46 protein-coding genes and 2 pseudogenes (1 of these 48 running past the window's edge) are annotated in these 57,671 nt (G+C 64.2%); 12 read left to right on the forward strand and 36 right to left on the reverse strand.

Features of this window, described 5'->3' with window-relative positions; genetic code table 11:
* Both GY769_13235 and GY769_13240 read left to right on the forward strand, forming a co-directional pair.
* Window positions 1-586 (forward strand): annotated as a pseudogene (locus GY769_13235) (hyalin).
* A 75-nt stretch (window positions 587-661) separates the two neighbouring features.
* Window positions 662-1,909 (forward strand): annotated as a pseudogene (locus GY769_13240) (hypothetical protein).
* 797 nt (window positions 1,910-2,706) lie between these two features.
* Here GY769_13240 and GY769_13245 read toward each other — a convergent pair.
* The 4 genes from GY769_13245 to GY769_13260 are packed head-to-tail and all read right to left on the reverse strand — an operon-like array spanning window position 2,707 to window position 6,579.
* Window positions 2,707-3,090: a response regulator gene (locus GY769_13245; protein ID MCP4202881.1), complete on the reverse strand. Its 384-nt coding sequence runs from the start codon at window positions 3,088-3,090 to the stop codon at window positions 2,707-2,709.
* Complete coding sequence (locus GY769_13250; protein ID MCP4202882.1) at window positions 3,087-3,434, reverse strand: Hpt domain-containing protein; 348 nt, start codon at window positions 3,432-3,434, stop codon at window positions 3,087-3,089. Before GY769_13250 ends, GY769_13245 begins: the two co-directional genes overlap by 4 nt.
* A 26-nt stretch (window positions 3,435-3,460) precedes the next feature.
* Complete coding sequence (locus GY769_13255) at window positions 3,461-4,717, reverse strand: tetratricopeptide repeat protein (GenBank protein MCP4202883.1); 1,257 nt, start codon at window positions 4,715-4,717, stop codon at window positions 3,461-3,463.
* Between the two features lie 32 nt (window positions 4,718-4,749).
* A complete protein-coding gene (locus tag GY769_13260) occupies window positions 4,750-6,579 on the reverse strand; it encodes a M2 family metallopeptidase (GenBank protein MCP4202884.1) in 1,830 nt (609 codons plus the stop codon).
* Between the two features lie 301 nt (window positions 6,580-6,880).
* Between GY769_13260 and GY769_13265 the strand changes: the two genes are divergently transcribed.
* Window positions 6,881-8,692, forward strand: coding sequence for a hypothetical protein (locus tag GY769_13265; protein MCP4202885.1), 1,812 nt, complete (start codon window positions 6,881-6,883; stop codon window positions 8,690-8,692).
* Window positions 8,693-8,778: 86 nt separating this feature from the next.
* On the opposite strand, the gene pckA is transcribed toward GY769_13265, so the two are convergent.
* The 12 genes from pckA to ffh form a co-directional block, all read right to left on the reverse strand.
* Entirely contained in the window at window positions 8,779-10,437 is a 1,659-nt protein-coding gene (gene pckA / locus GY769_13270; protein MCP4202886.1) for a phosphoenolpyruvate carboxykinase (ATP), read from the reverse strand.
* Window positions 10,438-10,455: 18 nt separating this feature from the next.
* Complete coding sequence (locus GY769_13275) at window positions 10,456-11,673, reverse strand: pyridoxal phosphate-dependent aminotransferase (GenBank protein MCP4202887.1); 1,218 nt, start codon at window positions 11,671-11,673, stop codon at window positions 10,456-10,458.
* A gap of 139 nt (window positions 11,674-11,812) precedes the next feature.
* Window positions 11,813-12,823 carry an isocitrate/isopropylmalate dehydrogenase family protein gene (locus tag GY769_13280; GenBank protein ID MCP4202888.1) on the reverse strand — a complete coding sequence of 337 codons (1,011 nt, stop codon included), beginning with the start codon at window positions 12,821-12,823 and terminating at the stop codon, window positions 11,813-11,815.
* Window positions 12,820-13,923, reverse strand: coding sequence for a hypothetical protein (locus GY769_13285; protein MCP4202889.1), 1,104 nt, complete (start codon window positions 13,921-13,923; stop codon window positions 12,820-12,822). The genes GY769_13280 and GY769_13285 overlap by 4 nt, the downstream gene beginning before the upstream one ends.
* A gap of 14 nt (window positions 13,924-13,937) precedes the next feature.
* The gene (locus GY769_13290) at window positions 13,938-16,124 is read right to left on the reverse strand and encodes a tetratricopeptide repeat protein (protein ID MCP4202890.1); all 2,187 of its coding nucleotides are present in this window, start codon (window positions 16,122-16,124) and stop codon (window positions 13,938-13,940) included.
* Window positions 16,114-16,797 carry a ribonuclease HII gene (locus GY769_13295; GenBank protein MCP4202891.1) on the reverse strand — a complete coding sequence of 228 codons (684 nt, stop codon included), beginning with the start codon at window positions 16,795-16,797 and terminating at the stop codon, window positions 16,114-16,116. The genes GY769_13290 and GY769_13295 overlap by 11 nt, the downstream gene beginning before the upstream one ends.
* 80 nt (window positions 16,798-16,877) lie before the next feature.
* The gene (gene rplS / locus GY769_13300) at window positions 16,878-17,249 is read right to left on the reverse strand and encodes a 50S ribosomal protein L19 (protein ID MCP4202892.1); all 372 of its coding nucleotides are present in this window, start codon (window positions 17,247-17,249) and stop codon (window positions 16,878-16,880) included.
* Window positions 17,250-17,324: 75 nt separating this feature from the next.
* The gene (trmD, locus tag GY769_13305) at window positions 17,325-18,062 is read right to left on the reverse strand and encodes a tRNA (guanosine(37)-N1)-methyltransferase TrmD (protein MCP4202893.1); all 738 of its coding nucleotides are present in this window, start codon (window positions 18,060-18,062) and stop codon (window positions 17,325-17,327) included.
* Complete coding sequence (gene rimM, locus GY769_13310; GenBank protein ID MCP4202894.1) at window positions 18,044-18,670, reverse strand: 16S rRNA processing protein RimM; 627 nt, start codon at window positions 18,668-18,670, stop codon at window positions 18,044-18,046. The genes trmD and rimM overlap by 19 nt, the downstream gene beginning before the upstream one ends.
* Window positions 18,643-18,885 carry a KH domain-containing protein gene (locus GY769_13315; GenBank protein ID MCP4202895.1) on the reverse strand — a complete coding sequence of 81 codons (243 nt, stop codon included), beginning with the start codon at window positions 18,883-18,885 and terminating at the stop codon, window positions 18,643-18,645. The genes rimM and GY769_13315 overlap by 28 nt, the downstream gene beginning before the upstream one ends.
* 2 nt (window positions 18,886-18,887) lie before the next feature.
* On the reverse strand, window positions 18,888-19,133 hold the full coding sequence (gene rpsP, locus GY769_13320; protein ID MCP4202896.1) for a 30S ribosomal protein S16: 246 nt from the start codon (window positions 19,131-19,133) through the stop codon (window positions 18,888-18,890).
* A 101-nt stretch (window positions 19,134-19,234) separates the two neighbouring features.
* Window positions 19,235-20,557: a signal recognition particle protein gene (ffh, locus tag GY769_13325; GenBank protein MCP4202897.1), complete on the reverse strand. Its 1,323-nt coding sequence runs from the start codon at window positions 20,555-20,557 to the stop codon at window positions 19,235-19,237.
* Window positions 20,558-20,637: 80 nt separating this feature from the next.
* Between ffh and pyk the strand changes: the two genes are divergently transcribed.
* The gene (pyk, locus tag GY769_13330) at window positions 20,638-22,104 is read left to right on the forward strand and encodes a pyruvate kinase (protein MCP4202898.1); all 1,467 of its coding nucleotides are present in this window, start codon (window positions 20,638-20,640) and stop codon (window positions 22,102-22,104) included.
* Window positions 22,101-23,000, forward strand: a complete 900-nt coding sequence (locus GY769_13335; protein MCP4202899.1) for an alpha/beta fold hydrolase — start codon at window positions 22,101-22,103, stop codon at window positions 22,998-23,000. Before pyk ends, GY769_13335 begins: the two co-directional genes overlap by 4 nt.
* Window positions 23,001-23,416: 416 nt before the next feature.
* On the opposite strand, the gene GY769_13340 is transcribed toward GY769_13335, so the two are convergent.
* The 12 genes from GY769_13340 to hrcA all read right to left on the reverse strand — a co-directional run bounded on the left by GY769_13340 (window position 23,417) and on the right by hrcA (window position 37,889).
* A complete protein-coding gene (locus tag GY769_13340; GenBank protein ID MCP4202900.1) occupies window positions 23,417-25,969 on the reverse strand; it encodes an MMPL family transporter in 2,553 nt (850 codons plus the stop codon).
* Between the two features lie 6 nt (window positions 25,970-25,975).
* Window positions 25,976-26,521: a CDP-diacylglycerol--glycerol-3-phosphate 3-phosphatidyltransferase gene (pgsA, locus tag GY769_13345; GenBank protein MCP4202901.1), complete on the reverse strand. Its 546-nt coding sequence runs from the start codon at window positions 26,519-26,521 to the stop codon at window positions 25,976-25,978.
* 26 nt (window positions 26,522-26,547) lie between these two features.
* On the reverse strand, window positions 26,548-27,015 hold the full coding sequence (locus GY769_13350; GenBank protein ID MCP4202902.1) for a lytic transglycosylase domain-containing protein: 468 nt from the start codon (window positions 27,013-27,015) through the stop codon (window positions 26,548-26,550).
* A 197-nt stretch (window positions 27,016-27,212) separates the two neighbouring features.
* Window positions 27,213-29,903 (reverse strand): alanine--tRNA ligase, encoded by a 2,691-nt coding sequence (gene alaS / locus GY769_13355; protein MCP4202903.1) that lies wholly within the window; start codon window positions 29,901-29,903, stop codon window positions 27,213-27,215.
* On the reverse strand, window positions 29,900-30,322 hold the full coding sequence (locus GY769_13360) for a regulatory protein RecX (protein ID MCP4202904.1): 423 nt from the start codon (window positions 30,320-30,322) through the stop codon (window positions 29,900-29,902). The genes alaS and GY769_13360 overlap by 4 nt, the downstream gene beginning before the upstream one ends.
* A 52-nt stretch (window positions 30,323-30,374) precedes the next feature.
* Window positions 30,375-31,556, reverse strand: coding sequence for a type IV pilus twitching motility protein PilT (locus GY769_13365; protein MCP4202905.1), 1,182 nt, complete (start codon window positions 31,554-31,556; stop codon window positions 30,375-30,377).
* 102 nt (window positions 31,557-31,658) lie between these two features.
* Entirely contained in the window at window positions 31,659-32,300 is a 642-nt protein-coding gene (locus tag GY769_13370) for a 16S rRNA (uracil(1498)-N(3))-methyltransferase (GenBank protein MCP4202906.1), read from the reverse strand.
* Window positions 32,297-33,187 carry a methyltransferase gene (locus GY769_13375; GenBank protein MCP4202907.1) on the reverse strand — a complete coding sequence of 297 codons (891 nt, stop codon included), beginning with the start codon at window positions 33,185-33,187 and terminating at the stop codon, window positions 32,297-32,299. Before GY769_13375 ends, GY769_13370 begins: the two co-directional genes overlap by 4 nt.
* Before the next feature lie 13 nt (window positions 33,188-33,200).
* Window positions 33,201-34,325 carry a molecular chaperone DnaJ gene (gene dnaJ / locus GY769_13380; protein MCP4202908.1) on the reverse strand — a complete coding sequence of 375 codons (1,125 nt, stop codon included), beginning with the start codon at window positions 34,323-34,325 and terminating at the stop codon, window positions 33,201-33,203.
* 14 nt (window positions 34,326-34,339) lie between these two features.
* Window positions 34,340-36,160, reverse strand: a complete 1,821-nt coding sequence (dnaK, locus tag GY769_13385; protein ID MCP4202909.1) for a molecular chaperone DnaK — start codon at window positions 36,158-36,160, stop codon at window positions 34,340-34,342.
* Between the two features lies 1 nt (window position 36,161).
* A complete protein-coding gene (gene grpE, locus GY769_13390; GenBank protein ID MCP4202910.1) occupies window positions 36,162-36,815 on the reverse strand; it encodes a nucleotide exchange factor GrpE in 654 nt (217 codons plus the stop codon).
* 3 nt (window positions 36,816-36,818) lie between these two features.
* Window positions 36,819-37,889, reverse strand: coding sequence for a heat-inducible transcription repressor HrcA (hrcA, locus tag GY769_13395; GenBank protein ID MCP4202911.1), 1,071 nt, complete (start codon window positions 37,887-37,889; stop codon window positions 36,819-36,821).
* 284 nt (window positions 37,890-38,173) lie between these two features.
* Between hrcA and GY769_13400 the strand changes: the two genes are divergently transcribed.
* The 5 genes from GY769_13400 to thiL are packed head-to-tail and all read left to right on the forward strand — an operon-like array spanning window position 38,174 to window position 43,598.
* Complete coding sequence (locus tag GY769_13400; GenBank protein MCP4202912.1) at window positions 38,174-39,190, forward strand: hypothetical protein; 1,017 nt, start codon at window positions 38,174-38,176, stop codon at window positions 39,188-39,190.
* A 38-nt stretch (window positions 39,191-39,228) separates the two neighbouring features.
* On the forward strand, window positions 39,229-39,684 hold the full coding sequence (gene nrdR / locus GY769_13405) for a transcriptional repressor NrdR (GenBank protein ID MCP4202913.1): 456 nt from the start codon (window positions 39,229-39,231) through the stop codon (window positions 39,682-39,684).
* A gap of 15 nt (window positions 39,685-39,699) precedes the next feature.
* A complete protein-coding gene (locus GY769_13410; GenBank protein MCP4202914.1) occupies window positions 39,700-40,164 on the forward strand; it encodes an Hsp20/alpha crystallin family protein in 465 nt (154 codons plus the stop codon).
* Window positions 40,157-42,574: an endopeptidase La gene (lon, locus tag GY769_13415; GenBank protein ID MCP4202915.1), complete on the forward strand. Its 2,418-nt coding sequence runs from the start codon at window positions 40,157-40,159 to the stop codon at window positions 42,572-42,574. Before GY769_13410 ends, lon begins: the two co-directional genes overlap by 8 nt.
* Window positions 42,564-43,598: a thiamine-phosphate kinase gene (thiL, locus tag GY769_13420; GenBank protein ID MCP4202916.1), complete on the forward strand. Its 1,035-nt coding sequence runs from the start codon at window positions 42,564-42,566 to the stop codon at window positions 43,596-43,598. Before lon ends, thiL begins: the two co-directional genes overlap by 11 nt.
* A gap of 23 nt (window positions 43,599-43,621) precedes the next feature.
* Here the strand turns inward: thiL and GY769_13425 are convergent, their stop codons facing one another.
* The gene (locus GY769_13425; protein MCP4202917.1) at window positions 43,622-44,395 is read right to left on the reverse strand and encodes an ABC transporter permease; all 774 of its coding nucleotides are present in this window, start codon (window positions 44,393-44,395) and stop codon (window positions 43,622-43,624) included.
* Window positions 44,396-44,570: 175 nt separating this feature from the next.
* Here GY769_13425 and GY769_13430 point away from each other — a divergent pair, with 175 nt between their 5' ends.
* Complete coding sequence (locus tag GY769_13430) at window positions 44,571-45,059, forward strand: GAF domain-containing protein (protein ID MCP4202918.1); 489 nt, start codon at window positions 44,571-44,573, stop codon at window positions 45,057-45,059.
* Between the two features lie 31 nt (window positions 45,060-45,090).
* Here GY769_13430 and GY769_13435 read toward each other — a convergent pair whose 3' ends face one another.
* The 7 genes from GY769_13435 to GY769_13465 form a co-directional block, all read right to left on the reverse strand.
* Entirely contained in the window at window positions 45,091-45,903 is an 813-nt protein-coding gene (locus GY769_13435) for an ABC transporter permease (protein ID MCP4202919.1), read from the reverse strand.
* 104 nt (window positions 45,904-46,007) lie between these two features.
* Entirely contained in the window at window positions 46,008-49,307 is a 3,300-nt protein-coding gene (locus GY769_13440) for a hypothetical protein (protein ID MCP4202920.1), read from the reverse strand.
* Between the two features lie 96 nt (window positions 49,308-49,403).
* Complete coding sequence (locus GY769_13445) at window positions 49,404-53,504, reverse strand: hypothetical protein (GenBank protein MCP4202921.1); 4,101 nt, start codon at window positions 53,502-53,504, stop codon at window positions 49,404-49,406.
* Between the two features lie 55 nt (window positions 53,505-53,559).
* Window positions 53,560-54,861, reverse strand: a complete 1,302-nt coding sequence (gene aroA / locus GY769_13450) for a 3-phosphoshikimate 1-carboxyvinyltransferase (protein MCP4202922.1) — start codon at window positions 54,859-54,861, stop codon at window positions 53,560-53,562.
* The gene (locus GY769_13455; protein MCP4202923.1) at window positions 54,858-55,553 is read right to left on the reverse strand and encodes a UDP-2,3-diacylglucosamine diphosphatase; all 696 of its coding nucleotides are present in this window, start codon (window positions 55,551-55,553) and stop codon (window positions 54,858-54,860) included. Before GY769_13455 ends, aroA begins: the two co-directional genes overlap by 4 nt.
* Window positions 55,554-55,578: 25 nt before the next feature.
* Window positions 55,579-56,517, reverse strand: coding sequence for an Mrp/NBP35 family ATP-binding protein (locus tag GY769_13460; GenBank protein MCP4202924.1), 939 nt, complete (start codon window positions 56,515-56,517; stop codon window positions 55,579-55,581).
* A 152-nt stretch (window positions 56,518-56,669) separates the two neighbouring features.
* On the reverse strand, window positions 56,670-57,425 hold the full coding sequence (locus GY769_13465) for a 1-acyl-sn-glycerol-3-phosphate acyltransferase (protein ID MCP4202925.1): 756 nt from the start codon (window positions 57,423-57,425) through the stop codon (window positions 56,670-56,672).
* A gap of 34 nt (window positions 57,426-57,459) precedes the next feature.
* On the opposite strand from GY769_13465, the gene GY769_13470 reads away from it, so the two are divergent.
* On the forward strand, window positions 57,460-57,671 hold the 5' portion of the coding sequence (locus GY769_13470; GenBank protein MCP4202926.1) for a hypothetical protein. It continues 193 nt past the right edge of the window; only the first 212 of its 405 coding nucleotides appear in the window; its start codon is at window positions 57,460-57,462; its stop codon lies beyond the right edge, outside the window.

A 57,671-nucleotide genomic window follows, 5' to 3' on the forward strand; every position in this document is an offset into this window, starting at 1 on the left:
CGTCCCCCCCGGAGCGGGCTGCGGGGCTCGTCGGTGGGACCCCGCGGAGGTCAACGGCATCGTGTTCTTCACCGCGGACGACGGCGTCAGCGGCCGTGAGCTGTGGACGAGCGACGGCACCGAGGCCGGCACGGTTCTCGTCAAGGACATCCGGCTGGGTCCTTCCTACCCGTCCGAGCTCACGGCCGTTGCGAGCACACTGTTCTTCGTGGTCGATGACGGCGTATCGCGCGAAGAGCTCTGGAAGAGCGACGGTACGGCGGCAGGCACTGTCCTAGTCAAGGACATCAGTCCTGGTGGGTTCTCGTCCTCGCCCGCGCACCTCACTGCTGTTGACGGCACGCTCTTCTTTGAAGCAGGCAGTCTCGGAGCCGTCGGTCGCGAGCTGTGGAAGAGCGATGGCACAGAACCCGGCACCATCCTAGTCAAGGACATCAACCCGGGAGCCGACTCGTCGGGCCTCTCCGATCTCACCGACGTCAACGGTGAGCTGTTCTTGGCGGCCGACGACGGCACGACCGGGACTGAGCTCTGGAAGAGCGATGGCACAGCCGCCGGCACCATCCTGGTCAAAGACATCAACCCGGGAGCCGACTCGTCCTTTTACAGCGAGTACCCCCACATCAGGGGACCTCCCAAGCTCGTCAATGTCGGCGGTGAGCTGTTTCTCACTGCCGACGATGGCGTTGTTGGAATCGAGCTCTGGAAAAGCGACGGCTCGGAGACTGGCACGGCCCTTGTCAAGGACATCGACACCGCCACGGCCGGTTCCTCACCCGGGACTGCAACAAACGTCAACGGGACGGTGTTCTTCGGGGCCGACGACGGCATCAACGGTGCCGAGCTTTGGAAGAGCGACGGCACGACCGCCGGCACTGTTCTGGTCAAGGACGTTCACCCTGGCTCCGAGGGCTCCCTTCCCTGGGAGCTCGTCGACCTCAACGGCACTCTGTTCTTCAGAGGCAACGATGGTAGTTCCGGCACCGAGCTTTGGAAGAGCGACGGCACTAAGGCTGGTACCGTCCCGGTCAAGGACATCAATGCGGGAAGCGGAGATAGCTCTCCCAACTACCTCATCGTGGTCAACTCCACGCTGTTCTTCCGCGCTACGGATGGTGTCAGCGGAAACGAACTGTGGAAGAGCGACGGCACTGAGGCTGGCACCGTCCCGGTCAAACCCGGGGTTAGCACAACACACGAACTCGTCGAGTTCAACGATATGCTGTTCTTTGAAGGTTATGACGGCACTGCCGGCTGGGAGCTGTGGAAGAGCGACGGCACCGAAGCTGGCACGGCCATGGTCAAGGACATCAATCAGGGAACCAACTCGTCCTTTCTTTCCGATCTCACCGTGGTCAGCGGCACTCTGTTCTTCAGAGGCTTCGACGGTACTTCCGGAGGCGAGCTGTGGAAGAGCGACGGTACCGAGGCAGGCACAGTGCTGGTCAAAGACATCTACCCAGGAGGGTCCTCGTCCTCGGCCTCGGAGATCACGGCTTTCAACGGTACGCTGTTTTTCACGGCGACCGACGGCATCGCCGGACTGGAGCTGTGGAGGAGCGACGGCACCGAGGCCGGGACCGTCCAGGTAAAGGACCTCTACCCGGGAGACGGCTCGTCCTCTCCTTCCAACCTCACCGAGGTCAACGGCACTTTGTACTTCGCCGCCGATGACGGTTCCCTCGGTCGCGAACTCTGGCGGAGCAACGGCACGGAAGCCGGCACCGTGCTGATCAAGGATATCCAACCAGGGGCCGGCGGATCGCTCCCAGACAATCTAGCTGGAGTCAACGGCAAGCTGTTCTTCGCAGCCGACGACGACGATGATTCCAACTCAACCAAGAACCTCTGGTTGAGCGATGGCACGGAGACCGGCACCCTCAGAATCGACCTCAAACCCGGCCGCAGCGGCTACTCTCCGCGATTCCTGGCTCAATCGGGTGACGTGGCGTTCTTCTCCGCAACTACGGCCCAAGAGGATCGCGAACCGTGGATGCTGCTTCCCGAGGACTTCGGAGACGCGCCGGATCCTCTTCACCCCACCCCCAGCTCGTACGCGACGCTGAGAGTCAACAACGGTGCGGTGCACCCACTGCGGCTCGGGGGGCCAGTGCTAGGGGTGCTTCGGGAGGGCGAAGACGACGGGCTTCCAAGCACAGCGGCAAACGGCGACGACATGAACGGGCTGGACGACGAAGACGGAGTAGTTTTCACCAGCGTGCTCATGCCGGGGAGCCCGGCGGCCTTGACCGTAACTGTGAACGCCGTGAGTCGGCTAAACGCCTGGCTCGACTTCAACCGAGACGGTGACTGGGCCGACGCTTACGAGCAAGTGCTGATCGACGTCGACCTGGTGCCAGGCCTCAACCCGCTCCAGATACAGATGCGTAGCGACGCCCAAACCGGCCCGACCTACGCGCGGTTCCGGCTCGCCACCGTCGGCGGCCTGAGCTTCGACGGTAGCGCTCCAGACGGAGAGGTAGAGGACTACGCAGTCATGGTCGGCTGCCCAGCCGACCTCGACCTCGTCGATCGAACGCTTCTGGTGACGGAGCGATTCGAGGCGACAGAGTCCATTTCCACCGAGGGAGTCACCGTAGCGTTAACCGCGGACGTAACCTTGGAGGCTGCTGTGGTCGGAATAGGCAACGGCACCCTCATCGCAGGGAATCTAACGGTCATCTCGGCCAGCGGCGACTGCCTCCCCTAATCGGATCGCCTGTTCTCTTCGTCGAGCAGCTCAGCGACGACCGCGGCCAGCCTCTCCGGATCGAGAATCGGCTTCGAGATGTACTGATCGAAGCCGACGGCTAGGAACCGCTCGCGGTCACCCACCATGGCGTGGGCGGTGAGCGCGACCACCGGCAATTCGCGCAGGCCGTCGATCTGACGGATTCTCTTCAGCACCTCTGCGCCGTCCATCTCGGGGAGCGAGATATCCAGGAGAATCAAGTCGGGCGGTTTCTCCTGCATGGCCGCAAGAGCCTTCATGCCGGTATCGAACTCGGTCAGCTCGTAGCGGTCTTCCAGGATCGCACGCACGAGCAGCCGGTTGTCCGGATTGTCTTCAATAACCGCGACGTGCTTCAAGCCGCGGGAACCTCAGCGAGCTTCTTGAGCACGAGCAGAGCCGTCCGTGTTTCCTCTTCCAGCTCGGGCAGACCCGCCTCGAACCGCTCACGCTTCTGCTCGCCGGCCAGACTCTCGAGCCTGGCCGCGGTCTCGGCCAGCTCGATCGCTCCCAGGGTCACGGAGCTGGAGCGCAGGGAGTGGACGGCGCGCGCAGTGCGCGACCAATCGTCCGACGCAAGACCGCGCCGGATCTCTTCGAGGCGCAGCGGAGTGTGTTCCAGGAACAGCCGGGCCAGCCGGCCCAGGAGCTCGTCCCCTCCGATCTCGCGGATCTGGGCCAGCGTCTTCACGTCTAGTTCCACCGACAGTCCATTCCTCTCGTCTCCGCCTAGTTCAGATACTTCAGCATGTCCTTCACCGAAGCAGCTTCGGGATGGTCGGGCGCGAGCTCGAGAAACTTCTCGAAGGCCACCCTAGCCTTGCCGTTCTCTCGGGCGCTAGCGTAGCAGAGGCCGAGCTGGTGGTGCGCCTGCGGATTGGTCGGATCGAGCGCGACTGAAGTCTGGACCGCCTCGGTGGCCTCGGCAATCGAACCGTTGTTGAAGAAGTTGATGGCGTCGCGGAGGAACATCTCGGCCGCCGCAAGGGGGCTGTTCTGCTCGAGCTCCGCGAACGCTTCGTCCGCGGCTTCCTTGTTGCCGAGCTCCTGGTAACTGACATAGCGCACGATATTGGCCCGAGCATTGCCGGCGTCGTGTCCCAGATACTCCTCGGCCTTGTCGATCGCCGCCTGCCATTCGCCTTTCGAGTAGTGGATCTGCGCCAGCGGCAGCAAGGCCTGGTACAGACCGGGATCCACCTCGAGCGCCTGGGTGAAACCACGCGCCGCGGCGTCGTAGTCATCGACTTTGGCCGCCGCCACGGCCTGGTTGAAGATCCTGGCGGCGACGGCGGTTCCCGAATCCAGCAACGCGAGCCGCTTCAAGACCTCGTCGGCATTCTCTTTGTCGCCTTCTCCCCAGTAGGAGTCATAGAGTATCTGCAGCGCCAGTGGTTCGTCGGGCGCGACCGCGAGGAAAGCCTCGGCAGCCGCCCGAGCTTCACCCCAGCGCTCGGTTTCGAGCAAGACCCTCGAGAGCGCGGCATGGGCCATCTCGAGCTCGGGATTCGCGTTGACGGCCTCTCGGAAGTGGCCGATGGCCGCTTCCAGGTCCTTCGCGTTGTAGGCCTCGGCGCCCTTGTTGTACGCCTTGGTGGCCTTGTCCTGAGCCTGCAGGGCCTGGAGCTGCTTGCTCTGCTCGGCGGCTTCGGCCTCGGTGTTGAGGATCCACTCCGAGTCCACCACCTGTCCGGACGAGAGCTTGAACGGCTGCTCCCGGGTCACGTAGCCGTCCTTTTCCAGACGGATCACGTAGTCGCGACCGGCGTCGGAGATCGTGAAATTGAACTTGCCTTTCTTGTTGGTCGTGGTCACCTTCTCGAAGGCGAAGTCCACGCCCTGAAGAGTGACCGTCACTTTCGCCAGCGGCGTGCCACTTGAGTCCATCACCACCCCGCGCGCGCTGCCTCCGGTCGCCATCGCCGCGGAAACGAGGGTGGCGGCCAGCAAACAGCAGCCGAAAAACAAACGTATTCGTGAGCTCATCTCAAGATCCCCTTCAGGAAAAATCAGTCTCCCTACCAGCCGCAGGCCAGACCTTCGGTCTGCTCTTCGAGCCAAGTCTGCAGCGGGGCGAAGTAGTCGACGATCGCAGTCGCATCCATCTCCCTCTGACCGGTCACCGCCTCGAGCGCCTCGGGCCAGGGCCGGCTCGCCCCCATCTCGAGCATCTTGATCAGCCTCTCGCCGGCGTCCTGATTGCCGTAGATGGAGCATCGGTGCAAAGGTCCTTCGACTCCGGCCACCTCACAGAGTGACCGGTGAAACTGAAACTGCAGTATGTGTGCCAGGAAGTAGCGTGTGTAAGGTGTGTTCGCCGGGACGTGATACTTCGCTCCCGGATCGAAGTCGGCCTCGCTGCGCGCAACTGGCGCGACGACCCCCTGGTACTTCTCTCGCAGTCGCCACCAGGCAGCGTTGTACTCGTCCGGCTGGATCTCGCCGCTGAACACGCCCCATCGCCACTGATCGACCAGCAGCCCAAAGGGCAGGAACGCCACCTTGTCGAGCGCCATGCGTAACAACACGCCGAGATCGGCGGAGGCATCCGGAGCTTGATCCAAGAGACCGACCTTGACCAGGTAGTCGGGAGTCACCGAAAGCGAAATGGTGTCGCCGACGCCTTCGTGAAAGCCGTCGTTGGCGCTCTCTCGGAAAAGAAAGGGCTGCCTGCTGTAGGCCCGCTGATAGAAATTGTGCCCGAGCTCGTGATGGATGGTCGAGAAGTCCTCTGCGTTGCGCTCGATGCACATCTTGATCCGGATGTCATCCACTTGATCGATGTCCCACGCGCTCGCGTGGCAGACGACCTCCCGATCGGCAGGCTTAGTGAACAGCGAACGTTGCCAGAAGGTCTCGGGCAGCGGCTCGAATCCGAGCGAGGTGAAGAAGCGCTCGCCGTAGCGAACCATCTCGAGCTCGTCCACGCCCTTCTCTTCCAGCAGGTCGGTCAGGTCAAAGCCAGGATCGGCACCCGCCGGCGCAATCAGAGGATAGATGTTGGCCCAGGTCTGAGCCCACATATTGCCCAGAAGATGGGCCGGTATGGGCCCGCTCGCCGGCGCCACGGCTTCCCCGTAGGTCTCGTTGAGCTTGGACCGCACGAGGCAGTGAAGCGGCTCGTAGAGCGGCCGAACCTGATCCCACAGCCGGTCCAGCTCGGCCCGGAAGTCATCGGGGGGCATGTCGTAATTGGAGCGCCAGAGCGAGCCGAGGTCGCTGAAGCCCAGCTCGCGGGCGCCTTTGTTGCCGAGCTCGGCAAAGCGCTGGTAGCTATCTCGCATGGGCGGCGAAATGGTCCGCCAGCCCGTCCAGACCTCGAGCAGCTCATCGGGCTCTCGGCTCGAGGCCATGATCTTGCTCAGCTCCCCGAGCGCCTGGCACTCGCCGCCCTCGGGGCAGTACTTGCCCTTGCCATAGGTGCTCTCCATGGAGGAAGCGATCTGGGTCAACTCCGAGCGCTCTTCGGCGTCACTCGGCGCCGGCAGCGCCATCCCGGTCTTCAGGAGGTTCAGCTGACGCTCCACGGCTTCGGGCAGCTCGAGTCCGTCGAAGCGGGTAGTGCCCCGAGCGTACTCCATGGCCTTGCCGAGGTAGTCGTCGTAGGCCTCGGCCGCAAGCTGCTCGGTATCCTCGGTGATGTAGGTGGCCTGCACCCACTGAGCTTTGGCCAGGCCGATCGCCTCATTCAGCAAATCGCCGTCGACATCCGCCACGAACGCCTCGGCGCCGGCCACGGTGGCCGGATACGGGTCCTCGCCGGTCGGTGGCAGACAAGCTGCCGCTGCGAATACGGCGGCGACCAGGGTGACACCGGCCGCCCGCACCCATTTCTCGTTGCTGACCATGATTGAACTACCTCCCAGGTGATTGAAAAGTGCGGACCTGCCGGTACCGCAAAACCCGATCTTAGCGCGTCCGGCAGAGCCCGAGGCCGCCCAAGGCGACGGCCATTCGACCAGCGAAGTGCAGCTCGAAGCCGCTCGATGCCTTCCCGCAAGCGTTCGGTCGAGCAGGCGAAAGAGATCCGTACGTGGTCGTCGGCTCTGAAGGCGAAGGCCGAAGGTCCTCCGACAACCGTATAATCCCGCGACGACAAGTTCTTCGGCATGCCCCCGCTAGCGGTCGTCCGGCTCCGAAGATCCCCGCATGAGAAAACACTCCTCGATCCTGGCCGGCTTCGCCCTGCTGACAGCTCTGTCCGCGCCGGCCTTCGGCTTCACTCAGAACGAGACCGGCTTCGCTCCGCCGGCGAAGGCCTCCGTCGTGGCTCACCCGGCTCGTGAGGCCTATCTGCCGGGCGAGCCAGTGACGATCGAGCTCCTGGTCGAAGTCGATCCCGGCTGGCACATCAACAGTCGTTGGCCGACCTTTGACTATTTGATCCCGACGGCTGCCGAGGTCGATCTTCCCGAGACCTGGCCCACGGCCCGCGTGACCTACCCGCAAGGCGCGATGAAGACCTTCGCATTCGCCGATGAGCCCCTGTCGGTCTACGACGGCCAGTTTGTGATCGAGGCCGAGACGGCTGTGCCACAGGACGCTGCCTGGGGCACCGTTGCGGTCGCGGCCTCGCTGCGCTACCAGGCCTGCGACGATCGCAGCTGTCTGCCACCGACCACGGCCGAGACGGTCGTGTCTCTGGAGGTCGGAGAGCCCGGCCCGGCGGCCACCGGCCAGGGCTCGGCGCCGGCAGTCACCGACAGCCCACGCACGGCCACCGGCATCGGCGCCTTCTTGCTCTTCGGCTTCGTCGGTGGCCTGCTCCTGAACACCATGCCCTGCGTTCTTCCCGTCCTGTCCCTCAAGCTGATGGGCCTGGTCAAGAGCTCGACTAAAGACCGAAAGGAGGTTGTGGCCGGTTCGCTCGCGACCGCCGCCGGAATCCTGATTTCCTTCTGGGCCCTGGCGGCCGCGGCGATCCTCGCGAAGTCCGCGGGCGCTACCGTCGGATGGGGCATCCAGTTCCAGCAGCCGGTGTTCGTAACCGCGCTGGCCTTCGTCGTGGCTCTGTTCTGCCTCAACCTCTGGGGTCTTTTCGAGGTACCCCTCCCCCGGCGAATCGCCGGTTGGGCCGAAGCCGCGGGCGGAGAGGGACTGCCGTCTCACTTCACCGCGGGCCTGTTCGCCACTCTGATGGCAACTCCCTGTTCGGCTCCGTTTCTCGGCACCGCCGTGGGTTTTGCGCTGGCCCAGGCTAGCGGTGTGACTCTGGGTATCTTCACCGCGGTCGGGTTCGGGATGGCGCTCCCCTACTTTCTTCTCGCCACCGCCCCGGGCGCCATCAAGCTGCTACCGAAGCCGGGTGTCTGGATGGAGCACTTCCGCCACTTCATGGGCTATCTGCTCGCCGCCGCCGCGATCTGGCTCCTGTACGTCCTGTCCTCGCAGGTCTCTCGCGAACGTTTGGCGTTCATCGAGGTTTCGCTGCTCGCCCTGGCGCTCTTCGTTTGGATCAGGCATAGCTCCGGCGGCAGGGGGTCCTGGCGCTGGATTGGCGTGGCGGGAGCCGTCTCGGCCGTGGCGATCGGATTGTCTCTCGCGGCTGCCGCTCTCGAGAGCCCAACCGAAACAGCCCGCGGCGACCGCGCCCAGAAACTGATCCCATGGGTCTCTTTCGACCGCGAGGAGGCCGAACGGATGGCCGGGCAGGGGTCCATGGTGTTCGTCGACGTCACCGCCGATTGGTGCTTCACCTGCAAGGTGAACGAGAGGCTGGTGCTCGAAACCCCCGAGATCGAGGACGCTTTCTCGAGATACGAGGTCGTGCCGATGAAGGCCGACTGGACCAACCGCGACGACGACATCGCCGCCTTCCTGGCCGACCATGGAAAGTACGGCATTCCGTTCTACCTCCTCTACCGGCCGGGCCGAGAGCCGCACCTGTTCAGTGAGCTCTTGACCAAGGATGCGGTCTTGGCCGTGCTCCGAGAAACCGGCGAACCCGGCGTTCCGTTCTAGCAGCCGAGTTTGTTGAGCCGCCCTTCCCCGGACCCTTCGAGCTTGGTAACCAGGGCGGGGGCACGCACTCGGTCCTGTCCTGCTCTCTACTCCGGCCGCTCCAGTCGCACCGGGCCAGCCGCCGCCACTTCGGCCGGGCAGCCGCTGGCGTAGAGCTTGAAGTTCTCGATGAAGCGCGCCGCCAGACCGTCGTAGCGCTTCCAGTACTCGTCCCTGTCACCCCAGGTGTTCTCAGGAACAAGCACGTCCCCAGGAACTTCAGGGCAGCTCGCCGGAACCTCGAATCCAAAGAGCTTGTCCTTGCGGAACTCGACCTTCTCGAGCGAGCCGTCGAGAGCCGCATTTAGAAGCGCCCGGGTGTGGTGAATCGAGATTCGCTCGCCAATGCCGAACGGACCGCCCGTCCAGCCGGTGTTGACCAGCCAGCAACGGGCGCCGTGCTTCCTCATCTTCTCTTTGAGCATGTTGGCGTAGACGTACGGGTGATGCACCATGAACGGCGCGCCGAAGCAGGCACTGAAGGTGATCTTGGGCTCGATACCGAGACCGATCTCGGTGCCGGCGATCTTGGACGTGTAGCCACTGATGAAGTGGTAGAGAGCCTGATCCGGACTCAGCCGTGAGATCGGCGGCAGAACGCCCGAGGCGTCACAGGTCAGGAGCAAGATGTTGTTGGGGTGCGAGTCGGTCCGCCCTGCTTCGAGCACCCCGGCAACCGAAGCCAGCGGATAGCTGCATCGCGTGTTCTCGGTGTTGATGTCGTCGTCGAGATCGAGCTTCCTGGTCACCTTGTCGAAGACGACATTCTCGAGGACGGTGCCGAACATCTTGGTGGTGGCGTGGATCTGAGGCTCGTGCTCGGGACTCAGCCGAATGACCTTGGCGTAGCAGCCGCCCTCGAAGTTGAAGACTCCGGTGTTGCTCCAACCGTGCTCGTCGTCGCCGATGAGCTTTCTCCTCGGATCGGCCGAGAGGGTCGTCTTGCCGGTTCCCGACAAGCCGAAGAAAAGCGCCGCGTCGTTCGCGTCGCCGACGTTGGCGGAGCAGTGCATGGCCAGCACGCCCCTGTTCGGCAGTAGGTAGTTGAGCGTCGTAAAGATCGACTTCTTGATCTCGCCGCCGTAGGAAGTGCCGACGACCAGCGCCATGCGCTCGGCAAAGTTGATGATGATCGCGGTATCGCTTCGGGTGCCGTCGATGATCGGGTCGGCCTTGAATTTGGGCAGGGCGATGACCGTGAAGTCGGGCACGAAGTTCTTGTAGCGGTCACGCCTGAGCGGCGGTATGAACATGTTGCGGGCGAACTGACTCTGCCAGGCGTCCTCGGTGATGACGCGCACGGCCAGCTGGTACTCGGGATCATGCCCGGCGTAGCAGTCCTGCACGAACACTTCCTCGCCCTGCAGGTAGGCCTGCATGCGAGTCACCAAGCCGGCGAACTTATCCGTCGTGATCGGTCGGTTGTACTCGCCCCACCAGATCTTGCCCTCGCTCTCGGGCTCGATCACCACGAACTTGTCATTGGCCGCTCGTGCGCTCCACTTTCCGGTGTTGACGATCATCGGGCCGCCATTGACGATCGACCCTTCGCCTCGAAAAACGAACTCTTCGTACAACGCCTCGGGCGGCAGGTTCCAGTACACCCGCTTGAGGTGCTTCATTCCCTGTTGCTCGAGACCGTAGTCGCTCTTGAGGTCCTCGCAGTGAGACTGCGCCGGAGACTTGATCTTCAGATATTTTGACATCGCGCTTGTCCCCCGCGGTTAGTTCCAGTCGCGAATCAGTTTGCGGTCGCCCATGTAGAGCTCGTTGGGTGAATTCGGGTCCAGAGCCCACTTGATGCGCTCGATGCCTTCGGTGATGTCTTTGACGGCGCCACAGTAGGAGAGGCGCAGATGGCCGTCCACGCCGAACTCGGCGCCCGGTACGGTGATCACCTGAACCTTCTCGAGCAGGAACTCGGCCAAACGGTTCGAATCCTTGTCGTAGTGGCTGAAGTCGGGCAGACAGTAGAAGGTACCGTCCGGCACCGTGACGTTCACTCCGTCGAAGCTCGACAGCTGCTGCAGCATGATGTCGCGGTTGTTTCTGAGCTGTACGCGCAGATTCTCGACCGACGACTGGACGCCGTTGATCGCCGCCACCGCCGCTTTCTGCAGCACTCCCGGCGGGCCACTCGTCTGGTGACCCTGGATGTTGGCCATGACCCGGATGAGGTCCGCATTTGCGACCGCCCACCCGATGCGAAAACCGGTCATTGCGTACTGCTTGCTGACGCCGTTGACCACGATGAGCTTCGACTTGCTGCCCAGGTCGTTGGCGAACTCGTAGCAGTTGATCGGCTTCTTGCCGTCGAAGATCAGGCGGTGGTAGATGTCGTCCATGATCAGGTAAAGATCTTCGTTCTCACAGAACTCGACCACGTCCTTGATGAACTCGGCGCTGTACATCACCCCGGACGGGTTGTTGGGGCTGTTGATGATCACGGCCTTGGTGTAGCTGCTGACGCGCTGAGTGATGTCCTGGATGCGCGGATAGAAGGTGCCGTCTTCAGCCGGAGCCGGGATCGGCTTCGCTCCGCAGAGCTTGACCATCTCCGGGTAGCTCACCCAGTAGGGCGCCGGAAAGACGACCTCGTCCTGCGGGTCGAGGATGGCCTGCAAGGCGACCATGATCGCCTGCTTGGCGCCGCTCGAAGCGATGACCTGCTCGTGAGTGACGCGATGAAAGTAGAAGTCTTTGACGTACCTGATGATCGCGGCCTTCATCGCAGGTGTTCCGTCGGCCGGCGTGTAGCGCACTTCGCCCGAGTTGAGGAGGTTCGATGCGGCAACGATGGCGTCGAGCGGCGCACGGCTTTTGGGCTCGCCGCCTCCCAAATGAATGACCGGATCTCCCTTGGCGCGCAGAATAGCGGCCTTCTCGTTCATCCGGAGCGTGCCGGATTCTTCGATCGTTCTCGCGATCTGACTGATACTCATGGCTTTACCCTTCCATTCGGCAAGTCTGTACGTCGAGCCCTGTTGCAGAGGGAGGAAGTGCCTCACCATCCCCGAAACTCGGGTTCGGCGGGAGAGTTATCTTAGCGAGATGGCTCGGTAGAAGATAGTGGACGGGTGACTACCCGGAGGCTTCGATCTCGGTAACCAGGGCGTCGGCGAACCCACTCGTCGAAGCCTCACCCCCCAGGTCGCGAGTTCGAAGGCTGCGCTCGGACATCACGCAGTCGAGTGCCGTCCGCACCCTGAGCGCCTCGTCCGTCAGGCCCAGATGCTCGAGCATCAGAACGCCGGAACGAATCAGTGCCGTCGGATTGGCGAGGTTCCGACCCGCAATGTCGGGCGCGCTGCCGTGGACGGCCTCGAATACCGCGATGTTCTCGCCGTGATTGGCCCCTGGCACGACGCCCAAACCGCCAACCAGGCCCGCACACAGGTCCGAGAGGATGTCTCCGTAGAGGTTGGGCAAAACCAGGACATCGTACTTGAGCGGGTTGACCACCACCTGCATGGCCATGTTGTCGACGATCCGGTCTTCGGCCTCGATCTCCGGGTATTCCTCGGCAATCTCTCGAAAGCACCTCAAAAAGAGGCCGTCGGACTGCTTCATGATGTTGGCCTTGTGCACAGCGGTGATGCGCTTGCGACCGTGGGTGCGGGCGTGCTCGAACGCAAAGCGCGCGATTCGAGTCGACGCCTTGCGCGTGATGATCTTCAGACTCTCGACAACGCCCGATACGACCTCGTGCTCGAGACCGCTGTAGAGCCCTTCGGTGTTCTCGCGCACGACGACCAGATCGACATTGCCGAAATGTCCGGGCAGGGCCGGAAGCGTCTGAATCGGACGCAGGGCTGCGAACAGGTCCAGCCGCTTGCGAATCTGTACATTGACCGACTGGAATCCGTGGCCCACGGGTGTGGTAACCGGTCCCTTGAGGGCGACCCGGTTGCGCAGAACGGACGCGATCAACTCCTCGGGCAGCGGCTCGCCGTGCTTGTCCATGGCATTGAGACCGGCGACGTGGGGCTCCCATTCGAAATCAATGCCCGTAGCCTCGAGCACGCGTACTGCGGCGGACGTCACTTCGGGTCCGATGCCGTCGCCTTCGATCAATGTGATGGTCGTCGTCATTGCGCATCCCCCTTGGATCCGGCTCGCGGCCCGGCGCCGGCAGAAACCGGAGCCCGGCCCCAGTCCACCAGCCCTTCGCCGACGAACACATCGCGCAGCCGCTGGACTCTCGCTCCACGTTCGAAATCCAGACACAGGTCTTCATAGTCGAGTCCGGGCTCGCCACGATCCTCCAGGATCCAGACCAGCCGGGTACCGGCCCGGAGCAAGTCTCCAGGGCGAGCCAGGACATCCGAGGCGCCAAGCTCGACCTCCTCCCAGGCAAGGTCTTCCCACGCGATGTTCTGCTCGGCGAGCCACTTCCCGAGAACCGGTATCCGAGACAGGGAAAGCAATTCTTCGGTCCAAGACGCCAGCCGCCCTCGGTCGCCGGCTCCACGGCCGTCGCCCGCGAACTCGATCTGCGCCAGGCCGAACACCCGAGAGGGCGCCGCAAGCACTCCGGGCAAGCCCGCGACTACGGTTGGAAACTCGGCCCTCCTCGCCGGCAGCTCCTCCGCTCCCCAAGAAGCCAGACGAAGCTCGGGCACGAGATCGCTCTTGCCGCCGAAGAGCTCCATTCGCACCTGAAACCGCTGGGTCCCGAAGCGCTTTTCTCGGCGCAGTTGATCTTCGCCGGGCAAGACGTTCTCGACCGTCGGGCGCAGGTCCCCGACGACGGACCAAGCCTGCCCCCAATCGGGTCGGAAAATCTCCTTGAAACTCGGGGGCTCGAGCTCGTCGCCCGGCAAGACCTCGCGGTACGGGCTCGAGCCCTCGACGGTGAACCAGAGGATCCTCGCTTCGAGCCTTCCTTGCCAGGGCCTGATCAGATCGGTTGAAACGGATTCGCCCAGGAAATCGAGATTCTTCGCCTCCGTATAGTAAATCCGCCCACCCCGGAAGGTCTCGGCTTCGATCACCGCGTAGAGCCGGAAAGCGGTTCCGGCCGGTATCTCCACCGGCCCGACCCGCGCCAGACTCTCGCCCTCGGGCTCGATCGCTACCCAGAGCCCAACCGGGACCGGGCTGACTCTTTCACTCGCCTTGGTGAGAAGAAAGAACACCCCAACGAGCGCCAGAACAGCTGCGGCTATCCATCCGGGTCTTATCTCTCGCACCCGTTCTCTTACTGCTAGCTTTGGCGCAACTCTTCGAGCTTGGCTACCACGTCCCGATAGTTCGAGTTGGCGCCGTAGATCTCCGCGAAAGTGTCCTTCGCGGTGGCGCGGTCGCCCGTGCTGAGATAGAGATTACCGAGCTCGTAGAGGAGACCGAGCTTCTCTTCATCCGAGACGTTCGGCGCCTTGAGTCCGCGTTCGTACCACTTCACGGCGAGATCTTGAAAACCCTTCTCTAGAAACGAGGCTCCCAGAAGAGAACAGCAGTCCACCAGGTACTGCTCGGACTTGGCCGCCAGCTGAAACTCACCGATAGCTTCGTCGACGAGGCCCATCTCGCGATAGGCGATGCCGAGGTTGTAGTGGGTGTCGAAGTCCTCGGTCGAGAGGGTTTCCGCCACTCCCTGCTTGAAGCCTTCGACGATCTCCTCGATCGACTGCTCTTCGAGCTGGGGCATGAGTCGACCGTCTCCGGCGGTCTCCTCGGCCATGAGTTCTTCCTCGAGCTCCGCAGCCAGATCGAAGAACTGGTCCTCTTCACCAAAAAAGGCCTCTGAAGCAGCTCCCTCCGAGACCGGCGCTTCCTCATCGAGCCAGTTCAGCCTCGCCTCGGCTGCTGGCACGGCTTCCGGCTCGACCGGCACTGCCTCTGCGCGTTCTTCGAGCTCCTCTGGCGCGTGCACGCGCCCGTCTTCGAGCCTGTAGTCCCAATCTTCCAGCAGTTCGGTCAGACGAGACGAAAATGCCCCGCCGTCCACAAGACCTTGTGCAAGATCGACGACTTCGCGGGACCTGCCGGCCTGGTGGTGGAGATGCAAGAGCAGCTCGGCCGCTTCGGCGTGCTGCGGCACAAGCTGAAGGGCGTCATCGAGAAGCTCTACCGCCTTGTTCTCCAGACCATAGTTCGAGAGCACTTGCGCCTCTGTCACCAGCTCATCGGCACGGCTATCCGCCGTGGCTTCGGGCTCGATGAGCTCCGCCGCCTCGGAGGATGGCTCGACGACAACCTCCGGCCGCGCCTCGTCCTCGGCCGCGACTTCGGCTTCGAGCTCATCGAGGGTAATCTCGAACTCCCCTGTCTCCTCGTGTGGCGGAGCTACCGGGGGCGGTTCCTCGGCGGGCATCTCGGACTCGATCTCCACCAGGTCCGCCAGGTCCACGACCTCGATCTCCTCAGCTGCTTCGGCCGAGGCGTCCGCGACCGCGGCAATCTCCTCCTCGCCGGCGTCGAGGTCGGCGGCCGGCTCGCCCGCGCCGATACCTTCAGGCAAGACCGCGCTCTCGAGACCCAATTCAGAAACGTCGATGGCCTCTGCTCCCGGAGTCAGGTCGAGCTCGAGAACCGCAGACTCGTCTTCGCCCGTCGCCTCGTACCGGGCTTCCGTAATTCCGATTCTCGCCGGCTCGTCGACCCCGGCCAGCGGCTCCTGCGGCAGTTGGCTGCCCCGCCTATCCGCGACATCCAGAAGCGGCAGGTCGACCAGCTCGGCGACCCGCGCGGCATCGGGGTTCTTCTCGACCGCCTCGTTCAACAACCGCTGAGCCACTTCGTCGTGACCGAGGTCCCTCAACTGGACGATGATGTCCGTCAGAAAACCGAGATCGTCGACCTTGAGCTCGAAAGCGCCCAGGTACACCTTGAAGGCTTCCTCGACTTTGCCGTGCTCGAGCATGAAATGAGCGATCTTCTGATACTGCTCCATCGCCTGCGGTATCTGCTCGGAGGCGCAATAGAACTCGGCGAGCTTTAGTCTGTGACTCGGATTGTCCGGCTCGAGCTCGACCATCTTCTCGAAGACCGCCACGAGAGCTCGCTTGTCGTTGACCTGCTTGTAGTAATCCGCGACCACCTGGTACTGGGCCCGAGCCTCGTTGACCAGGCCCTGGCGGTGATACAGATCGGCAAGCGTTTCGTAGACCTCGATCAGGGTCGGGTCCAGGCGGATGATCTTCTTGTAAATCGCGATCGCCTTGACGAAGAAGCCCTCCTTGGTGAAGTGATCCGCAGCCGAGGTGAACATCTCCACCGCTTCGTCGACTCGATTGAGCCGGGCGTGGAGATCACCCAGACGGTTGAGCGTTCCCGTGTCTTCGGGACTCTCGGCGAGAGCCTTACGGTACTGCTTGACCGCGGCCTCGAGCCGTCCCCGCGAAACCAGCTTCTCGGCAGCCTGGAGCGCCGATCTCCGGCTACGAGCCATGGGCGCGCTCCGAATCGCCACCGTCGTCACGAATGGCGGATGGCAGAACCGAATGGAAAGTCAGCCGATGATGGCAGCTGGGGCCGTACTTACGCAGTGCTTCGAGATGCCGGGGCGCAGCGTACCCCTTATGGGTAGCGAAACCGTAATGCGGATATTTCGCGTCGAGCTCAGTCATGATCCGATCGCGCGAGACCTTGGCCAGAATTGAAGCCGCCGCAATAGCGTAGCTTATGTAGTCACCCCGCACCAATGGCAGGCAGCGCAGACCGGGCACCCGGAGAGGCACCGCATCGACCAGAGCCACCTCGGGGCGGGGCCTCAGGCTCGTCAGAGCCCGGCGCATGGCCTGCTTGGTGGCCTCGAGGATATTGATCCGATCGATGACTTCCGCCGCCACCGGCTCGACACTCCAGCTCAGCGCCGTCTCGCGAATCTGCGCGGCGAGCAGCTCGCGTTTGGCCGGATTGAGCAACTTGCTATCTGTGACGCCCGGAATCAGACTCTCCGGATGAGGGATTACCGCCGCCGCGACCACCGGCCCCGCCAAGCATCCGCGGCCGGCCTCGTCGACGCCTGCGATCCGTTGGTAGCCCGCGCAGCCGAGCTCCGACTCGAGACCCGCGACCATGCGGAGCCGAAACGACTCCACGCCCAAATGAACCAGACTCACCCGTCAAGCCCTCCGACAGGGAGGACTCTAGCAGCCTGCGATCGAAGTCCGGACGGTCGCGAGCTGGGCCCCCTCGACGCTCAGCCGCCGGACTTTTTGCGGATCCGTTCGTCCCGACGCTCTTCGATACGGGCCGCCTTACCGCGCAACTTGCGCAGGTAATAGAGCTTGGCTCGCCGAACCCGGCCTCGCCGGACAACCTCGATCTTCTCGATCGTAGGAGTGTGCAGGGGAAAGACCCTCTCTACGCCGATCCCGCCGGAGATCTTTCGAACCGTGAACGTCTCGCGAGTGCCACTGCCGCGGCGGGCGATCACGACACCCTGAAAGATCTGAATTCGCTCTTTGTCGCCCTCGGCGACCTTGACGTGGACCTTGACGGTGTCCCCGGCTCGAAACTCGGGGACGTCCGAGCGCAGGAATGGGCTCTCGACTTCACTCAGACTATGCATGATTGTCTCCAGTTCGCTAGCAGCGCTCACGAGGAGCGGCCGCAGAGCCTACCATGAATGCGTCGGCAGAGGTGGTCATGGGGCTTCCTCCTCTTCCTCGATCTCGGCGAGCAGCCGGCGATCGTCGGAATCGAGCTTCGCCCCGTCCAGGAGATCCCGCCTCCGCCGCAGGGTATTGCGTAGCGACTCCTTCCGGCGCCAGCGAGAGATTGCCGCGTGATCGCCGGAAAGCAGCACCTCGGGCACATCCAGGCCGGCCACGCGGCGAGGCCTCGTGAAGTGCGGGAAATCCAGTAAGCCCGCTCGAAAACTGTCGTTCTCGACCGACTGCGGGTCTCCGACGACACCCGGAATCTGCCTGGAGACGGCCTCGATGAGAGCCATCGCGGCGACCTCGCCACCGGAGAGCACGAAGTCGCCCAGGGAAACCTCCTCGTCCACGACGGTGGCCCGAACCCGGTCGTCGAGGCCCTCGTAGCGTCCACAGAGCAGCAGCAGGTCACCGATCTCGGCCAGACGCCGGACGCTCGCGTCATTGAGCGGCGTCCCCTGCGGGGAGAGCAGGACGCGGTGGCACGTTCGACCTGCCGCCAGATCGCCGACCGCGCGGAGCCAGGGCTCGGCCATCATCACCATGCCGCCGCCACCGCCATAGGGCTCATCATCAACGGCCCGATGGACGTCCTCTGTGTAATCCCTGAGGTCGACCACGTCGACCTGGAGCTCTCCACGGCCGATGGCGCGGCCCAGCAGGCTGGTCTTCAGAAAACCCGAAAAGAGCTCGGGGAAAATCGTTATGACCGAGATGCGCATGTTTCCAGAAGCCCTTCGGGCAGGTCGAGCTCGATCGGCCCGCCCTGCCGATCGATCGAGACCAGATAGTCGCGCACGAAGGGCACTAGAACAGTCCGGGCATCACCCCTTATCTCAAGGAGCAGTCCGCCGCCGTCCTCGAGAACCGCGACCACCTCGCCCAGATCGCCGGACCGGCGGTCGCGACAGGAGCGTCCGACAAGATCGAAGTAGTAGTACGAGCCTTCCGGCGCGTCGCGCACGGCTGCCGCTTCGACCATCAGATCCGCACCTCTCAGGGCGGCGACCTCTTCTCGGTCTTCCAAACCGGCAAAGAGAATCAAGAGGCCTCCCCGATGCGCCCGCGCGGAGACGATCGACAGCACTCGGCGATCGCCCGACCGGGCGATCGCAATCAGCTCGGAGCCCGGCCGAAAGCGCTCGGGGTCGTCGCTCAGAACCTCGATCAGAACCTCGCCCCGCACGCCGTGAGGGTTGCGCACGTGGCCGACCAGAACGAGGTCGGCTGGTTCGCCGGTGGCCATGGAGTTGGGGCTGTCTCGGCGCTTCGAGAACCCTCGAAGCAGCCCGGAGACGATGTCTAGTTGTCCAGGATCTTCAGATCCCACGGCCGCTCGCCATGGGCCGATCGAGCCGCGAGCACCCGGCGCAACGCCCGCGCCGTTCGACCTTGGCGCCCGATGACCTTGCCGAGGTCACCGTCGGCCACCCGACCCTCCAGACGTGGCCCATCGTCCGCGCTGACGTCGCTCACGGCCACCTCCCTGGGCTCGTCGACGAGCAGTGTCAGAACCTGGGCGAGATCGTCACGGATCTCCGACACGGTCAGGCCGCCGTTGCCTTCTGATGGCGCACCAGCTTGGCGACGGTCGGCGACATCTGTGCGCCCTTGTCGACCCACTGCTGGATCCTATCGACCTCCAGGGTGGCCGATTCCATGCCCCGGGTGGGGTCGTAGTGGCCGACTTCCTCAAGGGCGCTGCTGATCGGGGTTTTTCGTGAATCCGACACCACAACCCGGTAGAACGGTCGGTTGCGGTTGCCCATGCGTCTCAGTCTGATCTTGAGCATCTCTCGGTTACCTTCTTCTTTGTGGTCTCTGCGGGGATCGCCTCACACCGGCAGCTCCGGCCGGGGGGCTGGGGAGCAGCGTAGTCTAGCAGAAAAGCGAATCAGCCCCCACCCATGGCCTTCCGCAACCAGGAGCCCTTGACCCCCTTGAACATCTTCTGCATCATCCGGTACTGCTTGACCAGTTGGTTTATCTCCTGAACCGTGGTTCCCGAACCGCGCGCGATACGGCGCTTGCGGCTGGCGTTGAGGGCCGTCGGCTTCCTTCTCTCCGGCGGGGTCATAGAGTCGATGATGGCTTCGACCCGCTTCAGCTTGCTCTCGTCCACGGAGGACGGGTCGAAGCCCTTGAGCGGACCGCCGCGAGGTAGCGCCGCCATCAACTGCGACAGCGGTCCCATGCGGCGCATCTGGCGCAGCTGGTCGCGCAGGTCTTCGAGCGTGAACTCCCGCTTCGCCAACCGCTCGGCGAGGCGCCGGCTCTCGGCCGCATCCACGCCCTTCTCGGCCTTCTCGATCAGGCTCAGAACATCGCCCATGCCGAGGATCCGCGAAGCCATACGGTCGGGGTGGAACTCTTCGAGATCCTCGAGCTTCTCGCCCACTCCCACCATTCGAATCGGCAGGCCGGTCACGGCCCGCACCGAAAGCGCGGCCCCACCGCGGGTATCGCCGTCGAGCTTGGTCAAGATGATCCCGGTGATCGGCAAAGCCGTCGAGAACGCTTCTCCGCTGCGCACCGCATCCTGGCCGGTCATCGCGTCGGCAACAAACAGGACTTCCTGCGGAGAGGCCTGCGAAACTACCGCTTTGAGCTGTGCCATCAGCTCTTCGTCGATGTGCAGTCGGCCGGCGGTGTCGACGATCGCCACATCGCGCCCGAGCTCCCGAGCCTGTTTGAGGGACGAGGTCACGAAGCCCGCCACATCCTGCCTGCTGTCGTCGGGAGTCAGCACCGGTGTGTCCACGCTCCTGCCAACCTGCTGGAGCTGCTCGACCGCCGCGGCCCTCTGAAGATCCGCGGCGACCAGAACCGGGTTCTTTCCCTGGCTCCGGAGATGACGAGCCAGCTTGCCCGCCGTGGTCGTCTTCCCGGAGCCCTGGAGGCCGCAGAGGACGATCACCGCCGGCCGGCCTTTGACCTGAAGTGGCTCGCCTTTCTCTCCCAGCAGGGCGGTCATCTCCGAGTGGACGATCTTGACGACCTGCTGGGCGGGGGTGAGGCTTTCGATCACCCCCTGGCCCTCCGCCTCGGCTCCGATCTTGGCGACGAAGTCCTTGACAACCCTGTAGTTGACGTCGGCTTCGAGCAAAGCCATGCGAATTTCGCGCAGGGCGCCATCCAGCACCTCGCGGGATACGCGCCCCTCGCCCTTGAGCCGACGAAAAACGCCTTGAAGCCGATCTTGAAGACCATCGAACATCGCGGCCGCCGATCGTATCTCCACACTCGGTCTGGAGCAACGACCTTGGCAAGCGCGCGGCCCTCGTATACTCCGCGAACATGGACCCTCACGCGAAGATCGTGGTCACGGTCGGACCCGCTACGGCCGGGGCGCGCGTCCTGAAACGCGTCCTCAGGGCGGGCGCCGACGTCATCCGAGTCAATCTTTCCCACGGATCGACGCAGGAGCACCGCGCGACCTTCGAGCGCGTGCGTGCCGTCAGCGCCGAGATCGGCTCGCATGTGCCGGTGATCCTGGATCTCATGGGACCGCGCTACCGGCTCGGCCGCATGGAAGCCCCGCGCTCGCTTCGCCGCGGGCAAACCGTGGTCATCGGACCCACCGGCGGCGAGGTCGATCTGCCGATCGACGACCCGAAGCTCCTCGGGCATCTGAAGAGCGGTGACCGATTCCTTATCGGCGACGGCTTGGTCGAGCTTGGCGTCAACTCCGAGAGCGGCGGTGCGTTCACCGCCGAGGTGGTCAATGGCGGCACGGTCTCGAGCCGCAAGGGCATCAACCTGCCCGACAGCGATCTGCCATTCACGATCAGCACCAAGGACCGACAGGACCTCGAACTCGCCGTCGAGCTCGGTGCCGACTATGTCGCGGCAAGCTACGTCGGGACCGCCGAGGATCTCGAGGCGCTGCGTCGGATCATTCGCCTCGCCGGGGGCGACATCCCACTCATCGCCAAGCTCGAGAGCGCGCGCGCGATCAAGCACCTGCACGGAATCGTCTCGAGTGCCGACGCGGTCATGGTCGCGCGCGGGGACCTAGGCGTCGAAGTGCCTCTCCACAGAGTTCCCGTACTTCAGAAGCAGATCATCGAGTCATGCCGGATTCACGGCAAGCCGGTCATCGTTGCGACCCAGATGCTCGAGTCGATGGTCAAGCGACCCCGTCCTACGCGGGCGGAGTCGTCCGACGTCGCAAACGCGGTTTTTGATGGCGCCGACGCGCTCATGCTCTCGGGCGAAACGGCCGCGGGCCGCTATCCGGTGGAAGCGGTGAAGACCATGGCGAAGATCATGCACGAAGCCGAGGCGCACAGGCTGTTCTCGCGCCGCGAACGCGAAGTGCGTCCCCTCGCCCACGCCGGAGACCCCGGATCGAGCAGCGAGGGCAGGGGCAAGCGCGACGAGGCCTTCGTCCTCGCCGACGTGGTCGCCGCGGCCGCGGTGTTCTCGACCAAGAACCTCAAGGTGCGTCAAATAGTGGCCTTCAGCCAGGGCGGCTTCACCGCCCGCACGATCGCTCGCTACCGGCCCGACACCCCGATTTGCATGTTGACCACGGATGCGCGAGTGGCACGAAGCGTTCAACTGGTCTGGGGCGTGCGACCTCTGCTGGTCGACAAATCGGTCGAGCACCACGACCAGGTCGTGGAGCTGGTGGACCGCGAGCTACTCGAGGCCGACCTCGCCCGGCCCGGTGAGGTCATCGTGATCTTGATGGGCGTTCCGATTCACGATCGCCCGCTGACCAACCTGATGCGCCTGCACCACGTTCGCAGCCTCGAGTGACGAAACGCCCTCCCGATCTTCCGAGTTTTCTAGAGGATCTGTTCCCCTTCGACCGCGCCACGATCGAGCTCGAGAACGGGCCGAATCGTGGACTGCTTATGCACTACGTCGACCACGGCCCGCGAGATTCGTGCGCGGTCTGGCTGCAGCACGGCAACCCGACCTGGAGCTTCCTTTGGCGTAAGGTCATCGCCGAACTGCCTCATCTGCGCGTGATCGCACCCGATCTCTTGGGCTGCGGCCTTACCCAGAAGCTCCTCAAGCCTGGTGACCACACCCTTGCACGCCATCGCGAAGCACTTTCTGAGCTCTTCGATCGTCTGCGGATCGAGCGGGTCGTGCTCGTTGGGCAGGACTGGGGCGGTCCCCTGGTCGCTCTTCTTGGAGCTCATGCGCCCGAGCGAGTCGCCGGCCTGGTTCTGGGCAACACCTCGATACTGGTGCCGGCACGCCCGCGCGGCGCGGGCTTCCACCGCTTCGCGGCGACGCCGGTCCTGAGTGATCTCGTCTTCCGACTCGGGGCCTTTCCGCTGCAGATCCTCGACCGCACCCAGGGCGATCGGTCGTCGATCTCCGGCGAGATTGCGCGCGCCTACCGCTGGCCGTTCGGTAGCTGGCGCGACCGGGCGGCTCCGCTTGGTCTGGCTCGGATGGTCCCGACCTCTCCCGATCACCCCAGTCTGCCGCTGCTTCTCCGCGGCGAGGAATGGGCACTGTCATTCGACGGCCCGATCGAGCTGATCTGGGGCCTGCGCGATCCGATCCTGGGCCGCGCTCTCAAACGCCACGAGAAACGCTTCCCACAGGCCCGGGTCACCCGCACCGAAGCCGGGCACTTCCTTCAAGAGGAAGTGCCCGAGGAGTTCGTCCGCGCGATTCGGGAGATTGTGGAGTAGACACCCCGGGCCTCACGCTGTAAGACCGGTCCCTCCACCAAGATCCGCGCCGGCGAGGTCGAAACCGGCTTCTGTGCCTTATCTTAGCGGCTGGATTAGACACCTGGCGCCTGTGGCCTCGCTAGCTGCGACGAGGGTCTTCGGCGGTGCCGCACGACCGGGCGGAAAGACCGGCGGGGAAGCAAGGCGGCTTGGCAGGCGATTCGCCCAGGGGGCTCGCCGCAAGCGCTCGGAAGGCCCTCTCGAAGACCACCAGCGGTTTGCGCGTAGCGGCGCGCAGGCGAGAGCCCGACCCATTGCAGGCCTTCCAGCTCGAGCCGGCCCCTGGTGAATCGCCTGCCGACCGCCGTCGACGCGCAAATTCGGTCGACACGCATTCGGGAGGAGACACCTTGGAACGGTGTCCCCGAGCCGGCTCAGTCGCGCGCGGGCGATTCTTCCAGCCAGGTGAGAAACGCCGGCAGCACGCTGATTGCCACAATGCACGTCGACAGCGCACCCAGGATCGCCACCATCCCCATCGAGCTCAATCCGGGAAAGTGCGACTGCGACAGTGACCCGAAACCGATGATGGTCGACAACGCCGCGAGAGTGATCGCCTTGCCGGTCTCGACCAGACCCTGTTGCCGACGCTCCGCGCTCTTGCCCGCGAACTCGCGATGCCGGTGCACCATGTGGACGCCGTAGTCGACACCGATTCCGATAATCATTGTGCTGACGAAAATATTCATGAAATTCATGGGTAGGCCCAACCACCCCATGGCGCCGAGCATCCACACGATCCCGATCAGCAGCGGACCCAGGGACAACGCCGTCGCGCGCGCCCTGCGGTAGTCCAGAAACAACAGAAACGCGACTACGACGAAGCCCAGGATCGCCGCGAACACCGCGTCTTTGAGCACTCGCTCGCGCATGTAGCGGCTGATCACATTGGCGCCGGTCAGGACCGCGCCGTCTCCGAGGTCGCCGGCCAGGGCCAGCGCTTCCGGAGGCGCCTCCCTACGCCAAGTCATCGGAGGTGGATACAGGTAGACCACGCTCTTCCAGCCGGTTTCGAGCTGCCTCAGGTACCGTCGCATCAGCTTCTGTCCCTGGCTATCGCGCTCGAGCTCGGCAGCCGTCAACGGCTGGTCGCGGGCAATAGCGCTCCGAATCAGATCCAACCCCTTCGCGAAGGGTGTCGCACGCACGCCCTGTTTCTCGAGGGCGTCTCGGAACACGCGCTCGATACGATCCGAGTCGAGTCGATCGCCTCGCTCGGCTCGAAGCCAATCCAGCGCCGCTTCCTGGGAAACGGTGGGCGGCAGTAGCGAAGCCACCGAGTCCGCGTCCTGGAGAATGCCCTCTCGCACCAGACCCCGGGCCCCGGTCTCAGCTCGCTCAGCCAGCTCCAGAACTTCTTCGAGCTCATCGGCCGATACGATCAGCATCATCTGATCGAACCCGACTCCGAAGCGCTCGGCCACCTCGTCGCGCACTTCGACTCCCGGGTTGCCCGTCGGACGCATCGCCTTGACGCTGTCCTCGAAGCGCAGGTCCTTGAGGCCCCAGGCGGCCAGAGCGGTGAGCGCAAAGCCGGCCGCCAGCACGGCCTTCGGATTGCGAATCGCGAACCCGATCACCCGCGCGCTGCCGAAACCGTGCAGGAACAGCCGTGGTAACGAACGGCTCCTCTGGTGCCGATCGTCGGCCCATGCCAGCATCGCCGGCAGCAAGAACAACACCGACAGCATACAGACCAGAATGCCGGTGCCGGTCAGGATTCCCATCTGAAAGAGACCGGTGAAATCGGTGACCGCGAACGCGTACAAGGTCGCCGCGCTGGTCACTCCGCCGACAACGACGGCGCGCCCCGAAGAGCCGCTCATCAGAGCCAGCGCCTCGTCCAGATCGTGACCGCGCTGGCGCTCTTCGACAAACCTGCCGTACGAAACGATGACGAAGTCGATCCCCAGGCCGATGAGGAGCGCGGCGACGCCGCTGGTCGCGGCACTGACCGTGCCGAACGCCCAAGCCGCGAAGGCGAAGGTCAGGACAAGTCCACACGCCAAGGGGACGAAGGCGTACAGAAGGAGACCGAACCGTCGAAAGGCGAAAAGGAACAGAATCAAAACCCCGAGCATGGAGGTCGCCGCGTTCGAGATCATGTCCGAGCGAATCAGCCCGGCGTCCGCCACTCCGATCACGTGGCGCCCACCCAGGTCCACCTGAGGATCGGGCGGCGCCTCGTCGCCGAACTCCTGCCGCCACTCGGCGGTCGACGCGAGCACAGCCTCTTCGACCGCAACGATCAGCTCCTTCGAGAAATCGACATCCTGGGGCGGCCCGGTCGGCTTGGCCAGAACGAGCATCATTCCCCGATCGCGCGAAAGGAAGTATCCACTCTGCCAATCGAGCGACACGCCGGCGCGCGAGCTCTCGAGATGGTCGAGGAATATCGTCGCGACCCCCAGGGGATCGAGGAGTACCAGGTCTTTCTGGGCAAGAAGCTTGGGCGTCGTAATCAGACGCCGAAGCTCCCCGGCGCGTCGCTCGAGCGCGTCATCGGTGAGGGCGCGGGCCAGATCCTCCAGAGCGTCGGGCGGCAGAAACAGCAGCGCTCGTGGCAGAAAGGCCTCGAGCAGCTCTTCGAGACTGCCGATCTTGTACTCGACTTCGGTGAGTTGGTCGAGCTCCGCAAGGCGCTCACCCAGAATCCCCACAAAGGATTCATAGGGGTCCACCACCTCGCCCTCCGGCAGTCGCACGGCGACCAGCAGATAATCGACGCTACCGAACTCCTCGAGTCCGGCTCGAAAGTTCTGCACCACCGGCTCGTTCTTCGGCAACAAGCCCAGAACGTCGGTGTCGAAACGCAATCGGAGGGAAGAGACCAGGCCGGCGACGACGACCAAGGCGGCAATCGTGAATACCAGCCCGTAGCGACGGCGAGTCAGGCGGGCCAGGCTCCGCAGAGAGGGGTGCAGCACGGGGGGCTACTTGCCGCGGCCGGCGCCGAAGAGTCGGGGGCCGTAGCGGAAGAAATACTCGAAGCCGGAGTAAAGGCTGGCCAGCATGGCGAGCCAGAGCGAGACCGTTGCGAGCCGCTCGAAGCTCCCGAGCCGGTCATAGAAGATCAGTAGAGCGATAGCCACCATCTGCGTGACCGTCTTGACCTTCGCGGACGAGATCGCCCCCAGAACAATGTTCTCGCTGGCCGCGACGCTGCTCAGAGCGGAGACGGCGAACTCCCTCGCGATGATCGCCACCACCATCCAAGCAGGAGCCAGATTCAGCTCGACCAGAGCGATGAACGCGGCCGAGTTCAGGATTTTGTCGGCGGCCGGGTCGAGCAGCTTTCCCAGACGAGTGACCATCCCGCGCCTGCGAGCGATGAAGCCGTCCAGAAAATCCGTGAACGAGGCCACCAAGAAGACGCCCAACCCCACAAACTCCTTGCCCTCGAACTTGGTCAACAGCACCGCCACCAAGAGCGGCACCAGCAGGATGCGAATAAGCGACAGGATATTGGGAAGGTTCAAGATCATCGGGGACGAGCGAACTCGGTCTATCCGCTGGGAGGGCTCGTCGTCATGACCAGACGGCCCGAGGCGTCGCGAATGAGGTAGGTCTTGCGCCCCCGCCGGAGATACCTCGAGCCTGCCAGAGAGTACTGCGAATCACGTTTGTAGAGTCGCATCACCTTCTCGACGTAATCGCGAGTCTCCGGATAAGGCGGTACGCCATGGAAGCGCTTCACCGCGGCGGGACCCGCATTGTAGGCCGCGAGACCGAGCTCCAGTCCACCGTGGGAATCGATCAGCCGCTTCAGGTACTTGGTTCCCGCACCGATGTTCTGCTCCGGATCGTAGGGGTCCGACACGGCAAAGGCCGCTGCCGTCTCCGGCATCAGCTGCATCAGGCCCATGGCGCCTTTGTGGGATCTCGCGCGGGGATCAAAGGCGGACTCGACCTGGATCACCGCTTTGACGAGCCTGGGCTCGAGAGCTGCATGGTTGGCATGGCGATTGACCATGATCTCCAGCGCTTCACTCGGCCGGCCGGGTGTGGCGGTGGTCGTCGCGGTCCGACTCGGTGGACTCGGCGTTCGACGCGAGCGGACGTTGTAGACGTAGGTACTGCCGTCCGGGCGCTGGACCACCCTCACCTCGGCCCACAAGCCGTGGCCGAACAGAGTAGCCAGCAAGAACGCCGGCGCCGCCAACCGTCCGATCACGCCCCGGCTCCCACCGAGAGCAACTGCTCCCGAACGAGCTCTGGCACGGACTCGAGCGCCTTGGGGAGCTCGTCGGGGTCCTTGCCCCCCGCCTGCGCGAACTCGGCCCTACCGCCGCCGCGGCCGCCGACCTTGGCTGCGATCGCCCCGGCCAGCTTGCCGGCGTGAACTCTCTCCACGAGGTCTTGCGAAACCGCGGCTACCAGGTGAACCTTGCCGGCCTCCCGAGTCCCCAGGACAACAACTCCCGAGCCGATGCGCGCCTTGAGAACGTCGGCCATGCTGCGGATCTCGTTGATCGGCGCTGCCGGCACTTCGCGGGCCAGAACCTTGACACCTTCGATCTCGATCTCACGATCGCCGGTTGCGGCACCGGAAATCATCTTCATGCGCAGCTTGGAGACTTCGCGCTCGAGCTCTCGCTGCCGGCCGGCCAGAGCCGCGACCTCCTCCGGAAGACGTGCCTCGGCGACCGAGAGTGTCCCGGCCGCCTCCTGCAGCAGGCGAGCGCGCTCTACGGCCAGTTGGCGCGCGCCGTCGCCGGTGCGGGCTTCGATGCGCCGGACCCCGGACGCTACGCCGCGCTCGGAAGTGATCACGAAGAGGCCGATCTCGCCGGTATTCGACACGTGGCAGCCACCGCAGAGCTCGAGACTGTCTACGCTCTCGTTGGCGCCCAGATCCAGCGTGGGCACCGCGACCGTGCGCACCCGCTCGCCGTACTTCTCGCCGAAGAGAGCCATCGCCCCGGCGGCAACGGCTTCCTCGAACTCGCGCTCGGCCGTAGTCTCGGTACCTTGGGCCTCGAGAACCCAGTCATTGACGATCTGTTCGATCGTAGCGAGCTCCTCCGGCTCGAGCGGGCGCCCGAACGTGAAATCGAACCTCAATCGGTCCGGAGCCACCAGCGAGCCGGCCTGACGGACGCCTTCACCTAGAACGTGGCGAAGCGCTGCGTGCAGGAGATGTGTCGCGGTGTGATTGCGCTGCGTCGGCTTGCGCCAGACCGCGTCGACCTCGGCTTCGACCCGATCGCCCGTGGACAACTCGCCGCTGATGACCTTGACGAGATGAAAGCTGACGCCCTTCTCCCTCTGGACGTCGACAACCTCGGCGGTACCGCCGGGCCAGAGCAACCGGCCGCGATCGCCGATCTGCCCGCCGGCTTCCGCGTAGAAGGGCGTCTTCGGGAAGACGACGATTCCTTCCTGTCCGGCGGTGAGACTCTCGGTCAACTCCGCCTCCTCACCCTCGGTCCGAGTGAGCGCGAGAACCGGCACCTGATCCAGTTTGAGACGTTCGTATCCGCAAAAAGCGGTCTCGCCTTTGACGGTTTCGAGCAGCAGGCGTTCGGCGTCTCCCAACAGCTTGTGGGCGTCGTCGGCTGCGGCGCGCGAGCGTTCGCGCTGTTCGTTCAAGGCGGTGTTGAAGCCGGTCTCGTCCAGGCCGATCTGCTCCTCCTCGGCGATCTCGCGGATGGTCTCGAGCGGCAAGCCGAACGTGTCATACAGGCGAAACACGCTCCCGCCGTCCAAATGGTCACTGCCCGCGGCGCGTGCCTTCTCGATCGCATCCTGCACCCGCCGGGATCCGGTGGCCAGGGTCTCGAGGAACTTCCTCTCTTCCGTCGCCAGAGTCACCACCGAACCCGCCTGCGCTTTGCCGAGCTCCGGATACGCCTCGCCCATCACCTCCGAGACCACGGGTAGCAGCTTGCCGAGGAAAGGATCCTCGAAACCCAGACTCATGCCGTGACGCACGGCCCTGCGCAGGATGCGGCGAAGCACGTAGCCCCGACCCTCGTTGCTGGGAATGACTCCGTCGGCGAGAAGGAAACCGACCGCCCTCAGATGGTCGGCGATGACTCGCATCGCCACGTCACCGTTCGGCGTGTTCCCGTAGGAAACACCGGCGAGCTCGGACGTCGCGCAGAGAATCGGGCTGAAGAGGTCCGAATCATAGTTGGACTCGACCCCTTGAAGAACCGCGGCCACTCTCTCCAGGCCGGCCCCGGTGTCGATCGAGGGATTGGGAAGCGGTTTCAGCTCGCCGTCGGCCTGACGCTCGAACTGCATGAACACGAGATTCCAGATCTCGAGATAACGGCCGCTCTCGCTGCCTTCCTTCCAGGCCACCGGCGGCTGCGCAGGAGCCATGTCAACGAAGATCTCACTACACGGACCGCACGGGCCGGTGTCTCCCATAGCCCAGAAATTGTCCTTTGCTCCGCAACGCAGGACTCGCTCGGCCTGGAGCCCCGAGACTTTTTTCCAAAGCTCGGCGGCTTCGTCGTCTTCCTCGAAAACCGTTGCATAGAGCCGGGACGGCTCGATGCCCCAGCCTTCGGTTACCAGCTCCCAGCCATACCGAATCGCGTCCGCCTTGAAGTAGTCGCCGAAGGAGAAGTTGCCCAGCATTTCAAAGAACGTGTGGTGTCGGTGGCTCGGGCCGACGTTCTCCAGATCGTTGTGCTTGCCGGAAACGCGCATGCACTTCTGCACACTGACGGCTCGAGGAGCGGGCGGCCGCTCCGCGCCGAGAAAGAAGTTCTTGAACGGAACCATGCCGGCATTCGTGAACAGGAGCGTCCGGTCGTCATGCGGAACCAGCGGCGCACTGGCGACAATGCGATGCCCGTGTCGCTCGAAGTAATCGAGGAACGAATCTCGGATGTCGCGGCTGTTCACGAAGCCTCCCCATCGACCAGAGCCTCGGTCCGCTCGAGTGCCGAGAGAATCGCACCCCCTGAGAATCCTTTGCCCTTGAGATGGCGCGCCAGACGGTCGCGATCCCAGGAATTGCGATTCAACCAGAGAGACGCGGCCTGTCGCAACTGCTCTTGCTCGCCGTCGGCGTAGTGCTCGGCGACGACCCGGCGGGCGGTACCCGAGTCCGAACCGCGCCGCGTCAGCGTGGCAAAGAGCTTGGCCGGTCCTTCATGGCGCCGCTCCACTCGCAGCCGAGCGAGCTCACGCGCACACTCCAGGTCGTTCAGAAAACCGCGCTCGGTAGCCCGATCCAGTGCGGCTTCGACCTCTTCCGCGCTGAAATCGCGCATCAGGAGCTTCTGCTCCAGCTCGCGACGAAAGTGGGACCTGCGACTCAACAAGTCCAGGGCCTTGTCGAAACAACCCCCCGACGGAGCGGGCCGGCCGTTTCTACTGATCGCCAAAGCGCTCGACCTCGAAGGGCGAGTCCTGGGCTGTCGGATCCGAGTCATCCGCCAGCTCGAGCGTCGACTCCATCTGTTCGCGCGACACATCGGCAGTGAACTGGACACCCTGAATCTTGAGCCTGAACTCGTCCGGATTCGATGCGCGACGCAGGGCTTCATCGAGCGTGATCAAACCGCCCTTGTAGAGCTGATAGAGCGATTGGTCGAAGGTCTGCATTCCGTATTGGCTGGTTCCCAGGGCGATCTGCTCACGAATGTACTTGGTCTTTTCCTTGTTCTCGATGGCCTCGCGGATATAGCCGGTCGCCACCATGACCTCGGCGGCGGGCACCCGACCGGTGCCGTCGGCGCGCGGAACCAGCCGCAGAGAGATCACCGCTCTCATGACCTGAGCCAGCTGAATTCGGATCTGCTTCTGCTGGTGAGGTGGAAAGACCGAAATGACGCGATTGACGGTCTCGGTCGCGTCCAGGGTGTGCAGAGTCGAAAACACGAGATGCCCGGTCTCGGCGGCAAGCAATGCCGTCTCGATGGTCTCGTGGTCGCGCATCTCACCGACCAGAATCACGTCGGGGTCCTGACGCAGGGCCGACCGCAGGGCGTGCGCGAAGCCCTGAGTGTCGACGTCGACCTCGCGCTGATTCACGATCGACTTCTTGTCGCGGTGGAGGAACTCGATTGGATCCTCGATCGTCATGATGTGCTCGGTGCGATGCGAATTGATGTGATCGATCATCGAAGCCAGCGTGGTCGATTTTCCCGAGCCCGTGGTGCCGGTGCAGAGCACCAGGCCTCGGCGCTCCATACAGAGCTTCTCCAGGACCTTGGGAAGCATCAGCTCGCGAATCGACAGAACTCCGGCGGGAATCACACGCAGAACCAGCCCGGCCGAGCCACGCTGCTGGAAGACGTTGCAGCGAAAGCGGCCGAGGCCCGGGACCGAGTAGGCGATATCGAGCTCCAGATCCTCCTTGAAGCGCTGCTTTTGACGCGAGTTCATCATCGAGAACGCCATCGCCACGGTGTCTTCCTGCATCAGTCGCTTGACGTCGATCAGCGGCTGAAGCACACCATCGACTCGGATCACCGGATGGCTGCCGACCTTGAGGTGAAGATCCGACGCCCTTCGCTCGACGGCGAGTTTGAGAAGATCGTTGATGTTCATAGCTTGGTTCTCGGGCCCCGGCAAGCCTATCGGCCGTCTTCGAGGGGTGTCAATGCGAACTCACACAGGTCGAAACCGCCACCACCGCGGCGGTTTCCACTCTCAAGACACGCGGACCCAGCCCGCTCGGACGATGCCGATCTCGGCGAACCCCTCCAATTCTCGGCTCGACCAACCGCCCTCTGGCCCAACCAGCAACGAAATCGAGCCGCAGCCGCCGGTCGGCCTCAGCGGCCCTCCCGAGGGATCGAGCACGAACGAAGCGGCCGAGGCGTCGGTCAAGCTCGCCACCTCCTCACTCTCGTGCATCCCCGTGATTTCGGGTGCGCGGGCTCGCTCACACTGCTCGGCCGCAGATCTCGCGATCCTCTGGAAGCGCTCGAACGCTCCCTCACCGTACGATCTAGGCCCGCGCTCCGAGCGCAAGAAGCGAACCGCACGGACACCAAGTTCGGTGGCCTTCTCGACCAACCATTCGGCACGCGGCTTCTTCGGCGCCACGACCAGTAACTGAACGTCGACCTCCGCTTCGTTCCCCGGAACCTCGTGGCCCAGTCGAACCTCGGCGAGCGCTTTGCTCACCGACTCGATCACTCCCAGCCGGGCACGGCCGGCGCCGTCAGCCAGGCGTAGCGAATCCCCCACCGCCAACCGGACGACGCGAAACAAATGGTGATGAACCGCACCTTCGAGCTCGACGCGCTCCCCGGCCCACTCCTCCGGAGTAATGAAAACGGTGGTCATGCCGGGCTCTCGCTTGCTCCCAATCGCATCAGAAACGCACGCCAGGCGTCGAGATCACGCGCTTTGACCCGATGCAAGCCAAGTCTCCGGAGCGTCGCCTCGTAGTCGCTGGCCTGATCGCGCAAGAAGCCTGAAATCACCGCTCGGCCTCCCGGTTTCAACCGGTTGACGATGGCGGGCAAGTCATCGGCAATTCGCTCCGGAATCACGTTAACCAGCGCCAGATCGAAGCGCCGGGTGTCGCGAATCGCATCCAGACGTCCGGCCAGGAGCGGAAACCTGACCCGATTGAGTGTCTGGTTGTGCGCCGCCAGAAGTGCCGCCACCGGGTCGACCTCGACCGCAACCACCGCGGCGGCGCCGAGCGCCATGGCCGCAAACGACAGAATCCCCGAGCCGCTGCCGACATCCAACACGACGCAGCCTGCCAGCTGCTCATTTTCGAGAATCTCGATAGCCAGACGCGTGCTCTCGTGAGAGCCGGTGCCGAAGGCTCGGCGAGCTGGGAGGTGCAGAGCGATGCGGCCCTCCGGAGCCGGTGCGCCGTTGGTCCGGCCGGCTTCGTCTCCCGAATCCACCCAGAAGCGTCTCCCGACCGCGAACGGCTCGATGCTCCGCCGATAATCCTCGAGCCAATCTCGCTCTTCGAGCGCCGCGACGGCCACGACCTCGATCGATTCTCCCCCGAGCTCAATAATATCTTGGCTCCAGCCCTCCTCGACGATCCGACCGCGCTCGAAGTAGGCAGTGACGAGCGTCTTGACCCCGGATTCGCTGGTCTCGAGTCCGAGAGTGCCTCTTGCCCAGAGCTCTGCCGTAACAGCCGCCTCCTGGGCCCCGTCCAGGCGCAGGTTGAGAACATCGTAGCCGCCCACGGCGGTTGACAACTCGCGGTCCCTCCTAGCCAAAGAGGTCCTTGACGCGATCGAAAACGCGCCGACCTTCTTTGATCTCACTACCGCCAAGCTCGGCCAGTTCGCGCAGAAGCTCGACCTCTTCATCGGAGAGATTCTTGGGGTGTGGGACGGCCAACCTCACCACGGCGATATGGTCTCCTTTGCCGAAGCCGTTGAGCTGTTCTATGCCCTTGCCCTTGATCCGGAAACGCGTTCCGTCCTTGGTTCCCGGTGGCACCTCGAGCGATTCCGCACCATGAAGAGTTTCGACCTCCAGCTCGGCTCCCAGGACTGCCTGTGGGTAGGCCAGCTCGACCTCGCTCAAGATGTGAGAGCCGTCCCGATGAAGGCGCTCGTGCGGCTCGACGACAATATCCACATAGAGATCCCCGGTCCGACCTCCTTTGCGGCCGTGTTCGCCCTCTCCGCTGAGTCGAAGGCGAGTCCCGGTGTCGACTCCGGCCGGGATCTTGAGCTGAATCTTTCGACGCTTCTCGACGCGCCCTTCTCCGCCGCAGCCCGTGCACGGATTCGTCACCACGCGGCCTTCGCCACCACACTGCGGGCAGGTCCGGGCAACCGTGAAGAAACCCTGCGTGAATCGAACCTGGCCCTGGCCGGCACAACCCTGACAGGTCTCGGCCTCGGTTCCGGCCGCGCTGCCACTACCGGAGCATGACTCACACCTCTCGAGCCGGGGGATCTCGAGGGTTTCTTCGGCTCCAAAAGCCGCCTTCTCGAGCTCTATATGAAGCTCGTAGCGGAGATCCGCTCCCGGTTGTCCGGCGCCGGAGCGGCGGGCCCGCCCGAACATGTCGCCGAAGCCAAAACCGAAAAAATCTCCGAGGATGTCGGAGAAATCCCCGAACACGGTGGGATCGAAACCGCTGAAGCCGCCGCCCGCCACGCCGCGGTGCCCGAACCGGTCATAGCGCGCGCGTTTCTCGGTGTCCGAAAGAACGGCGTAGGCTTCGGCGGCCTCCTTGAAGCTTTCCTCCGCCATCTTGTCTCCCGGATTGCGGTCGGGGTGGTACCGAACCGCGAGCTTCCGGTAGGCCGACTTCACCTCTTGCTGGGTGGCCTCCCGGTCCACGCCGAGGATCTCGTAGTAGTCGCGCGGTGACGCCATGGGCGACTCGGGATCTAGACCGACTCTTCAATGTTTTCGAGCATCAATTCCGAGAGCTGGCGTGACACGCTGTTCAGATCGAACATGGCCGCCTCGAGATCGGCTCGGTCATCGGCAGCGAGCGCCATTCGCGCCTGGATCAGGGTCTCTCGGACACGGCGGCGGTCATCGTTCGAGAGCATCTTCTGGAACTGTTCGAAGACTCGCTCGTTGGTGTAGATCAGCCCTTCGAGCCGGTTCTTGAGGCGCCTCACCTCGCGGCGCTGGCTGTCTTCGCGCCCGTGCACTTCGGCTTCTTGGACCAGACGTTCGATCTCGTCCTTGGTCAGACCTCCGGCAGGGTTGATCTGCAATCCCTGAGACTTGTTGGTGGCCATGTCCCGGGCGGACACGTTGACGATGCCGTTCGAGTCGATCGCGAAGCTCACTTCGATCTGGGGAACGCCTCGGGGTGCCGACGGAATTCCCACCAGTTCGAAACGCCCCAGGGATTTGTTCTCCGCCGACAGCTCTCTCTCACCTTGGAGGACGTGGATCTCGACGGTGTCCTGGTTGTCGACCACCGTGGTGAAGATCTGGGTCGCCTTGGTCGGGATCGTCGAGTTGCGCTCGATCAGCTTCGTAAACAGACCGCCGTGGGTCTCGACGCCCAGGGTGAGCGGCGTGACGTCGAGCAAGACGATGTCCTTGATGTCGCCGCGAAGAATGCCGCCCTGAATCGCGGCCCCCATCGCTACCACCTCGTCCGGGTTCAGCTCGCGATTCGGCTCTCGCCCGAACATCTCCTCGACGGCCCTGCCAACCATCGGCGTTCGTGTCTGCCCACCGACCATCAGCACCTCGCCGATCTGACCCGGCGAGAGCCCGGCGGCCTCCATCGCTTCGCGGCAGGGCGCCTCGGTACGTTCGACCAGGTCCCGCACCAGCTCCTCGAAATGGGTCCGGGTCAAGGTGCGTGAGAGATGACGCGGACCGCTTTCGTCCGCAGAAATGAAAGGTAGATTGATCGGGGCCTCGTCGGAAGCAGAAAGCTCGCACTTGGCTCGCTCGGCGGCCTCCTTCAGGCGCTGAAGGGCCATTCGGTCGCGGCGCAAATCGATCGATGTCTCTTTGCGGAACTCGTCGATCAGCCAGTCCATGATCCGCTGGTCGAAATCCTCGCCACCCAGAAAGGTGTCGCCCGCCGTCGACTTAACCTCGAAGATGCCCTGAGAGAGCTCCAGAATCGAGATGTCGAAGGTGCCGCCGCCCAAGTCGTAGACCGCGATGACGTCTGCGGAGTCCTCTCGATCCATCCCGTACGAAAGCGCAGCAGCGGTGGGCTCGTTGATGATGCGAAGCACCTCGAGCCCGGCGACGCGACCGGCGTCGCGAGTCGCCTGGCGCTGGGAGTCGTTGAAGTATGCCGGAACCGTGATGATCGCCTCCTGGACTTCCTCGCCCAGGACTTCGTCCGCAAAAATCTTGATCTCGCGCAGGATGAAGGCCGAGATCTCCTCCGGACTGTACTGGCGATCCCGAACCTGGATCTTGACGTCCCCGTTCGCGGCCTCCACCAGCGGATACGGCAGAATCTCTCGCGCGCGCTGCACCTCGGGATCGTCGTACTTGCGCCCGATCAGACGCTTGACGGCAAAAACCGTGTTTTGGGGGTTGGTAATCGCTTGACGTTTGGCGATCTGGCCGACGAGTCGATCGCCGTCTTCGGTAAAAGCCACAATCGACGCCGTCGTCCGGGCACCCTCGCGATTCGCCAAGACGCGCGGCGCGGTCACGTCAACCACTGCGACGCAGCTATTGGTTGTACCGAGGTCGATGCCTAGGATTTTCGCCACGTCAGGCTTCCGGCTCGTCGGAGCTGTTGGCCGCCTCGGCCGCAGGTTCGCTCGGAACCGCAACTTCTACCAGAGCGGGCCGTAACAGACGATCCCACAGCCAGTAGCCCGACTGCAGTTCTTTGACGATCGTTGGCTCGGCAACCTCGTCGCTCTCGTGGCGCACCACGGCTTCGTGGGCGGCCGGATCAAAACGCTCGCCGGCAGAAGGGATTCGCTCGGCGCCGTGGCGCTTCAGCAGATCTCCCAGCTGACGGAGAATCAAATCGACGCCTTCTCTCAGCTCCGCTACCGAGCCCTGGGCTTCGAAGGCGCGCTCCAGATTGTCGATCACCGAAAGCAGTTCTCGCAGGATCTCGGCACCGGCGTAACGACGCTGATCACCACGCTCACGCTCCACCCGCTTTCGAAAGTTGTCGAAATCGGCGAGCGTTCGCATGGACTTGTCGCGCAGCTCTTTGACCTCTTCTCGAAGACCCGCCAGAGTGCCGGTCTCGACGGCTCCAAACGGATCTTCGACCTCGCCATCGGTTGCGGTGCCCTCCACAGCCTCCAGCGCTTCCTTCATCGCTTCTTCAAGGGATCCCTCTGTAGCTTCACCAAGGTCCAGTTCCTCGGTCTCGGCTTCATCGCCTACAAACGGTCGATCGGTCATTCGCTACTGCTCCAGGGCATCCGAACCTTCAGCGAAGGTTCTTTCCAACGCTTGGCCGATTTTCTCGCCGAAGTACTCGACGATCGGAATTACTCTTTGATAGTCCATTCTCGAAGGTCCGAAGATGCCCAATTTCCCCACGCTACGGTCCCCGACATCGTAGGAAGTCGCCACCAGGCTGAAATCCAACTCGGAGGTCAGGTCGCTGTCCTTGCCGATCACGACGCGAACCCCGGGACCCTCGATCAGTTGATTGAGAACTCGGACCAATGTCGCCTTGTCTGAGAACGTGCCGAGAAGCCGCCGAATCCTGTCCAGATCGGATAGCTCGGGCTGGTTCAGGATTGCCGTCGTACCTTCGACCAATACGGCCGGAGTTCCTTTATCGGCAAAGGCTTTTTGAGCCAGCTCGATCGCACGCCCGAGCAGAAGGTCGACCTTGGTCCGGTCCTCGGCCATCAGATCAATCAATTCGTCGCGAATCTCGCGCAAGGTCTTGCCGGCGAAATGATCCGTCAGATAGTTCGAAATGCGCACCAAGTCCCGCCGGGCGATGGGCTCGGGGGTCTCGATGACCTTGTTGTCGACGAACCCGCTCGCCCCGACGAGAACGCAGAGCACCTTCGATCCGGAGAGGTTGACGAAATCAATCGCCCGCAACGTCGAGCGCCCAACCGTCGGCGTCATGACGATGCCGATCTGGTGGGTAAGCTCGGAAAGCAGCTGGCTCGCCGAGGACATCATCTCCTCGGCGCCGCTTCCACCGGAGGCAAGAGTTGCGTCGATCGTGCGTCGTGCCTTCGCCGTGATCGAACGATTCTGCATTAGGGCATCGATATAGAAGTGATAGCCGTTTCGTGTCGGCACCCGGCCGGCCGAGATGTGCGGCTGGCTCAAAAAGCCCAGATCTTCCAGGTCGGCCATGACATTGCGTATGGTGGCGGCGGAAAGCGCGTGCTTGCCGCGCTTTGCGACCGAGCGGGAGCTCACCGGCTCGCCGCTCAGAATGAAGGTCCGGATGATGTCGTTGAGGATCTCGCGATCCCGCGCGTTGAGTCCCGAACCCTCAGCCATGCCCGAGATCGGCTCGGGTGTCTCGTGACGTCCTGTGGATCGAGTCCCTGGGTTTCGCATGGTCTGCCGTGAATGACCGGCCGCAGTCCGCGGATACAACCCCATGGGTCGCACCACCGTGCGGCGTACCAAGCTGATATTCTAACCTGGCCGCGGCCTCGGCCGGCACATCTCCCGTCAGCGGCCCCTGATCCCTGACGCGGAGTGCTGGGCCGATGGTAAGATCGGCCGGCTGTTTCCGGGCGAGACCGAAGAAATCGCGCCCACGATCAAGCGCTCTGACCATGGCGTTCTTCAACTACTCGACAATGCAGATGACGGCCAAGGTCGTTTACTACGGCCCGGGTCTGTGCGGAAAAACCACCAATCTCCAGTACATCTACGGGCATACCAAGAGCGATTCTCGAGGCGAGATGGTGTCGCTGGAGACGCAGACCGATCGAACGCTCTTTTTCGATCTACTGCCCTTGGACGTCGGGTCCGTCGCCGGCTTTCGAACCAAGATCCAGCTCTATACCGTACCCGGTCAGGTGTTTTACAACACGACTCGTAAGCTTGTGCTCAAAGGAGTCGACGGCGTCGTCTTCGTCGCGGACTCCCAGATCCCCATGGCTCAGTCGAACATCGAGGCGCTCGAGAACCTGGGCGAAAACCTGGCCGAGCTCGGCCTCGATATCAAGAACATCCCACTGGTCCTGCAGTACAACAAGCGCGACCTGAGCGAGGTCTTGAGCAAGGAGGAGCTAACCGAGTCTCTGAACACGAACGGCTGGGAGAGCTACGAGGCCTCAGCGCTGACCGGGGCAGGGGTCTTCGAGACCCTGCGTGGCATCTCGCGCCTGACCCTCCTCTCGCTGCGCGACCAGCTCGAGATGACGCCCGGTGGCAGACGCGTACCGAGCCCGGACCAGGCGGTGGTGACGACCGGGGCCCAGGCCTCCGAGCCATCGAGGCCCACGGCTCCACCTCCGGAGCCGGAGGCCCTGGCAGCGACCTCCGCGGCAACCGAGGCTCCAGAGGCGCAGGCGGGGATCGACGAGGCCGCGGCAACAACCGAGCCCAGCGTCGAACCCGAGGCCGCGCCCGCCGTCCAGTCGCCGAAGCCGGTGCGCAAGGATCTTCTCCTGCGACTGCCGGCCGCGGATTTCAAGAGGACGAAGCGACTCGCCGTGCGGCTAACTCTCGAAGATTCGGACGGGCACGTGGTACGCGTCACTCGTGACGTCCAGCTCAAGATCGATCCGACCGCAAGCGACGAAGCGCTGCTCAGCTTGAACCTCGCCCTGAGATCTGACGGCTAACCTGGCTGGATGTTTCCGGCTATCGCCGACCTAGAACAATGAAGTGCCCCTTCTGCGGAGAACTCAAGGACCGCGTTGTCGATTCCCGTGAGAGCCGCGACGGCCTTGCGGTGCGCCGTCGCCGCGAGTGCCTGAGCTGCAGCCGCCGCTTCACCTCCTACGAAGAGATAGAAGATATCCCGTACATGGTAGTCAAGAATGACGGCTCTCGAGAGGACTTCGATCGGAAGAAGCTGCTCGCCGGCCTACACCGGGCCTGCCAGAAAAGGCCAATCGCGGTGACCGAGCTTCAAGGAATCGTCGACGCCGTCGAGCAAAAACTCCACGAGCAAGAGGATCGCGAGATCTCCACTCGAGCGATTGGAGCTTTGATCATGCGGCGCCTCAAGAAGCTGGATCAGGTGGCCTATGTGCGCTTCGCTTCCGTGTACCGAAAGTTCGAAGACGTCGACGCGTTCATGGAAGAGCTGCAGAAGCTCGTCAACAGGGGATAGCCCGGCTAGACGCCTATGACGACTCGCTTGAACGTGTTCCGGATCGTGAGCCAGATCAAGACCGAATTGGACTGCATCCTGGAGCATGAATCAGACCTGCCGGGTGATCTGGGTGACGAATCGGGGGTGATTCCACGTGTCGACGTCGCGCAGAACGACTCGAGACTCTGCCTGCTGGTCGAGGTGCCGGGAACGGGCGTCGAGGACCTCGAGGTCACAGTCGTGGACAACGTCGTCACGGTGTCGGGAAACAAGAATGCCTTGGGATCTCCCGCCGCGGGGGCCCGCTTCCTGAGAGTCGAGCGGCAGTGGGGACGGTTCGAGCGAAGCGTGGAGCTGCCGTCGGCCGTGAATCCGAAGAAAGCCCGCGCCTTCCTCGAGCACGGAGTGCTGCGACTCGAGTTCCCACTTCTACCGGATCAGCGCAATCAGACCTATCGGCTCGCGATCGAACCCCGAGAGGGAGAGACAGTTGGATAGCGCTGACCTCGAAACCCAGGAGGAGATCATCGCCCTCCCGGACCTGCTTCCGGTCCTACCACTCAAAGACACCGTCGTCTTTCCGTACATCATCGTCCCGCTCTCGATCGGCCGCGACAAGAGCGTGCTTGCCGTGGACGAAGCCCTGACCGCAAACCGGATCGTGATGCTCGCGGCCCAGAAAGACCCGGAGGTCGAGGACCCCCAGCAGGACGACGTCTACGCGCTCGGCACCGCGGCCGTCATCATGCGAATGCTCAAGCTACCCGACGGTCGGATACGGATCCTGGTTCAAGGTCTCACCCGAGCTCGAATCCAGCACTTCAGCCAGACCGAGCCGTTCCTCCAGGCGAAGATCGAGCGTCTCGATGACCCGCCTGTCGACGAGCCCAAGCTCGAGGTCGAAGCTCTGATTCGGAGCGTCAAGGACGGTCTCGATCGGGTCGTTCAACTCGGCAAGGGAGTCTCGCCCGAAGTGGTCGTCATCGCGGCGAACCTGGAGGATCCGGGGCGCCTTGCGGATCTGGTGGCGAGCAACCTGGACCTCAAGACCGACGAGGCTCAGCAGATCCTGAGCACCGTCAGTCCAGTGGGCAGGCTCAGGCTGGTCAATGCCTCGCTCGCGCGAGAAGTCCAGGTCCTGACCATGCAGCAGGAGATATCGACTCAGGCCCGTGGCGAAATGGACAAGAGCCAGCGGGACTATTTCCTTCGCCAACAGCTCAAGGCGATTCGCGACGAGCTCGGAGAAGGCGACGATCTTGCGGCGGATCTGGAGAACTACCGCAAGCTGGCTGCCGAGAAGGGCCTCTCGGAAGAAGCCAACGAGGAGCTCGAGACCCAACTCAAGAAACTCGAGCGCGGTCACCCGGAAAGCGCTGAGACTTCCATCGTCAGGAACTTCCTGGATTGGCTGACGTCGCTGCCCTGGAGCACGGTCAGCAAAGATATTTTGAACCTGAACCGGGCCCGCCGGATTCTCGACGAAGACCACTACGACCTCGCCGAGGTCAAGGATCGGATTCTCGAATACCTCGCCGTCCGCAAGTTGAACCCGGAGGTCAAGGGCCCGATCCTGTGCTTCGTCGGCCCACCCGGAGTCGGCAAGACGTCACTGGGCCGGTCGATCGCGCGTGCCATGGACCGCAAGTTCCTGCGCGTGTCGCTCGGTGGCGTTCGCGACGAAGCCGAGATCCGCGGCCACCGCCGCACCTATGTCGGCGCCCTGCCAGGTCGGGTCCTTCAGGGATTGCGCCAGGCCGGGACCAGCAATCCAGTCTTCATGCTCGACGAGATCGACAAGCTCGGTACCGACTTTCGCGGCGATCCATCCTCCGCGCTGCTCGAGGTATTGGATCCGGAGCAGAACTCGACCTTCCGTGACCACTATCTCGGTGTCGCCTACGATCTCAGACGAGTGATGTTCATAACCACCGCCAATCAGCTGCATCCGATCCAACCGGCTTTCCGAGATCGCATGGAGATCATCCGCCTTTCCGGGTACATCGAAGAGGAGAAGATCGAGATCGCCAAGCGCCATTTGATCCCGAAGCAGGTCCTGGAGCACGGACTGAGCGGCAAGAATCTGAGCTTCACCGATGCCGGGATCCGCAAGATCATCCGCCACTACACCAAGGAGGCCGGGCTGCGGAACCTGGAACGCGAGATCGCGAAGATCTGCCGCAAGGTCGCCGTCAAAGCAGCTCGCGGAAAGCTTCGCTTCAGAGTCTCGGTCTCGGCGAGATCGATCGAGGATTATCTCGGCGCGGCCCGGCACTTCAGCGAGGAGCTTCTCAACCGGGATCGCGTCGGCGTAGCCACGGGACTTGCCTGGACGCCGGTCGGAGGAGACCTCCTGTTCATCGAGGTCGTCGCCGTGCCGGGCAAGGGAGGTCTCATGCTCACCGGCCAGCTCGGCAAGGTAATGAAGGAGTCGGCGCAGGCGGCAATCACCTACGCGCGCTCCTCCAAGCTCCTCAAAGACGCACCCAAGGACTTCTTTGCCAAGAACGATATTCACATTCACGTTCCGGCGGGCTCGATCCCGAAGGACGGTCCCTCGGCCGGCATCACCATCGCGGCTGCGCTGGTTTCGCTCCTGACCCAAAAGCCGGTTGACCGGCGCGTCGCGATGACCGGCGAGATCACGCTCCGCGGCGACGTCCTGCCGATCGGCGGTCTCAAGGAGAAGATCCTGGCAGCGCGCAACGCCGGGGTTCGCACGGTGGTCATTCCCAAGCTCAACGAACGCGACCTGTCCGAGATCGATAGCGACCTCAAGGCCGGACTCACCTTCCACCTTGTAGACCATTGCGAGGAGGCGGTCGAGATCGCACTTACCCGGCCCCAGAAGAGAAGGCGTCGCCGGGCCTCGAAAAGCAGACTGCCTCGAGCCGCCCGTGGCGCGTAGCGGGCCCGGCCGAAAGATATCGGCCAGCTCTGAAGACGAACTGATCGGCTGGCTTCGCAACGAGCTCGATCGTCGGGGGCTTCCCGACCTGCTCGGCGACGACGTGGCACGACTCACGCTGTCGGGAGATTGGGCCGTATCGGCCGATCAGCAGCTCGAAGGAACCCATTTTCCCTCCGGTCTGCCGGCGATCCGGATCGGCCGGCGACTCGTGGGGGTCAACCTCTCCGACCTGGCGGCAGCGGGCGCGGAGCCTCGCTACGCCATCGCTACCCTGGCGGCGCCTCCTGGGTTCGATCACAAGAGCTTTTTTGCCGGCCTGCTCGACGCGTGTCAGGAATTCGCGATCGAGCTTGCTGGAGGCGACCTGGCCCGGTCTCCTCGTACCCACGCCACTCTCACCGTTTTCGGTAGGCGACCACCGCGCGGCCATTTTCCACGCCGCGATCTGGCGCGAGCCGGTGATCTCTTGTGGCTCGGAGGCCCGGTGGGTGACTCCGCTCTCGGCAGGCTTCTCCTAGCCCGTGGCGCTACCGCAACCGCGCGTACGATTCGCCTGCCCGCCGATCTCGAGCTGCCCGAGGCTCTGCGAGCCGCCGCTCGCTCGTCGATCGGGCGTCACCTCGCTCCGACCCCGCAGATCGAACTCGGCGGCTGGCTTGCCAAGCGGCCACGGGCGGCGGCAATCGACGTCTCCGACGGAGTGCTGCTCGACCTGGAAAGGTTGGCGCGCGAAAGCTGCGTTTGCTGCGAGCTGGATGCGACGGCCCTGCCATGGAGTCTTCGGTTTCCAGAGCTTGCCCGAGCCCTCGACCAGAATCCGATGACCCTGGCACTCACCGGCGGCGAAGACTACGTCCTGATGTTCGCGCTTCCCGAAAGCGAGCAACCTCCGGCCTCTTTCCGAGCCACGCCGGTCGGTCGGGTGACAGCCGCAGTCGAGGATCGGCGCGACTCCTTGGTGAAGTTACGCGGGGCCGAGCTCCCGACCGGCCGGTCCAAGGGCTGGGACCACCTGGCCTGAGCTTCTCGCCGTTATCGTCGGTGTCAATGGCGGGCGCCCCCGCCCCGAGGATCCAGGTAGTCGACCAGACCGTCACCGAGGAAGTTCAATCCCATCACGGTTATCAGAATGGCGATTCCCGGAAACAAGGCCAGATGGGGTGCGTCAAGCAGGTGGCCGCGTCCGGCGTTGATCATGGCTCCCCAGGACGACGTCGGCGGCTGGATGCCCAAACCCAGAAACGAAAGACCTGCCTCGGCGAGAATCGCCGCCGCCATGCCCAGGCTGGCCTGAACGAGCAACATCGGGAGGACGTTGGGCAGAATGTGCTTGAGGAGAATCGCGCCAGGCCGGGTTCCGGCGGACCGCGCCGCGGTCACGAACTCCTGCTCGCGCACCTGCAGAACCTGAGCCCGGACCAGTCGTGCATAGCCGACCCATCCGATCACGACCAGCGCCAGCACGACGTGCCGAAGAGCGGGTCCCAGCACCGCCACCAGGGCGATCGCCAGGAGGATTCCGGGAAAGGCCATGAAAACGTCGGTGACTCGCATCAAGAAAGCGTCGACTCTCCCGCCGAGATACCCCGAGATCGAGCCGATCAGGGTGCCGATCGCACCTGCCAGTAGAACCACCGTCAAGCCGACGCCGACCGAGATTCTCGCACCGTGGAGCAGTCTGGAAAGAACATCCCGACCGAGCTCATCCAGGCCCAGAGCGTGCCCTGGGGATGGACCTTCCAGTCGCCGCTCGAGCTGCTGTTCGAATGGGTCATAGGGCGCTAGCACCGGCGCCAACAATGCGGCGCCCATTGCCATCAGCACGAAGACGGCGCCGAGCCCGAGACCCCAGGAGCCCCTACGGCGTTCGGGAGTGGATTCGAGTAATGACTCCTTCAAACCGCCAGCGACTCTACACCGTCCTTTTGCGCACCGAAGCCCTCGTCGCGCCGGTCACCGGGAGTTCTTCGGGACCCTGTTAAGCTCCGCGGCGATGACCAAGGCGGCCCACCGGCAAGTTCCGGACAAGCCGGCGCTCTACCGGGAGCTCGCCGGTCAAATCGAATCGGTCGTTCGGGGTCTCGACGACGACGTCGCAACCATGGCGTCCGCCGCGAGCCTGATTCACAGCATGTTGCCGCACACCAGCTGGACCGGGTTCTACCGGGTCGTGGACGACGCGTTGCTGCGGATCGGTCCGTATCAAGGGTCTTTGGGCTGTCTCGAGATCCCGTTCGGCAGCGGGGTTTGTGGCACCGTTGCCGCCGAACAGCGATCGCTGGTCGTGCCCGACGTCCATGCCTTCCCTGGCCACATCGCCTGTGACTCCGCCGCTCGCTCCGAGGTCGTCGTTCCGGTTCACAGGAAGGACGGCAGCTTGGCAGCGGTGCTGGACCTCGATTCACACGCACCGGCGGCGTTCGACAACGATGATCGGGCCGGCCTCGAGGCGATCGCCGCAATCCTGAGCCGCCAGCTCTGAAGCAGACCGGGGCTGCCCATCGAGCCCCGCGTCACGCGACTCGGATCCGGGGATCCAGCATCGCGTAGACCACATCGGTGATCAGATTGATCAGAATGTAGGTCAAGGCGATGGCCAGGATGCTCCCCTGCACCAAAGGATAGTCGCGCAGGCGAATCGCCTGGATCACCAGCCGGCCCAGGCCGGGCCAGGAGAAGATCGTCTCTGTGATGATCGCTCCGGTGAGAAGAGCACCGAACTGCAGGCCGACGATCGTGACCACCGGAATCGAGGCGTTCTTGAGAGCATGCCGTCGAAGGACCGGGCCGCGGCCCAGCCCTCTGGCCTGCGCCGCCCTCAAATAGGGTTTCTCCAGCTCCTCGGCAACCGAGCTGCGAACCATCCTGGTCAAGAGTCCCGACAGAGCTGTTCCAAGGGTGATCGCCGGAAGTACGAGGCTCAGCCAACCACCTCTGCCGGATACCGGGAACAGGTCGAACTGAATGGCAAAGAGCAGAATCAGCATCGGCCCGAGCCAGAAGTTGGGCATCGACACACCAACCAGCGCCAAAGCCCTCGAAAAGTGGTCGAGAAACCGGTTGCGACGGCTCGCTGCGACCACGCCGAGAGGAATCGAGACCAGAAGCGCGACGACCATGCTCGCCAGCGTCAGCTCGATCGTGGCCGGATAGTGCCGCGCGAGAATCCGGATCACCGGTTCTCGGAAATGCAGGGACACTCCCAAATCGGCGCGCACGAGACCACCCAGGAAGCTCAGGTACTGGGCCGTCAGCGACCGATCCAGCCCCAGGTCGTGACGGAGCTCTTCGACCTGAGACCGCTGCGCGCCCTCTCCAAGCATCATCTCCACGGGATCCCCGGGGATCAAGTGAATCAGGGAGAAGACCAGCGTCGCGACGAGAAGGGCGATCGGGATCGTCTGCCCGAGCCGTCGCAGCAAGAAACCGGTCACGGATCGAGCTCTAGCGTGCGCACCAGGTAGGACAGAAGCTGTCGGTTGATGACAAGGCGACGGGCTGCTTCTGCACGGTTCCCATTTGCCGATCGAAGCGCGTCTCGGACGAGGCGGCGCCGGTAGTTCAGGACCAGCTCATGGTACCCGATGTCCGGCGTGGTCCCGGCTCGCGCCGGCCGATAGGGCAAGTCCAGGTGCTCGGGGAGCACCTCGCCGCCGGCCGCGAGAGCCGCGGCGACAGACAAGACGTTCTTGAGCTCTCGCACATTGCCTGGCCAGTCGCAGTCGAGCAACAGCCTCCGGGCCGCCTCGCTCAGTCCGAGCACTCGACTCACGGGATCTCGGTGCAGGAAGTGCTCGGCGAGAATCAAGACGTCTTCGCCACGGTCTCGCAGCGGCGGCAGCTCGAGCGCGCCGACCCGCAGCCGGAAGTACAAATCCGCCCGAAAGCTTCCCTCCTCGACCATGCCCTCGAGGTCGCGATGGGTGGCGGCGACCACCCGAACCTCCACCTTGCGGGGCAAACTCTCGCCCACACGCCGAACCTCCCCCTCCTGCAGAACCCGCAAGAGGAAGCCCTGGGCCCCCAAAGGCAGATCGCCAATCTCGTCGAGAAAGACCGTGCCGCCCCGAGCCGTCTCGAAGATCCCGGCTCGATCCCGCGCAGCACCTGTGAACGAGCCCTTGACGTGTCCGAAGAAGTCGGACGCCAGAAGCTCCTCGGCAACGGCGGCACAGTTCAGGACTACGAATGGGCCATCGCTGTGCCGGCTCTTTGCGTGGACCTCCTTGGCCAGTAGCTCCTTGCCGGTACCGGTTTCTCCGAGAATCATGATCGGCACTTCCGAAGCGGCCAGGAGACCTGCACGCTCCAGCACGTCGAAGACGGCGGCAGACTGGCTCACGATCGCAGACTGGCTGCTCGGGGCGCCGGCTCTCTGCGAGTCACCCTCGGCAACCCCCTCCGCCTCGAGCGCCAAGGAGTGCGGCTCGAGTGACTCGGCCAGGATCGCCAGCAAGGTTTTCTGCACTTCGTCGATAAACGGAGCCTGCAAGACGAGGTCTCCGCGCGCAAGCGACCGGCTGATTTCGTTCACGCCTCCCCGGCCTTCGCGAAGGACTTGGTCACCGGTCGGCCTCCGAAACAGCAGCCGCACTTCCGGATACCCCGCATCGACAAAGAGCCGGTCAAGCTCTTCGGCGGTCGTTCGTCGCCCCGCCAGATAGGCCCCAAGAGCGCGCCAGGCCGTTGCATCCCGTGCATCCAGGCGCTCCGCCAAGGGGCCAGCACCGGCTTCTCGCAGAGCAACCACGGCACGCCGCAAGATGGCAGGCGGTGAAGTGCCGGGCGCCACCAACTCGACGTCGAAAACAAACCGGCCGGCACGGTAGGGCTCTACCTCCTCGAGTGCCCGCCAATCGTCCGCGCTCGGGTCCGTGCCGGTCAGGACCATCGACCACAGCCTGCGCAGCGACCCATCCGGCGCCGCGGCCAGGGCGGCCTCGCGATCACCCGCCAGCGCCCACAGGGCCGGAACCTCCTCGGGCTCCAACTCTCCCGCCGTTTCCATGCTCGCCGACTCGAGCTCTGCTGCGGCCTCCTCGGAACGCCCGAGCCAGCCGAGCGCCCGAGCGGCAAGCACGTGCAGTTCCTCGGACCGCCAGGAGATTCCCCGATCGGCGAGCTCGTCGATCGCTTCGCGCGCTCTGACCAGAGCCGCGTGCGCTCTGCCTCGGACCAGCTCGTAACGAACCCACAGCTCGAGATCGTGGGCGAGGCTGCGCCAGTTGCGCGCCCGCCGGTCCTCGGCCGTGGCTCTCTCCAGAATATCCAGTACTCCGATGAGCCGGCCAAGTCGCAAGCGGATCTCGGCCAGATTGAACAGTGCCGAGGTCGTCACCCGCGACCCCTGGACCTCCCTGTGGAGTCTCAGCGTGTGCAGCAGGGCCCTCTCCGCACCGTCCAGATCGCCGGCGAGTGCTCGACCCATGGCCAACTCGTTCCACAGCGCTCCCGCCTCGAACGGCGTCAGCCGGCGGCGCGCGATGCGCAACGCCTCGCCGAAGTGGCCTGCGGCCACGACGCCATCCTTGCGCGCGGTTGCCTCCAGTCCTTTCGCCTTGTGCCACCGCCAGTCGAAGTCCTCTCCGCCACCTACGCCGTTCAGTGCCTTCGCGACTCGATCGAGTCGGGAGCGCATGGTCTCGAGATCGCCTCGGTCCCAAGCGTTCAAGGCGGCCAGGAGCTCGGCCCGGTTTCGAGCCGCGGCGTCTTGCTCCCGCAATCCTTCGGCCAGCCAGCGGTCGGCCTCTTTCGTTGCGCCTCGGTTCTCCAGAACCCGGAGTGCCACAGCCAGGAGCTGCATTCGCTGCCTCGGAGTCAGGTCGGCGCGGTCGACCGCGCCGAGCTCGCGCTTCGCCGGTCCGAGCTTGCCCAGCCTGTACAAGCACCAGAGCCGCAGGATCCGAGCCGACGGCCGCCGTAGGCCCTTCAAAGTCTCGAGCGCGTCTTGAAACCGGCCCACGGCGTAGAGTGAGCGCGCGCACTCGACGCGTTCTTCCGTGGTCTCCGGCAGAACCGCCTCCCAGGCTCTCGCCGCGGCTCGCCAGTGCCCGGCTTCCGCCAGCCGGAGCGGCGAACGGCCTCCGGCATCGGCACGCCAGATCTCTCTCGCATCGGTCCCGGACAAGCGTCCGGCGACCTGGGCCAGATCTTGGGCTCCCTTTCTCATGGCTCTCGAGAAATGCCTCGGCCCCAGAACCCGCAGCCGTGAGTTTCCATTTTCGGTGGCACGAGCGGCCAGGCAGGCTCGAGCGCGTGAGAACTCCTGCTCCCAAAGGAAGGGCGCCTTCTGGAGCAGATCGTCCACCGCCTGGCCCGGAGCGATGGCCTTGACGCTCTGCTGCCAGAGAACGAGGAGGCTTCGGGCGACGCGCCGGCCCTGGCCTCGTCCTGCCGGTGCCCCCTCGGTCTGGAAGAGCTCGCGCAAAAGGGCAATCAGTAGTTTCTGGGGCAGAGCATCGGCCGCAGCCGGTACCGCCGCGAGCCCCGACAACAAGGCGTCGCCGTCGACACTGGCACTGGACCAGTCGCGGACCGTCCAGCCCCGCTCGCCGAGATGAGCCATGGCACAGGCCCCCTGAAACAGGAGGCCGATGCGCTGACGGTCGGTCAACCGGGCTGCCGCGAGCGGCTGCCCCACGGCCGGCCGCAACGCCGCATGCTCCAAACGCGGTCTGGATTTCCCGCGCAGTCTCGATCTCGCCGAGATCTTGCCTCTCTTCGCCACCATCTCCCCCGTTCTCCGCGGGCCCGCTCAACCAAGCCGACGGAATGTTTGATCGGAAAGCTCACCGGATCTTACACCCGAGCGGACGGCTCTCGCCGATCAGCGAAGCTCGACGCGCTCGAGGGTTCCGCCCCGCGCAGTGATCGTGCGCTCCCAGGAGCGACCGTCGCTCGCTTCGGCGCGGATCAGCCACTGCCCGTCCGGAACCCCGGAGATCACTGCGGTTCCCGAGTAGAGCAGCCATCTGTCCCTCAGAGAGCCCCAATTCGGCACCCGGAGCGACCGCCCGTCCGGGCCGGTCAGACGCACCTCCGCCTTGACCGGCTCGCCCTGGATCTCGGGAACCACCACCTCGAGTCGCGCTTCGGGCGTCAGCGCTACCGGCACAGGAACCGTCGAGGGACTTTCGGCACGGACGGCGGCGACCGCAAAGCCGGGCGCGAGCACCAGAACGTCCCACACGCCGGGCGGCACCGTCGAGACCCGGACCCGCCCGTGCCCGATCGATGGGTAGCTGCCGACCTCGAACGCGCGACCCTCGTCTACCACAGCCACGGTTACGCTCTGCGGTGCGCCGCCCGCCGCCGAAAGAACCTGAAGCAAAATGCCGCGATTGGCGCTGAGGCGCAACACCAGACCCTCCAGAGGAGTATCGGGCCCAACCGCAAGGTTGAGCTCACCCGAAGCGTAGCCGGTCTTCTCCGCGCGCAGGCGGTAGCTGCCGGTGCCGACCTCCTCGATCCGAAAGAAGCCCTCGGAATCTGTAGTTTCCGAACCTCGCCAGATTCGCGGCATGTCGTCGGCCACCGGCTGCAGAGGCTCGAGCTTCACCGCGGCGCCGGCTATCGGCTCCGACGTCGCCGTATCCAAGATGTGCCCGGTAACCCGTACCGTCGACAGATCGATGACGATGGCTTCGTCACCGCTCATTGAAACCACTTCGGTATGTACTCCCGGCACCGATATCTCGTGAGGGCCCGGTTTGAGCCCCGAAAGCTCAAAGCGCCCTTCGTGATCCGTCGTGACCCGGGCCATCCACTGAACCTCGAGCCCCCGAATCCCGAGGTGGACCCCGGCGACCGGCTGGCCGTCTCTAAGAACGGTTCCGGTCAAGGTCAACCCGGCGGTGAACTCCAGATCCAGCGTCTGCTCATTCGCTCCCGCCGAGATCTCGATCCGTGCGTCGGCCGTCTGTCCGGTCGCCTCGATCCGGGCCGCGATCATCCACTCGCCGGCGCTCAATCCCTTCACCTCATAGGAGCCATCCGCGCGAACCAGGCCCAAGCTGACTTGGCGCGGCGTCATCTGGACCGCGTAGACCTGGACATTCCTGACCGCGGCATCTTCCAACCCCAGGAGCCGACCCCGCACCGTCGTGCCGGCCTCGAGACGGATCTCTATTCCAGAAAGAGGCGTGCCCGCCACTTCGAAGGCGGCTCCCGAGACGGCGGGGGCGTAGCCTTGCTTCTCCACATGAAACTGAAAGCTCCCGTCCGGAACGTCGGTAAACCGGAACGCCCCGTCGGGCCCGGTCTCCTGTCCGGCGCCCCCAAAATTCATGAACTCGCTCGGAGCGACGAGCCGAACCAGGGCTCCGGCGACCGGACTGCCGCCGTCGCCCACGACCCGCCCGGCGACTTCCGTGCCGGCCTCGAAGACGAGGTCGAGCCGGTTCTCCCCGAGCGCCACTTCGAGCTCACGCACCAACTGCCGGTCCGCATCCCGCACCACAACCTGGCGCAGCCCCGGCTCGACCCCCTCGAGCCGGTAGCGTCCATCGCCGTCTGAGCGCGAGAACGCTCCCCGCATGAACGACGCCCGAGCGCCCGGTTCCACGTGGATCGAGACGAACGCCTCGCTCACGGGCTCCCCGTTCGACCCGAGAACCCTACCGGTGATGGTCGCGCCGCGCTCGAGCACGATCTCGAGCCCGCTGACCGCCTCGCCGGCAGCCACCTCCAGGTCCTCGAGGGCTGACGTGCGCCAGCCCTCGGCATTCACGGTCAGGCGCAGCGGTCCAGGTGACACATTCTCGATTTCGAACTCTCCGTCGCCGTCCGTCTCGGCGGAACCCTGGCCCGACGAGCTCGAGAAACCCCCTGCAACGGTCCGTCGCACGAGCACCTGGACCCTGGCCCCCTCGACGGGATGCCGATTCGCCCCGAGAACGCGCCCAGAAACCCTTGCGGCCCGCTCCAGTACGATCTCCAGCGGCTCGCTGGTCGGAACCTTCACGCCCGGTACCGACTGCTCGCCATAGCCCTCGAGACGAATCATCAAGCTGATTTCGCTGCCCGCCGTCAGATCCTCGAGTTGGAATTCCCCGCGCTCGTTGGCTGTCGCGCTCACGCCGCTCTCGAAAGGCGAGAAACTGCTCCGCGTCAGCATCCTCATATCGTTGGGGGTTCCCGACACCTCGGCGCCGGCCAGAGGCTCGCCCTCACGGTTGACAATGAGCCCGCCAACCGCCGCGCCCGGCTCGAGGGCCGTCGTACCGAGATCGGTTCCCCCCGGCGAGATTTCGAGGGCCAGAACCTCGACACGAACGAAACCCGCGGCCTCGACTTCAAGGTCGTAGCTGCCGGCGTTCACATGGGGGATCTCGTACTTGCCGTCCTCATCGGTCCGAACGCTCTCCCGCAACGGTTCCTGGTATCTCGACATCAGAAGCCGGGAGAGCGACTCGCCACCGGCGCTCGATCTCGCCAGACTTACCTCAGCACCGGCGACCGGCGCGCCGTCGGTGTCCACGATCCGGCCGAACGCCCCAGTACCTTGAGTAAGAATGATCTCGAAACCCACCCGATCGCGCCCGGCTTCGAGTCCCGCGGCCTCGACCTCGGTCGTGGCATAGCCCTCGAGTTTCGCTCTAACCGTGTACCGATGACCAGGAACCAACGGGCTGAGAACAAAACCGCCGTCGGGGCCCGAATACGACAGAGCCGGCGGATTACGCAGGGCGACTCGAGAGACCTTGGTCCGACTCGGAGCGGCCCTCGCTGTGACCTCCACTTCGGAAAGCGGATCGCCCGAGCTGTTCCGGACGACTCCCAGCAGTCGAATCGAAGGGATCAGAGCCACGGTCGGCACGGACGAGCCCCTGTCGACAATCTCGGCACTCCCCGGAAGGTAGCCTTCGGCGGCCGCGCTCACCGAGCGCCGGTACCCTGCTCGGCTTGGCAGAAGCGGAAGCCGGTAGCCACCCGCGGCATCGGTCTCGGCCCACGCGGAAAGCTCGCGCGCCACCCAGACCAGAGCACCGTCGACCGGCCGTCGAGCCTCGGCGTCGACAACCGTGCCCGAGAATTCGACCGGAGCCGACAGACGGATCACCAGCGGCGACTCGAGCTTGGAGGAATCCTCCAGTTCGGCGTTCTGCGATCCGGATGAACCGTCGGCAGTGCTGGCCCTCACCTCGAGCGGCTGGCCGCTCGGGACCGCGAGCTCGAGTCGGCCGGTCTCGTTGGTCAATCCGACCGACCAGCGGTTGAGACGCATCAGAGACCCGGGCTCGGCGCGCCCCAGCCCCCGGACTTCGACCTCAATTCGCCGAGGAGCCCTCTCGAGCTCGAAGCGCACGGGCTCTCCCTCGGTAGTCACGCTCTTGGGCTCGACAAACGAATTCTCGAAAACCGAGATCTCCAGGCGCTCGCCGTCGCCACGAGGCAAGAGCGCGCGTCCGTCCTCATCGGTGGTCGCCCTGCGACGCACCGGAACCCACCGAGAAGAGGCGGGCCATCGGCGCCTCGCCGGGTCCCTCCGGACGCTCGCTCCAACTCGAGCACCGGCGATCGGCTCGCCATTGCCGTCGACGACTCTGATCTCCACCGGCGTGTCTTCTGCGAGCTCAACCGCCGGCAGCTCGATCGGACCCAGCAGCGGTCGAAGATGAAACTCCTGTGCCAGGTATCCGCGGGCAGCGAGGCGCAGTCGCCACATCCCGACTCCGGGCGCAGCCAGCTCGAATCTTCCCGAATCGTCGACCTCGGTCGAGACCACAGCCTCCGGCGCCCACTTGCCTTCGAGCGCCAACAAGCCGAGGGCGTGGTCGGAGATCTCGGGCAGTAGCCGGACTTCGGCTCCGGCCCTCTGCGCCGTGGGGCCGAGATTCACCCTGCCGCGAATGGCAACCTCGGCGGACACCACCGAAGCCAGAGCCACGACGCCCCACAGGCCGACCAAGAGTCTCCGAAGGACCATTTCCCTACTCGTGTCTTTCTATACTCGGAGGCGGCGTCTGTCCAGCGATTAGCGCTCAAATCGGCGCTTCACAGACCGCGCGAAAATCTCTCCAGAAGTCCGGGTAGGACTTGGCGACGACCTCGGGCACGGCGATCGAGAGGCCGGAACGGCGAAGGCCCAGGAGCGCGAAGCTCATCGCGATGCGGTGGTCGTCGGCGGTGTCGATGGTCACGGGCCGAGGCGCTGGCTCGTGCTGCGCCCAAACGCCCGGGACCGTTATCGCGTCGGGTCTCTCGATCACGCCCTCGACGCCGGCGCGCTCCAGCTCGGTCGCGACGACCGCCAGACGGTCACTCTCTTTGAGGCGCAGGTGACCGACGCCGGTGATCTCGGTGGTTCCAGCGGCGAAAGGAGCCATGACCGCCAAGGTGGGCACTTGATCGGGCATGTCCGAGAAGCTTTCGGTGACGGCCCCCAGGCAGGTGGGTCCGACGACTTCGAGGCCGCCGTCGATCCAGTCACATCGAACGCCCATCCTTTCGAGAACCGCAAAGAAGCGGGAGTCCCCCTGTGCGGAGCCGGGTCTCAGCCCCATCAAGCTGACCCGGCCCGCGGTAAGCGCAGCCGCGGCGCCGAAGTAGCAGGCGCTCGAGTAATCGGCCTCCACCTCGAAGCTCCGAGGTTCCTCTGCAACTACCTGCGGCGCGATCGTAAAGTTGTTGTCCGCTCGGCCAACGACCAAGCCGAAGTCCTCCATGACCCGCGACGTCAGTTCTACGTACGGAGCAGAGGCGAGCCCGGTGACGTCGATCGAGACCGACTCGCGGGCTCGAACCGAGGCCATCAGAAGCGCGGACAGGAACTGACTCGAGGAGCTCGCATTCAAACTGGCCCGGCCGCCCTGAAGCGAGCCGCCCCGAATTCGAATCGGCGCGAAGCCCTCGTTCTGGAGGCACTCGATCTCGGCGCCCAGATCCCTGAGTGCCGCGATCAACGGGCCGAGCGGTCGCTGGCGCAGTCGCTCGGTGCCGTCGAGAGTCCAGAAACCGGGTCGCGTCGCCAGTGACGCCGTCAGGAAGCGGAGCATCGTGCCCGAAGCCCCGCAGTCGATGTCCGCCCGTTTCACCGATCTTTCTCTCTCAATCCTCAAATCGCCGGCAACTCGCTTCACCGCGTATCCGAGCCGGTCGAGGGCCACCACCATCGCGGCCGTGTCCTCGGACTCGAGCGGCCGGATGATCTCGGTCGCTCCACCGGCGAGGAGTGAGAGATTGAGAGCGCGGTTGGTGACGCTCTTCGAGGACGGGAGACGAACCGTGCCGTGGGCCCGCGCTGGCGGACCGATCGGCCGAACGCCTTCACCTGAAACGTTCACGGCTGCCTGAATTCGCCGGGAATCCACTCGACCGCGTGGGTCGCGAACCACGCGTCCAGAATCCGGACCCTGCCTTCCGGTACCTCCCAGTCATGCCGCTCGTGGAAGTGTCCGAGCAGCAGTTCGTCATAGCCCTCGCTGAGTCGCTTTCGGCCGTAGGCCAGGAGGACTTCCTCGGGAATCCGAGTTTTGTGCTTGAAATTGGTCTTGGAGAGGCCGTGCTCGGCGCGTTGAATCAGCAAATCCGCTATTGTCCTGGGCAATCCCAGCATACCCAGGCGGCTCAGACGGTTCTTCGAGAACCGGCGCCAAAAACGGTACAGGTAGTCGCGCGCGTTCAGACCGTCACCGTGAACGACCAGATACCTGCGCCCACAAGTCTCGAAGGAAAACTCGGCACCAATCGAGTCGAAGTAGGCTTCGTACTCGCTCCCCCGCAAGAAGAAGTCCCGGTTACCCTCGATATAGTGAGTGGGCACACCGCGATCGCGGAGGCGCTGGAGCGAATCGACGACAAGGGCGATCTCGGGGGTCTCGAAGCGCCGGCTGCCGACCCAGACCTGAAAGAGGTCACCGAGAAGAATCAGCCGCTCGCAGTCGTCCGGACGGAGAGCGTCGATCTGGTCGGCGAGCGGTGAGGCCGCGCCTCCCGGGCCTCCCAGGTGGGCGTCAGCGATGGCCGCTACAGACATGACTTCGGGCGTGGCCGGTGGACCCCTAGAAGATCGATAGCCTGGGTGGGGTGTTGGCGACCGCCGCCGCTACCACAGCGTCCGCCAGCTTACGGAACGATTCAGCGTGCGCACCGTCGGGCTCGGCTTCGACCACCGGCACGCCGGCGTCGCAGCCGTGCATGATCGCCGGATCGAGCGGCACTCGACCCAGGAAGTTGCAGCCTAGGACCTCGGCGGTCTTCTCACCACCTCCGCGCTTGAACACATCGGTGGTCTCACCGCAGTGGGCGCAGACGAAGCCCGACATGTTCTCGATGATGCCGACGATCGGCACGTTGACTTTCTTGAACATCGAAAGGCCCTTGCGGGCGTCGATCAAGGCGATATCCTGAGGTGTGGTGACCACGATCGCGCCCGAGAGCGGCACCCGCTGGCTGATCGTGAGCTGAGCGTCACCGGTGCCCGGCGGCAGATCCACGATCATGTAGTCGAGCGCTCCCCACTCGACATCGCCGAGAAGCTGCTCGATCGCCTTCATCACCATCGGCCCGCGCCAGATCATCGCGGTATCGGTGTCGACGATAAAGCCCAGTGACATGAGTTTGACGCCATAGCGCTCGAACGGGAGGATCCGGTCGCCGTCGACACGCGGTCGCTCCTGGATGCCGAACATCATCGGCAGCGATGGACCATAGATGTCCGCGTCCAAGAGGCCCACTCGGTGTCCGGCCTGGGCCAGGCTGACCGCCAGATTGACGGCGACCGTGGACTTCCCGACCCCACCCTTTCCGCTGGCGACGGCCACCACGTTGGCGACTTCGGGAATCAGGCTCGCGTCGCGGGAGACCGCCTCCTGCGCCGGCGCCGAGGGGCGCTGGAGCCGGAGCTCGACGTCGACCTCCCGGACCTCATTCAAACCGCCGACAGCGTCCTTCACGGCTCGCCTCACGTCGTCGGCGAGCTCCTCGCGATGGGTAGCTATCTCGAGCTCGACCCGAACTTGCCCCGAATCCTCCACGGCGACGCGATCGACGAACCCGAAGGACACTATGTCGCGGCTCATCCCAGGAAACCGGACTTCCCTGAGTTTGTTCCAAACGGCTTGCTCCAGAGGCTCTGACATGGGCACTTCTCCTAGGAAGATCCAAGGGCTATCAGTCGTTCGACTTGCTCTCGGACTTCCTGAATGAGCTCTTGCTTACGGCTGACCCCGAAGTCCTGAACCGGCATCGGGCCTCCGTAGTTTACCCGCACTACACCCGGGCGTATCTTGAGACTCTTCTTGGGCTGGATCTCCGCACTGCCGGCGATTCCCACGGGCACGATTGCCAGTCCGCTCTTCAACGCCAGTAAGAAGCCGCCGCGCTGGAAGGACAGAAGCTCATCGCTCAGAGACCGGGTGCCCTCCGGGAAGACGAGCACCGAAACTCCCGCCTCCTCGAGCTGGGTGACCGCGACCGCGAAGCTGTTCCGCGCCGTGCTCAGATCACTGCGGTCGATGGTCACAAAGCCACCCATTCTGAGCGCCCAGCCGAAGAGCGGGATCTGAAACAGGCTCTTCTTGGCCAGGAACCTGGTCTGGCCGGGCAGGGTGGTAAGCAGAGCCGGGATATCAAAGAGGCTCCTATGGTTGGCCATGAAGACGTACTGACCCTCTTGATCGAGAGGCACTTCGAAGGCCGGTAGCGCGCGCACCCCTCCAAAGAAAAGCACGCCGCGGCTCCAAGTCCTCGCAACCCAGAAGATGAAATGGCCGCGTGATCCGATCCAGCCGAAGAGCAAGGCCACCGTGGCCCAGAAGAGAGTCCCGACAACCAGAAAACCGTTCCCGATCAGAGTGCCGAAGAACACCTTCAGAACCGACCAAAACCCCGTAGTTGAAACCGTCATGTCGCTGCTTGGGCCCTTGCTACAATCCTCGCGGATGTCTCACACGGAGCATTTCGCGCGCCGGTTCCGCTTCCAGCGCGTCCTCCAAGGGAGCCTGGCCATAGGTGGGTTGTTCAACCTCGGCCTGGGCGCTCTTCTCGGCCTGGCGCCCGATACGGCTGTCGGTGTCCTTCATATCTCTCGACCTGATCCGCAATTCTACCTTCAGGTGCTGGCCACGCTGGCGGCACTGCTGGGCTGCTACTA

It is taken from the genome of bacterium (genome assembly GCA_024224155.1).
Classification (GTDB): Bacteria; Acidobacteriota; Thermoanaerobaculia; order Multivoradales; family JAHEKO01; genus CALZIK01.

Coding starts and splice junctions, on each gene's coding strand:
- GY769_13255 (MCP4202883.1), bottom strand. CDS start 4,717: ATGAGCTCACGAATACGTTTGTTTTTCGGCTGCTGTTTGCTGGCCGCC.
- GY769_13260 (MCP4202884.1), bottom strand. CDS start 6,579: ATGGTCAGCAACGAGAAATGGGTGCGGGCGGCCGGTGTCACCCTGGTC.
- GY769_13265 (MCP4202885.1), top strand. CDS start 6,881: ATGAGAAAACACTCCTCGATCCTGGCCGGCTTCGCCCTGCTGACAGCT.
- pckA (MCP4202886.1), bottom strand. CDS start 10,437: ATGTCAAAATATCTGAAGATCAAGTCTCCGGCGCAGTCTCACTGCGAG.
- GY769_13275 (MCP4202887.1), bottom strand. CDS start 11,673: ATGAGTATCAGTCAGATCGCGAGAACGATCGAAGAATCCGGCACGCTC.
- GY769_13280 (MCP4202888.1), bottom strand. CDS start 12,823: ATGACGACGACCATCACATTGATCGAAGGCGACGGCATCGGACCCGAA.
- GY769_13290 (MCP4202890.1), bottom strand. CDS start 16,124: ATGGCTCGTAGCCGGAGATCGGCGCTCCAGGCTGCCGAGAAGCTGGTT.
- rplS (MCP4202892.1), bottom strand. CDS start 17,249: ATGCATAGTCTGAGTGAAGTCGAGAGCCCATTCCTGCGCTCGGACGTC.
- trmD (MCP4202893.1), bottom strand. CDS start 18,062: ATGCGCATCTCGGTCATAACGATTTTCCCCGAGCTCTTTTCGGGTTTT.
- rpsP (MCP4202896.1), bottom strand. CDS start 19,133: ATGCTCAAGATCAGACTGAGACGCATGGGCAACCGCAACCGACCGTTC.
- ffh (MCP4202897.1), bottom strand. CDS start 20,557: ATGTTCGATGGTCTTCAAGATCGGCTTCAAGGCGTTTTTCGTCGGCTC.
- pyk (MCP4202898.1), top strand. CDS start 20,638: ATGGACCCTCACGCGAAGATCGTGGTCACGGTCGGACCCGCTACGGCC.
- GY769_13350 (MCP4202902.1), bottom strand. CDS start 27,015: ATGGTCAATCGCCATGCCAACCATGCAGCTCTCGAGCCCAGGCTCGTC.
- GY769_13365 (MCP4202905.1), bottom strand. CDS start 31,556: ATGAACATCAACGATCTTCTCAAACTCGCCGTCGAGCGAAGGGCGTCG.
- GY769_13370 (MCP4202906.1), bottom strand. CDS start 32,300: ATGACCACCGTTTTCATTACTCCGGAGGAGTGGGCCGGGGAGCGCGTC.
- dnaJ (MCP4202908.1), bottom strand. CDS start 34,325: ATGGCGTCACCGCGCGACTACTACGAGATCCTCGGCGTGGACCGGGAG.
- grpE (MCP4202910.1), bottom strand. CDS start 36,815: ATGACCGATCGACCGTTTGTAGGCGATGAAGCCGAGACCGAGGAACTG.
- hrcA (MCP4202911.1), bottom strand. CDS start 37,889: ATGGCTGAGGGTTCGGGACTCAACGCGCGGGATCGCGAGATCCTCAAC.
- GY769_13400 (MCP4202912.1), top strand. CDS start 38,174: ATGGCGTTCTTCAACTACTCGACAATGCAGATGACGGCCAAGGTCGTT.
- nrdR (MCP4202913.1), top strand. CDS start 39,229: ATGAAGTGCCCCTTCTGCGGAGAACTCAAGGACCGCGTTGTCGATTCC.
- GY769_13410 (MCP4202914.1), top strand. CDS start 39,700: ATGACGACTCGCTTGAACGTGTTCCGGATCGTGAGCCAGATCAAGACC.
- GY769_13425 (MCP4202917.1), bottom strand. CDS start 44,395: ATGGCAATGGGCGCCGCATTGTTGGCGCCGGTGCTAGCGCCCTATGAC.
- GY769_13430 (MCP4202918.1), top strand. CDS start 44,571: ATGACCAAGGCGGCCCACCGGCAAGTTCCGGACAAGCCGGCGCTCTAC.
- GY769_13435 (MCP4202919.1), bottom strand. CDS start 45,903: ATGATGCTTGGAGAGGGCGCGCAGCGGTCTCAGGTCGAAGAGCTCCGT.
- GY769_13440 (MCP4202920.1), bottom strand. CDS start 49,307: ATGGTGGCGAAGAGAGGCAAGATCTCGGCGAGATCGAGACTGCGCGGG.
- GY769_13445 (MCP4202921.1), bottom strand. CDS start 53,504: ATGGTCCTTCGGAGACTCTTGGTCGGCCTGTGGGGCGTCGTGGCTCTG.
- GY769_13455 (MCP4202923.1), bottom strand. CDS start 55,553: ATGTCTGTAGCGGCCATCGCTGACGCCCACCTGGGAGGCCCGGGAGGC.
- GY769_13465 (MCP4202925.1), bottom strand. CDS start 57,425: ATGACGGTTTCAACTACGGGGTTTTGGTCGGTTCTGAAGGTGTTCTTC.